This is a genomic window from Paenibacillus sp. cl123 (assembly GCF_900101595.1).
Classification (GTDB): Bacteria; Bacillota; Bacilli; order Paenibacillales; family NBRC-103111; genus Paenibacillus_G.
On the sequence record NZ_FMYY01000001.1, the window covers coordinates 672,588 to 728,892 of the forward strand.

Annotated in this window: 58 protein-coding genes and 1 other RNA gene (2 of these 59 only partly in view); 28 read left to right on the forward strand and 31 right to left on the reverse strand. The window is 54.3% G+C overall.

Going from position 1 to position 56,305, the window contains the following annotated elements; translation table 11 throughout:
- Positions 1-21 carry the final stretch of an O-methyltransferase gene (locus tag BLR08_RS02950; RefSeq protein ID WP_072328146.1) on the forward strand. It extends 627 nt beyond the left edge of the window, so only the last 21 of its 648 coding nucleotides appear in the window; its start codon lies off the left edge, out of view; the stop codon is at positions 19-21.
- 129 nt (positions 22-150) lie between these two features.
- On the opposite strand, the gene BLR08_RS02955 is transcribed toward BLR08_RS02950, so the two are convergent.
- Entirely contained in the window at positions 151-1,365 is a 1,215-nt protein-coding gene (locus BLR08_RS02955) for an MFS transporter (RefSeq protein WP_072328147.1), read from the reverse strand.
- Positions 1,366-1,462: 97 nt separating this feature from the next.
- Positions 1,463-2,212, reverse strand: coding sequence for a metallophosphoesterase family protein (locus tag BLR08_RS02960; RefSeq protein ID WP_072328148.1), 750 nt, complete (start codon positions 2,210-2,212; stop codon positions 1,463-1,465).
- A gap of 163 nt (positions 2,213-2,375) precedes the next feature.
- On the opposite strand from BLR08_RS02960, the gene BLR08_RS02965 reads away from it, so the two are divergent.
- From BLR08_RS02965 to BLR08_RS02980, 4 genes are all read left to right on the forward strand, one after another.
- Complete coding sequence (locus tag BLR08_RS02965; protein WP_256257393.1) at positions 2,376-4,034, forward strand: CapA family protein; 1,659 nt, start codon at positions 2,376-2,378, stop codon at positions 4,032-4,034.
- Positions 4,035-4,088: 54 nt separating this feature from the next.
- Complete coding sequence (locus BLR08_RS02970; RefSeq protein ID WP_072328150.1) at positions 4,089-4,733, forward strand: fumarylacetoacetate hydrolase family protein; 645 nt, start codon at positions 4,089-4,091, stop codon at positions 4,731-4,733.
- A gap of 38 nt (positions 4,734-4,771) precedes the next feature.
- On the forward strand, positions 4,772-5,710 hold the full coding sequence (locus tag BLR08_RS02975; protein ID WP_176835399.1) for an Rpn family recombination-promoting nuclease/putative transposase: 939 nt from the start codon (positions 4,772-4,774) through the stop codon (positions 5,708-5,710).
- A gap of 155 nt (positions 5,711-5,865) precedes the next feature.
- Positions 5,866-7,431, forward strand: a complete 1,566-nt coding sequence (locus tag BLR08_RS02980; protein WP_072328151.1) for a stalk domain-containing protein — start codon at positions 5,866-5,868, stop codon at positions 7,429-7,431.
- A gap of 14 nt (positions 7,432-7,445) precedes the next feature.
- Here BLR08_RS02980 and BLR08_RS02985 read toward each other — a convergent pair whose 3' ends face one another.
- Entirely contained in the window at positions 7,446-8,609 is a 1,164-nt protein-coding gene (locus BLR08_RS02985) for an HD domain-containing phosphohydrolase (protein ID WP_256257394.1), read from the reverse strand.
- Positions 8,610-8,759: 150 nt separating this feature from the next.
- Between BLR08_RS02985 and BLR08_RS02990 the strand changes: the two genes are divergently transcribed.
- A complete protein-coding gene (locus BLR08_RS02990; protein WP_072328380.1) occupies positions 8,760-9,596 on the forward strand; it encodes a DUF92 domain-containing protein in 837 nt (278 codons plus the stop codon).
- Between the two features lie 206 nt (positions 9,597-9,802).
- Here BLR08_RS02990 and BLR08_RS02995 read toward each other — a convergent pair whose 3' ends face one another.
- From BLR08_RS02995 to BLR08_RS03025, 7 genes are all read right to left on the reverse strand, one after another.
- The gene (locus BLR08_RS02995; protein WP_072328152.1) at positions 9,803-12,319 is read right to left on the reverse strand and encodes a beta-propeller domain-containing protein; all 2,517 of its coding nucleotides are present in this window, start codon (positions 12,317-12,319) and stop codon (positions 9,803-9,805) included.
- 154 nt (positions 12,320-12,473) lie between these two features.
- Positions 12,474-13,802 (reverse strand): sensor domain-containing diguanylate cyclase, encoded by a 1,329-nt coding sequence (locus tag BLR08_RS03000; RefSeq protein WP_072328153.1) that lies wholly within the window; start codon positions 13,800-13,802, stop codon positions 12,474-12,476.
- A gap of 129 nt (positions 13,803-13,931) precedes the next feature.
- Positions 13,932-14,273 (reverse strand): LapA family protein, encoded by a 342-nt coding sequence (locus tag BLR08_RS03005; protein ID WP_072328154.1) that lies wholly within the window; start codon positions 14,271-14,273, stop codon positions 13,932-13,934.
- 89 nt (positions 14,274-14,362) lie between these two features.
- On the reverse strand, positions 14,363-16,153 hold the full coding sequence (pepF, locus tag BLR08_RS03010; RefSeq protein ID WP_072328155.1) for an oligoendopeptidase F: 1,791 nt from the start codon (positions 16,151-16,153) through the stop codon (positions 14,363-14,365).
- A 235-nt stretch (positions 16,154-16,388) separates the two neighbouring features.
- Positions 16,389-16,568 carry a hypothetical protein gene (locus BLR08_RS03015; protein ID WP_072328156.1) on the reverse strand — a complete coding sequence of 60 codons (180 nt, stop codon included), beginning with the start codon at positions 16,566-16,568 and terminating at the stop codon, positions 16,389-16,391.
- 159 nt (positions 16,569-16,727) lie between these two features.
- Positions 16,728-17,525 (reverse strand): TerC family protein, encoded by a 798-nt coding sequence (locus BLR08_RS03020; RefSeq protein WP_072328157.1) that lies wholly within the window; start codon positions 17,523-17,525, stop codon positions 16,728-16,730.
- A gap of 282 nt (positions 17,526-17,807) precedes the next feature.
- Entirely contained in the window at positions 17,808-18,041 is a 234-nt protein-coding gene (locus BLR08_RS03025) for a hypothetical protein (protein ID WP_072328158.1), read from the reverse strand.
- Positions 18,042-18,300: 259 nt separating this feature from the next.
- Between BLR08_RS03025 and BLR08_RS03030 the strand changes: the two genes are divergently transcribed.
- Both BLR08_RS03030 and BLR08_RS03035 read left to right on the forward strand, forming a co-directional pair.
- Positions 18,301-19,026 carry a class I SAM-dependent methyltransferase gene (locus BLR08_RS03030; RefSeq protein WP_072328159.1) on the forward strand — a complete coding sequence of 242 codons (726 nt, stop codon included), beginning with the start codon at positions 18,301-18,303 and terminating at the stop codon, positions 19,024-19,026.
- A gap of 71 nt (positions 19,027-19,097) precedes the next feature.
- Positions 19,098-19,295, forward strand: a complete 198-nt coding sequence (locus tag BLR08_RS03035) for a cold shock domain-containing protein (RefSeq protein ID WP_054796811.1) — start codon at positions 19,098-19,100, stop codon at positions 19,293-19,295.
- Positions 19,296-19,497: 202 nt separating this feature from the next.
- Here BLR08_RS03035 and BLR08_RS03040 read toward each other — a convergent pair whose 3' ends face one another.
- From BLR08_RS03040 to BLR08_RS03070, 7 genes are all read right to left on the reverse strand, one after another.
- Complete coding sequence (locus BLR08_RS03040; RefSeq protein WP_072328160.1) at positions 19,498-20,301, reverse strand: hypothetical protein; 804 nt, start codon at positions 20,299-20,301, stop codon at positions 19,498-19,500.
- 181 nt (positions 20,302-20,482) lie between these two features.
- Positions 20,483-21,151: a nitroreductase family protein gene (locus tag BLR08_RS03045; RefSeq protein ID WP_072328161.1), complete on the reverse strand. Its 669-nt coding sequence runs from the start codon at positions 21,149-21,151 to the stop codon at positions 20,483-20,485.
- 163 nt (positions 21,152-21,314) lie between these two features.
- Positions 21,315-22,406, reverse strand: coding sequence for an efflux RND transporter periplasmic adaptor subunit (locus BLR08_RS03050; protein WP_072328162.1), 1,092 nt, complete (start codon positions 22,404-22,406; stop codon positions 21,315-21,317).
- 27 nt (positions 22,407-22,433) lie between these two features.
- Positions 22,434-23,807: an ABC transporter permease gene (locus tag BLR08_RS03055; RefSeq protein ID WP_072328163.1), complete on the reverse strand. Its 1,374-nt coding sequence runs from the start codon at positions 23,805-23,807 to the stop codon at positions 22,434-22,436.
- On the reverse strand, positions 23,804-24,496 hold the full coding sequence (locus tag BLR08_RS03060) for an ABC transporter ATP-binding protein (protein WP_072328164.1): 693 nt from the start codon (positions 24,494-24,496) through the stop codon (positions 23,804-23,806). The genes BLR08_RS03055 and BLR08_RS03060 overlap by 4 nt, the downstream gene beginning before the upstream one ends.
- 250 nt (positions 24,497-24,746) lie before the next feature.
- Positions 24,747-25,937, reverse strand: a complete 1,191-nt coding sequence (locus BLR08_RS03065; RefSeq protein ID WP_072328165.1) for an MFS transporter — start codon at positions 25,935-25,937, stop codon at positions 24,747-24,749.
- The gene (locus BLR08_RS03070; RefSeq protein ID WP_072328166.1) at positions 25,934-27,301 is read right to left on the reverse strand and encodes a multi antimicrobial extrusion protein MatE; all 1,368 of its coding nucleotides are present in this window, start codon (positions 27,299-27,301) and stop codon (positions 25,934-25,936) included. The genes BLR08_RS03065 and BLR08_RS03070 overlap by 4 nt, the downstream gene beginning before the upstream one ends.
- 174 nt (positions 27,302-27,475) lie before the next feature.
- On the opposite strand from BLR08_RS03070, the gene BLR08_RS03075 reads away from it, so the two are divergent.
- The 7 genes from BLR08_RS03075 to BLR08_RS03105 all read left to right on the forward strand — a co-directional run bounded on the left by BLR08_RS03075 (position 27,476) and on the right by BLR08_RS03105 (position 32,870).
- Positions 27,476-27,793 (forward strand): hypothetical protein, encoded by a 318-nt coding sequence (locus BLR08_RS03075; RefSeq protein WP_072328167.1) that lies wholly within the window; start codon positions 27,476-27,478, stop codon positions 27,791-27,793.
- 49 nt (positions 27,794-27,842) lie between these two features.
- Entirely contained in the window at positions 27,843-28,448 is a 606-nt protein-coding gene (locus BLR08_RS03080) for a hypothetical protein (RefSeq protein ID WP_072328168.1), read from the forward strand.
- A complete protein-coding gene (locus BLR08_RS03085; protein WP_072328169.1) occupies positions 28,405-29,511 on the forward strand; it encodes a tetraprenyl-beta-curcumene synthase family protein in 1,107 nt (368 codons plus the stop codon). Before BLR08_RS03080 ends, BLR08_RS03085 begins: the two co-directional genes overlap by 44 nt.
- A gap of 84 nt (positions 29,512-29,595) precedes the next feature.
- Positions 29,596-30,561 (forward strand): 6-phosphofructokinase, encoded by a 966-nt coding sequence (gene pfkA, locus BLR08_RS03090; protein ID WP_072328170.1) that lies wholly within the window; start codon positions 29,596-29,598, stop codon positions 30,559-30,561.
- Between the two features lie 325 nt (positions 30,562-30,886).
- Complete coding sequence (locus BLR08_RS03095; protein ID WP_072328171.1) at positions 30,887-31,426, forward strand: NADPH-dependent FMN reductase; 540 nt, start codon at positions 30,887-30,889, stop codon at positions 31,424-31,426.
- Positions 31,427-31,438: 12 nt separating this feature from the next.
- Positions 31,439-32,143: a uracil-DNA glycosylase gene (locus BLR08_RS03100; protein ID WP_072328172.1), complete on the forward strand. Its 705-nt coding sequence runs from the start codon at positions 31,439-31,441 to the stop codon at positions 32,141-32,143.
- Positions 32,144-32,261: 118 nt separating this feature from the next.
- On the forward strand, positions 32,262-32,870 hold the full coding sequence (locus BLR08_RS03105) for a nitroreductase family protein (protein WP_072328173.1): 609 nt from the start codon (positions 32,262-32,264) through the stop codon (positions 32,868-32,870).
- A 159-nt stretch (positions 32,871-33,029) separates the two neighbouring features.
- Here the strand turns inward: BLR08_RS03105 and BLR08_RS03110 are convergent, their stop codons facing one another.
- Both BLR08_RS03110 and BLR08_RS03115 read right to left on the reverse strand, forming a co-directional pair.
- Entirely contained in the window at positions 33,030-33,566 is a 537-nt protein-coding gene (locus BLR08_RS03110; protein WP_256257395.1) for a GNAT family N-acetyltransferase, read from the reverse strand.
- A 21-nt stretch (positions 33,567-33,587) separates the two neighbouring features.
- Positions 33,588-34,766, reverse strand: a complete 1,179-nt coding sequence (locus BLR08_RS03115) for a putative glycoside hydrolase (RefSeq protein ID WP_072328175.1) — start codon at positions 34,764-34,766, stop codon at positions 33,588-33,590.
- A gap of 183 nt (positions 34,767-34,949) precedes the next feature.
- Between BLR08_RS03115 and BLR08_RS03120 the strand changes: the two genes are divergently transcribed.
- Positions 34,950-36,113, forward strand: coding sequence for an MFS transporter (locus BLR08_RS03120; protein ID WP_072328381.1), 1,164 nt, complete (start codon positions 34,950-34,952; stop codon positions 36,111-36,113).
- 26 nt (positions 36,114-36,139) lie between these two features.
- Here the strand turns inward: BLR08_RS03120 and tatA are convergent, their stop codons facing one another.
- The 5 genes from tatA to BLR08_RS03145 form a co-directional block, all read right to left on the reverse strand.
- Positions 36,140-36,379 (reverse strand): twin-arginine translocase TatA/TatE family subunit, encoded by a 240-nt coding sequence (gene tatA, locus BLR08_RS03125; RefSeq protein ID WP_072328176.1) that lies wholly within the window; start codon positions 36,377-36,379, stop codon positions 36,140-36,142.
- Between the two features lie 122 nt (positions 36,380-36,501).
- On the reverse strand, positions 36,502-36,696 hold the full coding sequence (locus BLR08_RS03130; protein ID WP_072328177.1) for a hypothetical protein: 195 nt from the start codon (positions 36,694-36,696) through the stop codon (positions 36,502-36,504).
- A gap of 164 nt (positions 36,697-36,860) precedes the next feature.
- A complete protein-coding gene (locus BLR08_RS03135; RefSeq protein WP_072328178.1) occupies positions 36,861-37,694 on the reverse strand; it encodes a YitT family protein in 834 nt (277 codons plus the stop codon).
- 68 nt (positions 37,695-37,762) lie between these two features.
- Positions 37,763-38,482: a DUF4247 domain-containing protein gene (locus BLR08_RS03140; RefSeq protein ID WP_072328179.1), complete on the reverse strand. Its 720-nt coding sequence runs from the start codon at positions 38,480-38,482 to the stop codon at positions 37,763-37,765.
- A gap of 52 nt (positions 38,483-38,534) precedes the next feature.
- Positions 38,535-39,083, reverse strand: a complete 549-nt coding sequence (locus BLR08_RS03145; protein WP_072328180.1) for a DUF4178 domain-containing protein — start codon at positions 39,081-39,083, stop codon at positions 38,535-38,537.
- Positions 39,084-39,354: 271 nt separating this feature from the next.
- Between BLR08_RS03145 and BLR08_RS03150 the strand changes: the two genes are divergently transcribed.
- Positions 39,355-40,944, forward strand: coding sequence for a degradosome RNA helicase CshA (locus tag BLR08_RS03150; protein ID WP_072328181.1), 1,590 nt, complete (start codon positions 39,355-39,357; stop codon positions 40,942-40,944).
- A gap of 137 nt (positions 40,945-41,081) precedes the next feature.
- On the opposite strand, the gene BLR08_RS31400 is transcribed toward BLR08_RS03150, so the two are convergent.
- On the reverse strand, positions 41,082-41,177 hold the full coding sequence (locus BLR08_RS31400) for a YjcZ family sporulation protein (RefSeq protein ID WP_218131558.1): 96 nt from the start codon (positions 41,175-41,177) through the stop codon (positions 41,082-41,084).
- Between the two features lie 142 nt (positions 41,178-41,319).
- Between BLR08_RS31400 and BLR08_RS03155 the strand changes: the two genes are divergently transcribed.
- From BLR08_RS03155 to BLR08_RS03170, 4 genes are all read left to right on the forward strand, one after another.
- Positions 41,320-42,150 carry a YesL family protein gene (locus BLR08_RS03155; protein WP_072328182.1) on the forward strand — a complete coding sequence of 277 codons (831 nt, stop codon included), beginning with the start codon at positions 41,320-41,322 and terminating at the stop codon, positions 42,148-42,150.
- A gap of 78 nt (positions 42,151-42,228) precedes the next feature.
- Positions 42,229-42,411: non-coding RNA, 6S RNA (ssrS, locus tag BLR08_RS03160), on the forward strand.
- A 39-nt stretch (positions 42,412-42,450) separates the two neighbouring features.
- Positions 42,451-43,107 (forward strand): fructose-6-phosphate aldolase, encoded by a 657-nt coding sequence (gene fsa, locus BLR08_RS03165; RefSeq protein ID WP_072328183.1) that lies wholly within the window; start codon positions 42,451-42,453, stop codon positions 43,105-43,107.
- Between the two features lie 385 nt (positions 43,108-43,492).
- A complete protein-coding gene (locus BLR08_RS03170) occupies positions 43,493-43,882 on the forward strand; it encodes a DUF1499 domain-containing protein (protein ID WP_072328184.1) in 390 nt (129 codons plus the stop codon).
- Between the two features lie 78 nt (positions 43,883-43,960).
- On the opposite strand, the gene tpx is transcribed toward BLR08_RS03170, so the two are convergent.
- Complete coding sequence (tpx, locus tag BLR08_RS03175) at positions 43,961-44,464, reverse strand: thiol peroxidase (protein WP_072328185.1); 504 nt, start codon at positions 44,462-44,464, stop codon at positions 43,961-43,963.
- A gap of 127 nt (positions 44,465-44,591) precedes the next feature.
- Between tpx and BLR08_RS03180 the strand changes: the two genes are divergently transcribed.
- Positions 44,592-45,497 (forward strand): glutamate biosynthesis transcriptional regulator GltC, encoded by a 906-nt coding sequence (locus tag BLR08_RS03180; protein ID WP_072328186.1) that lies wholly within the window; start codon positions 44,592-44,594, stop codon positions 45,495-45,497.
- A gap of 140 nt (positions 45,498-45,637) precedes the next feature.
- On the opposite strand, the gene BLR08_RS03185 is transcribed toward BLR08_RS03180, so the two are convergent.
- Both BLR08_RS03185 and BLR08_RS03190 read right to left on the reverse strand, forming a co-directional pair.
- Entirely contained in the window at positions 45,638-46,324 is a 687-nt protein-coding gene (locus tag BLR08_RS03185) for a zinc metallopeptidase (protein ID WP_072328187.1), read from the reverse strand.
- A gap of 41 nt (positions 46,325-46,365) precedes the next feature.
- Complete coding sequence (locus tag BLR08_RS03190) at positions 46,366-46,797, reverse strand: helix-turn-helix domain-containing protein (protein ID WP_072328188.1); 432 nt, start codon at positions 46,795-46,797, stop codon at positions 46,366-46,368.
- 211 nt (positions 46,798-47,008) lie between these two features.
- Between BLR08_RS03190 and BLR08_RS03195 the strand changes: the two genes are divergently transcribed.
- Positions 47,009-48,109 carry a DUF294 nucleotidyltransferase-like domain-containing protein gene (locus BLR08_RS03195; RefSeq protein ID WP_072328189.1) on the forward strand — a complete coding sequence of 367 codons (1,101 nt, stop codon included), beginning with the start codon at positions 47,009-47,011 and terminating at the stop codon, positions 48,107-48,109.
- Entirely contained in the window at positions 48,106-48,840 is a 735-nt protein-coding gene (locus BLR08_RS03200; protein ID WP_072328190.1) for an exonuclease domain-containing protein, read from the forward strand. The genes BLR08_RS03195 and BLR08_RS03200 overlap by 4 nt, the downstream gene beginning before the upstream one ends.
- A gap of 60 nt (positions 48,841-48,900) precedes the next feature.
- Here BLR08_RS03200 and BLR08_RS03205 read toward each other — a convergent pair whose 3' ends face one another.
- Together BLR08_RS03205 and BLR08_RS03210 are read right to left on the reverse strand one after the other, a co-directional pair.
- The gene (locus tag BLR08_RS03205; protein WP_072328191.1) at positions 48,901-49,383 is read right to left on the reverse strand and encodes a M67 family metallopeptidase; all 483 of its coding nucleotides are present in this window, start codon (positions 49,381-49,383) and stop codon (positions 48,901-48,903) included.
- A gap of 33 nt (positions 49,384-49,416) precedes the next feature.
- On the reverse strand, positions 49,417-50,757 hold the full coding sequence (locus BLR08_RS03210) for an MFS transporter (RefSeq protein ID WP_072328192.1): 1,341 nt from the start codon (positions 50,755-50,757) through the stop codon (positions 49,417-49,419).
- A 182-nt stretch (positions 50,758-50,939) separates the two neighbouring features.
- On the opposite strand from BLR08_RS03210, the gene BLR08_RS03215 reads away from it, so the two are divergent.
- Complete coding sequence (locus BLR08_RS03215; protein WP_072328193.1) at positions 50,940-51,518, forward strand: TlpA family protein disulfide reductase; 579 nt, start codon at positions 50,940-50,942, stop codon at positions 51,516-51,518.
- Positions 51,519-51,622: 104 nt separating this feature from the next.
- On the opposite strand, the gene cimA is transcribed toward BLR08_RS03215, so the two are convergent.
- Complete coding sequence (cimA, locus tag BLR08_RS03220) at positions 51,623-53,242, reverse strand: citramalate synthase (RefSeq protein ID WP_072328194.1); 1,620 nt, start codon at positions 53,240-53,242, stop codon at positions 51,623-51,625.
- A 188-nt stretch (positions 53,243-53,430) separates the two neighbouring features.
- Here cimA and BLR08_RS03225 point away from each other — a divergent pair, with 188 nt between their 5' ends.
- The 3 genes from BLR08_RS03225 to BLR08_RS03235 all read left to right on the forward strand — a co-directional run.
- Positions 53,431-54,753: a DNA polymerase IV gene (locus tag BLR08_RS03225; protein ID WP_072328195.1), complete on the forward strand. Its 1,323-nt coding sequence runs from the start codon at positions 53,431-53,433 to the stop codon at positions 54,751-54,753.
- Positions 54,754-54,943: 190 nt separating this feature from the next.
- A complete protein-coding gene (locus tag BLR08_RS03230; protein ID WP_072328196.1) occupies positions 54,944-55,177 on the forward strand; it encodes a ferredoxin in 234 nt (77 codons plus the stop codon).
- Positions 55,178-55,320: 143 nt separating this feature from the next.
- On the forward strand, positions 55,321-56,305 hold the 5' portion of the coding sequence (locus BLR08_RS03235) for a CHASE2 domain-containing protein (RefSeq protein WP_072328197.1). The gene runs 854 nt beyond the window's last position; 985 of the gene's 1,839 nt are visible here — the first part of the coding sequence; it begins with the start codon at positions 55,321-55,323; its stop codon lies off the right edge, out of view.

Below are 56,305 nucleotides of genomic sequence, written 5' to 3' on the forward strand. Positions count from 1 at the left end.
AGAGTCCGGGAGACGGAGTAAGCAATAGGTATTGGGAATAAGACGCGAGCACTCGCTTTCCGTCAAGGAATCGGGTGCTCGCTTTTTCAAATTCCAAGGACACGGTTAGGCGTTTATCATTTGTGGGCCATGTAAAATGACTTCGCGTCGCTAACCGCTGCCCTTCGACTCCGCCTGCCGGAGCGGGGCCAGCGTGCTCCGCGCCCAGAAGGCGTTTATCAGCAGAAGGACGCTGGAAATGAGGAAAATCTGCTGAATGGTGATAAAGCCCGACACAGCGCCGCCCACGACAGGGCCCAGCATGTTGCCCAAGCTCAAGAAGCTGGAGTTGAAGCTGTAGGAGCGGCTTTCCATCCCGGAGGGGGTATGCTTGCGGATTAGGGCGTTAACCGTAGGCAGCAGCCCGCCGAGGAAGAGGCCGAGAAAGAACCGGGCAATCAACAGCTGCCAGACGTTTGTGACCAGAGCTTGGGGGATGGAGGCCAAGCCGGCGCCGATCAAGCAGCCGATCAGAATGCGCTCGGGCCCGATCCGGTCTGCCAACCGGCCTAGTACAGGGGCCGCTGCCATGTTGGAGAACCCGGTGACGGAGCCGACCAGCCCCGCATAGAACGCCAGCATATTGCCCTCCCCGTGCAGCTTCTGCACGAACAAGGGCAGCAGCGGCTGGACGCTGAGCAGGGAGAACTGGATCAGGAAAGTGACGGCGTACAGGGACGGCAGCTGGCGTGTGCGCCGCAGCTCGCCGAAGCTGGACAGCAGCGATTGCTTCGGCCGTGCTGCCGCTTCCTTGGCGTCGAATGTTTCTTTGACCAGCCAGGCAACGAGCAGCGATGCGGCGAACAGCAGCCCGCCGGTGATGAAGAAGATCGGCCGGAAGCCAACCCACTCGGCCAGAAGCCCGCCGATAAACGGTCCAAGGATGGAGCCTGCCACCGCTCCCGATTGCAGGGTGCCCATGGCGAAGCCCATTTTCTCCCGCGGCGTATTGGCGGACATCAGCGCCACGCCTGCCGGGACGAAGCCCGCTACTGTGCCGTTCAGCATGCGCAGCAGCAGCAAATGCCAAGCCGTGCCGGCAAAGCCCATCAGCGTCATGACGATCGCCATGCCGAAGCCGGAGCGGAGCAGCATAACTTTGCGGCCATAACGGTCGGCCAGCCCGCCCCAGAGCGGTTGGAACAAGAATGAGGTGACGAAGTTTGCGGCAAAAATAAGCCCCGCCCACACCGCGACTTCATGTTCGTTATGCATGCCCATTTCTTGCAAGTATAAGGGCAAAAAGGGGACAATCATCGTCATGCCCGCCATGACCAGAAATTGCCCCGCCCACAGGACGATCAAATTAATTTTCCAAGTTGCCAAACTGTTCTCCTTCTTTCCACGTCCGGCATCCCGCCGGAATTCCGAGCGAGCCTATGACTAGCTTGTCACAACAGGCCAAGCTCTACTCGCGCGCAGGCTACTGCTCCCGGCCGTTCCGCTGCTCATAGCGGTAGCGCTCGAGCTCCGGCAGGTTTGCCTCCTCGGCAATCGCAACAGCCCGCTCCATATCGTAAGGCACACGAACCCATTGCAGGCCCAGCGGCGCCTCTGACCGTCCGCCGATCTCTCCTTCTATCGTCACATAGCTAGCCTGGGGCAGCCCGTCATAAGGTGCGCCGACGCTCCCCGTATTAAACAACACCAGACCGCTTTGCTTCTTGGCAGTCAGCGTCTGCATGAAAGGGATATGCAGGTCGCCGTATCCGACGATATCCGGTCCAGCCTCCGTGCCCGGGAAAGGACCCGTTGCCGCCGTATTTTCGAAAAAGCCGAGCTTTTCTTTCTTATCCGCTTTGCGGGTGATTCGGTGGTAGACGCTGTCTGCGGAAGCATGCACGAGGCGGAGCCGGTGTCCGCTGATCCAAAGCTCGTAGGAGAACGGCAGCTCTGCCAGAAAGCTGAGCTGGGCGGGCGACAGCCGGTCCTTCTGCCACTGGGCGGAGCCTTTGTCCTGCGGGCGGACAATGCCGTGGTCCCAGTTGCCTTGTATCGTAGCTTCGCAGGTTTCTCGTATGCGCTCTACGGTTTCCGACGGCTGGGGTCCCTTTCCGACCAGGTCTCCGAGACAAACGATCCGGCGTATGCCTGCAGCCCGGATATGAGCGAGCACGGCCTCCAGCGCTGTCATATTGCTGTGAATGTCCGAGATCAACGCGATTTTTTCCATGCTCTCAGCCTCCATGTATGTAGGTATCATCTCGAAACTTCGGCTGTGTCATTATATCACAGAGCGCCATGAAGCACAGATTTTTGGGACATTTGACCATGACCGGGCATGGTCATTTTGGTATAATAGAGTGTGATTTGCGGCAAGTCCGGTAAAGGAGTAGATGATGATACAATCCCGCACAGAGAAGCACAAAAGCGAGAAGAAGGATCACAAGACCCTTTGGTTGAAAATTGCTGTCCTGTCTGTGATCACGATGGGGGCGTTTGCTTATTTGATCCAGTGGCTTGAAGCCGGGCAGGAAGCAGGCAAACTCCCTGTGGAATCGTCCGTAGCGTTGGCCAAGCCGCCTGCCGAAGCTCCGCCAGCCAATCCGATTACGCCCTCGACCGGCTCCCCATGGCTGTCTTCCGGGGAGAAGCTGGCTCTCGATGGAAGCTCGCAGCTGCAGACTCCTGCAGAAGAAGCCCCGGCAGGCGGGGGCCAGATCAGCATGACCTTTGTAGGCGATGTGATGTTTGCCGGCAAAGTGGAGGAGCTGCTGGCCAAAAACGGGTACGAATATCCCTTCAAGTACGTCAAGCCTTACCTGGAGAAGGCGGACATTACGGTTGCCAATCTGGAGACGCCAATCACCTTGCGAGGAGATGCCCAGTCGAAGGAATATGTGTACCGTTCGTCTCCGCTAGCGCTGCCTGAATTGAAGAAGGCCGGGGTAGACCTGGTCAATCTTGCCAATAACCATTCGATGGATTACGGCGAGGTCGGGCTGGTGGACACGCTTGATCATCTCGATGAGCAGGGGATTCTTCGCGTAGGCGGAGGGCGGACGGCTGAGGAAGCTTACAAGCATGTCGTGGTGGAGCGGCAGGGGATGAAGGTTGCTTTCCTGGGCTTCACGCGGGTGCTGCCCGAGACGAGCTGGATCGCTACGGCGAAGAAGCCGGGACTTGCTGCGGCGCACACGAGCAAGGCGACGCTGGAAGCGGTGGCGAACGCCCGCAAGGAGGCCGACCTTGTCGTAGTGATCGCGCATTGGGGAGAAGAGCGCAAGTCTCATCCGGTAAGCATTCAGACGGATCTGGCACATCAATTTATCGATGCGGGAGCGGATCTGGTCATTGCCAGCCATCCCCATGTGCCGCAAGGCTTCGAGCAGTATAAAGGCAAGTGGGTCGCTTACAGCTTAGGGAATTTTATTTTTACAACGAATGATGTGCCGGAGACTTGGGACAGCATGATTCTGAACGCGGCCTGTACGAAGGAACGCAGCTGTGAGATCAGTCTGGTGCCGATCCTCACCAAATGGGCTCAACCGATCCGCATGGTGGAGGACCAGGCTCAGAAGCTGTTCGAGAGGCTGACGAAAAATTCGATCAATGCCAAGGTGAACGCGCAGGGAGCCGTGGCCTTGGGACCGGTCAGGACGTTCCCCGCTACCGTCGTCAAGCCGCCCGTGACGAAGGAAGCGAACGCAACAAGCGGGGCCAAGACCGAACCAACCAAGAAATCTCCCGCCACGAAGGAGACAACCGGGACGAGTCCAACCAAGACCGATCCGGCCAAGAAGACGCCCGCAACGTCCGATACCAAAACGCCGGAGACCAAGAAACCGGCTGGCGCTTCTGCGGACAATAAGAAAAGTACGGGGCAGCCGGCAGGAAGCGGGAAGTCCGGTTCAACCGATAAAAGTACCGGCAGCACGAGCAAAAATAAAAGCGATGACAGCAAGAGCACGCAGGGGGGCGCCAGCAAAGCCGCTGACGGAACCAAATCCTCGTCATCGGCCGGCAAACCGGCCTCAGCCGCTGGTTCACCCTAGCACCGCTGGGTAAGTTAAGCAGGAACATTTGAAGGCGAGAGGACGAGAATTTTGATGGACATACGCCGTATCCGCAACATCTATTGCGTGGGAAGAAACTACGGACAGCATGCTGCCGAACTGGGAAACAGCGTTCCGGAAGAACCGATGATTTTTTTGAAGCCGACGCATGCTGCGATCGTTATGGACGGTACTGCCGTTGAGCTGCCGGGCGATCGCGGGGCGCTGCATTACGAAGCGGAGCTTGTGCTGCATATCGGCCGGGATTACATCCCGGGGCATACCGTTGACGAACTGGTGGACGCTGTATCGCTTGGCATCGATTTCACTTTGCGGGATGTGCAGAACGTCATAAAAAGCAAGGGATATCCGTGGCTGCCCGCCAAAGGCTTTCTCCGCTCCGCCGTTATCACACCGGCATTTGCCTTCCCCGGGGCGCAAGCTGTGTCAACGACCCCGTTCAGCTTGCGCCGCAACGGGCAGCAGGTTCAGCGAGGCGATGCCTCGCAGATGATCTTCCCCCTGCAAACGCTTGTCGATTACATAGCAGCTCACTACGGGCTCGGGGCAGGGGATTTGATTTATACGGGCACCCCGGCAGGTGTGGCGGCGGTCATGCATGACGACCGCTTCGAGCTGTTGTGGGATGACCAGGTGGTTGGTGCTTTTACGGCAAAGCTCGGGGCTGCAGGCAGCTGAGGTTGCAGAGAGGCAGGATACAAGGGGGAGGGAAGAAGTTGTTCGATATAAACGGCTTTAGTCGGAAGAAAAATCATGATGAAGCTTTCAAAAAGCTGCTGCAAACTTTTTTCGCCGAATTCATTCAACTCTTTTTCCCGGATATTGATGAACTGCTGGATCATCGGCAGACCCGGTTCCTGATGCAAGAATTGCTTGTAGATATTGTCGGCGAGGAAGCTAGGAAGCTGGATTTGCTGCTGGAGACCCGGCTCAAGGATCATGACGCTTATATTCTTGTTCATCTGGAGCCGCAATCCTACAAGCAGTCCAAGTTTAACGAGCGGATGTTTATTTATTACAGCCGTTTGTTCGAGCGGCACCGCGAGGAATATAAGCTGATTATTCCTATCGCGGTTTTTACGTCGGATGACTGTGGCGACGAGCCTAATACGGTCACTATGGAAATTCCGGGACGCCGGATTATGAACTTTGAGTTTCTAAAAGTAGAGCTGAAGAAGCAATCGTGGCGCATGTTCATAGACTCGGATAATCCGGTAGCTGCAGCATTATTAGCCAAGATGGGTTATAATAAAAAAGAAGAGCGCGAAGTCCGGTTTGCCTATTTGCGTATGCTCTTCAGGCTTCACGAAAAAATAGACGACGCGCGGCTTGCCCTTATTATGTCAATCGCCGATATGTATTTCGAACCGAATAAGGAGCAGGATGAATCCTTATTGCAAGAGATAAGAGAACTATACCCGGAGGAAGGTGAAGCGCTTATGGAATTGATGCCGGCCTGGAAACGATGGGGATACGAGGAAGGTATGGAAGAAGGGATCGAGAAGGGTCTGGAGAAAGGCATAGAGCAAGGCATAGAGAAGGGCATAGAGCAAGCGGTTCGAAAAATGCTCGATAAGGGCTTCTCACCGGAAGAAATTGCGGAAACGCTGGACTTGCCTATGGATGGGATACGGAAGCTGGCGCTCAAAAATTAGACTCGTCTGCGGGCAACGGGCTGAAGGGACGCCGGACATGGGGCGTCCTTTTTGGCATACGGCGGAGCAGCAAAGGATGGCCAGGTGAAGGCGATTAATTTTAGCAGGATAAGAAGTAGTGAAGTAAGCATACGAATGAGCAGGAGGAGTCAAGGATGAAGCAAATACGTCGTTTCGTGATGACAATCTGGCTGTGCGGAGCCATCTTCACGGGCCTGAACGAAGCGAAGGCGGAGGGTGAAGCTATCCCTGTGTATCTGGATGGCAATCATCTCCGATTCGAGGTGCCTCCCATTCTCGAAAACGGAACGACGCTGGTGCAGTTCCGGCCGATTTTCGAGCGGCTGGGGCTGACCGTCGGATGGGACGAACAGACGAGAGAGGTGACGGGTACCAAGCGGGGGCTGGTAATTAAACTCGGGATCGATGAGCCTGACGCAATCGTCAACAATCAACCGACGATGTTGGAGCTTGCACCGCGATTGGTCGACGGTCATACATTTGTCCCGCTCCGATTTGTCAGTGAAGCAAGCGGGGCGGAGGTTGTATGGGATGGAGAAAATCATCGTATCTATATCAGAAGCGCCGGGTCGCCTACGACCGGTACGGGGAGCGGGGACGCAGAAGCCGAAGAGAAGCCCCAGCCTGATAAGCCGACCAAAAGCGACAAGGGCACCTATACATATCCGAATGGAGATAGTTATACCGGTCAACTGGCGAACGGCAAGCCGGAGGGCAAAGGCAAGCTGGTGGATGCGGGAGGCAAGCTGCTGTTCGATGGGACGATGGCTGACGGTGAGCCTGTGGAAGGACGATACAAAACTTACTACGCGAACGGCCGGCTGGAGATCGACGGACGTCTTCAGGAAGGCGTATTGAGCGGCGCTGGGAAGCAGTATACGGACGGCGGCAAGCTGCTGTTTAGCGGCATGTTTGCCGCGGGGGAATGGCAGTCGGGCACTTTATATGCGGAGAATGGAGATAAGTACACCGGCGAGTTCAAGAATGGAAAACCGGAGGGGAAGGGCAAGCTGCTCTACAAAAACGGGGATACGTATGAAGGAAGCTTCTCAGACGGCATGCGGGAAGGCGCGGGCATTTATACGACTTCCAAAGGGGACAAGCTGGAAGGGACATTTCGCCTTAATCTGAAGCATGGCGTTATCCGTCACTATGACAAAAAAGGCAACCTGCTGTCGGTCAGCGAGTATGCCAATGATGTGCTGGTTAGCCAAGTAAATCTCGGCAAGGAAGCTGTCCCAGTGCCGGGCACGTCCGAGCCAGGAACCTCGAGCGTTGTCCAGGCTGAGAAAAGCCGGCATGAGAAAGCCGTCCAAGACATCAAGGAACGGTATCAAGCGGGCAAAAAGCTGCTGGATGACCAGATCGCGCAGCTGCGCAAAGAGCAGCCCGGCCTCTATGCAAGCCAAGCGGCATTCGAGCAGGCATTGAACGAGGCGGCGCTCAAGCAAACCTCCATTCAATCCAAGCTCAGCCTGCTCGGCAGCGACCGCTCCCAAGCGGGAGAGGCGGCCAGAGCCGAGTTAAACAAGCAGCTAGAGGCGATAAAGGCTCAGATGGCGCTTATTCAACAAAAAGGCGTGGCTCAGCGGCAGATCGAACATCTGAAGGAACAGCTGTCATTGCTCAAAAGCAAATATGACGCCGAGCTCAAGCATGAGAACACCCAGCATGCCAAGCTTATCAAGACGCTGCAATGAGCTTGCGGGCTAAGTCATGTATCCGAATATTGATCGCGAATAAGCAGAAGCTTAGGAAGCTGCTGCATGAACACATCGACAAGCTGCGGGTCGAAATGCTGCCCGCGCTCCTCTTGAAATAACTTCAGGATGCGGTCCAGCTCCCATGCTTTTTTGTACACCCGCTCGCTGCCCAGCGCATCGAACACATCGGCTACGGCGGTGATCCGGCTGAAAATATGTATAGCTTCTCCTCGCAGGCCGGAAGGGTAGCCGCTGCCGTTCCACTTTTCGTGATGCTGATGCGCCACGGTGGCGGCAGCTTGCAGCAGGCTTCGCTTGGAGTTTTTGAGCAGATTATATCCGATAGTCGTATGCGACTGCATGATCGCGAATTCTTCATCGGTCAGCTTGCCCGGTTTTTTCAGCACCTCGTCCGGGATGGCGACCTTGCCGATGTCATGCATGGGAGAGACGATCTTCAGCAGCTCCGCTTCATCTTGACTTAAGCCTATGCCGAGAGCCAGCACATAGGAATATTCCGCAACCCGTTTGACGTGATTGCCGGTCTCCTTGGAACGGCTTTCGCCGATTTCGCCCATCGTGAAAATGATTTCCTTCTGAGTTTCTTCAATCTCGGCCGTGAGCAGAGCGGATTCCAGTGATTTGCCGACATAGGAGGCGGCCAGCGTCAGATGCTCCAGGTCTCGCTCGGAGAATACTTCCTCGGAGGTCAGCTTGTTTACAGCCTGGTAGACGCCCATGATCTCGCCCTGATTGTTGCGGAAGGGGATGACCATCAGCGCTTTCGTCCGGTAGCCGGTTTGTTTATCCATCGCTATGGCCCCGCTCTGCAGAACATCCTGAAATTCGATATTGGTATACGCGTTCTCTATAAAGACCGGCCGGCCGGATTGAACGACATGGCCGACTAGACCGGCGGTGCTGGGCAGGCGGAGCGGGGGAACCCCGTGAGCGACGGTAGAATAAAGCTCATTTTTTTGGCGGTCCAGCAGCCAAACCGTGCAGCGGTCGGAGATAATCATCTCGCGGCCCATATCCGCCATTAGCAGCAGGAGCTCGTCCAGACGCCGTTCATTGGCGATTTTGGCGGCATAATCGAAAATAACCCGCAGCATTTCCTTAGGCTCCAGGTCACGCTTTGTTCGCAATTCGCCTCCCGCGTAGTTCTCTGGCACGGCGGTTCACTCCTTAAGTTACATTATCCTAGTCAAATGATATTATATTCTTTGCAGGTCTGTAAATATAGATTATTGAGTGTTGAACTATTTATTGCGGGAAGCATTCGGTGATGGGGAGAAGGAGGCGGCAAAATGTCCTATCTTTGGATGGATGGAATTATAGGAATATCAGGCAGCCTGCTTATAGCGGGAGCTGCTTACTGGAAAAGATCATTGTCCGCTTCCGGAGCGGCCGCCGCGGTGGTGCTGGGCAGCGCCATGTATATGCTGGGCAGCGCGCCTTGGTTCGGCACGCTGATCGCCTTTTTCATCAGCTCTTCGCTGCTGTCCAAGTGGAAGCGGCGGCGGAAGGCGGAGGCGGAGAGTGGTTATGCCAAAGGCGGACGAAGAGATGCGGGACAAGTACTGGCGAACGGCGGGCTGGGTCTCGTTTTATGCGGCTTGGCCGCTCTATGGCCGCATAACGCTTGGTGGTTCGCATACCTCGGCGTGATGGCGACGGTAACGGCGGATACGTGGGCGACAGAGATCGGCGGTTTAAGCAAACGGATGCCGCGCTTTATTTTAACGGGGCGAGAGGTGCCGCCCGGCACTTCAGGAGGGATTACGCCGCTTGGTCTTGCCGCCTCCGCAGCCGGAGGTCTGTTTATAGGCTTTGTGGCCTGGAGCTTAGGGGAGCTGCAGGGAGGCGGGGAGCTGTTAGGCCAAGATACTGCGCGCAGCCTTCCTGTCCTGCTTGGCCTATGCCTTGCCGGAGGAATATGCGGCTCCTTGGCGGATTCGTGGCTTGGAGCCGTCTGCCAAGCGATGTACCGCTGCAAGGTTTGCGGCAAGGATATAGAAAAGAACCGCCACTGCGAGGCAGAGGCGGTCCGGACGCGAGGATTCAATTGGATGACGAATGACGTCGTCAATGCGATCAGCTCACTGGCGGGAGGTTTGATTAGCGCCTTGATGGGCTTCTTGTACCTCACTGTGATTTAAATCGATATCCTTTTCCTCATAAAATTTGCGTGAATAGGATTTGCTGGTCGTGTAGATAGCCAGGGCGGATACAAGCAGACAAATCACTATGGATATGACGATAATCAGGGTTACCATGGGAGCGAGATACCTCCATTCCAGCAGTAGTCCTCCTTATTCTAACTCAGTTTCCCGGATTAATTCCAGTCGCAAATGAGGCGGATTCGTTAACGTTTGGGTGACCATGGCGGAAGTGTGACAGAGCCGACCTCCTGCAGGTCCGATAGACGATTGGCCGTGATCTTGTTCAGGGATGCCGAATATAGCGTATCTTCGATATACAGCAGCCGCTCAATGTTGAGATCGCTTTGATACCAGCGGCTGCCCGCTCGCTCCAAGTCTTCCTTGGCCAGATGAGTGACCTTGCCGCGCAGCTGGAAGCCCTTATTCAGGTCGATCCCGTACACATAAGCGCCCTGGAAAGCGAACTCCCCGTACGCGTCGGCGGAAGCGGCAGTCCTATCTTTAAGCTCCATGACCGTAACCGGGAAGGCGAGCACATTTTTTTCTTTGGAGAACAGCAGAGCTTTATGATTATTCAGCAGCTCCGAATGAGTCCCGCGATCCCCGATCGTTTCCTTGAACAGCTCTTTGGGCTGGGATACGTCCGAAACATCGAACAGCGCGATCTTCATGCCTTGATAATAAGCCAGCGAGTCTTGGCCGGTCGTTCCGGTACCGGCAGCTTTCCTCGGCACTTCCACTGCTTCTTTGCCGAAGCCGATCAGATGATTCTCGTCATAGGGGTGCAGGTAATCGCTGTAGCCTGGTATTTTCAATTGTCCAAGAACTTTCGGAGCCTTCGGATCGCTCAAGTCGATGGCAAATAAAGGATCGACATTGCGGAAAGTCACCATATAGGCGCGTCCTCCTGCATAGCGGACAGAGTAGATTCTTTCCCCCGGCGCCAGCCCCTCCAGTTTTCCGGCTACGTTCATCGACGAGTCAAGCGTATAAATATTATTTTTGGACGTATGCTCATCATTGCGCCACATCTCTCCGCTGGTGGTAGCGATGCGGAAGTAACCGTCGTATTCATCCATAGCGAACTGATTCAGCGGCTGACCGGGAACTTTGCCGCGGCCGGAGTAACGCACAGTGCCGTTGTTCAACTCGAATTTGTATACAGCCGTTCTGAAGTCAAAGTACGGCGGCGTCCAACCTGGCGGTACCAACGTTGTTGCAGTGCTGTCCGCACTTACGCCTGAACCGCCTTGCTGAGCTGCCAGCGGACCGGTCTCCACAGGCTGAATCTCATTGGCAGCTACATACAGGCTTGTAGGCGATGCATAGACATGCTGTCCGGAGCCGAGATAGCTGGTCACCTGCATGCCTTTGTCGGGACTTGACAGATCAAGGCCGCCGATCAGCAAATAATTGGGTTCAACGGCCTGAGGGAAGTAGCGGACATCCTCCAGTCCGATCGTTCGGAACGCGTCGCCGATGGCGGAATCGCGGTAGGCGGGCAGCGAGGCCGCTGATTCTTTATCCGCCATGCTAAGATTCTCACGCATCAGCCCATACGTATTGAAATATTTATTGGTCACCATATACAGCGCATCTTGGACCTTGCGGGAGGAAATATATTGTCCCTCCAGCTCCGCCTGACGGACAGGCTTCAGCTGGCTGCGGTCCGTCAGATCGTAGACAAGCACCTTGGTCGTAGAGCGGACCGGCATAGGCAGAATGGCAATTTTCTTGAGCTGCGGAGAATTTGCCTGAATGCTGCTCGCAGCTTCGGAATTCGCAGCCTGTGTACGGACGGCTGGAGCGCTGGCAGCGGGGACCGCCTCGTTCAACGGCATCGGTCCTGCGGAACCGGGGTAGGAGCTGGTTCCTATGACGATCAGATGCTTGCTGTCCACATAAAGCTCACGCGGGTAGAAGGCCGCATCTTCCCAATAAACGCTGCTGACGACCGCCATGCGGTCTGCCGGAACTGCTGAAGTGATAAGCACGCGATCCCGGTTCACCTGGTATATGAACTGGCCGTCGGTTTTGATGATGTCGGCTTCATCGACTCCTTCGACCTGCACGTTAGTCGCGGAGTAGGCTGAGTCCTCCGATGATGGCGGAGCAGGCGCTGCAGCCGCTTGGGATTCGGCGACGGCCGCAGTAGGGACAACCATCATCTTGTCGACGACGGACAGCCCGTAGCTTCCTCCGGAGGTTTTGCCCGATTCCTCCAACAGCTCCTCAAGCCGTTTTACAGAGCCCACGGTTGGCAGGCTCTTGTCGGCATCGTTGATGCTGACCTGTCTGCTGCTGGAATCCCAGTATACGTTGAAATCGAAGGATTCCCCGAAAAAGCGCAATGGAACGAGTAAGCTTTCCTTCTCAAGGACAGGAACGGTCGGTAAAGTGAGTTCATTGTCACCTCTATAAGCCTTGGGGCTGTCGATGGTCATCCGCAGAGATGAAGCCCCCTTGACCGCGGTGACGGTTCGGGAAACATCGTCCCAATTCACCTGGACGCCAAGCGCCTCGGATACATCGCGCAAAGGAACCAGCAGCGTATTTTGGGCGAGACGCGGCGGCAGGTCGAAGCGGACAGGCTGTCCGTTCAAGACAAGCGAAATATCCGGTTCAGCTTGATCCGCCTGCGAGGCTGCCGGAGTGATCGAGAGCAGCAAGGCCAGGGAAAGCGCGGGTGCTATCCATCTCCTCTTCCTCTTGGATATCATCAAAACTCCTCCTTTGTATGTACATACGATTATCATGCGGGTTAATTACTTTCTAAGACGCAAGAGCCGGCTCAGATGTTTCTGCATTGTTCCATAAACCTTGTCCTGCAAAAAAAGCCCAGCCCTCGAAGGGTGAGCGGACGGTCAAACCTATTCATGCAAGAAATGCGCGCGAGCGGTTGCGGCCTTCCTGTTTGGCCGTATACAATGCTTGGTCCGCGCGAACAAGCAGCTCCCGGGGCGACAAATCGCGAGCCGGGATCATTGTTGCATGGCCAAGACTGGCGGTGACAAATGCCGAGACATCGGAGCTCGGATGAGGAATGTGCAGCCGTTCAACTTCCTGGCGCAGCTGTTCCGCTACGTAGGCTGCTCCTTGCGCATCGGTGATCGGCAGCACGATGACGAACTCTTCTCCGCCGTAACGGGCGATCAAATCCCCGGGGCGCTTGGCGGCGCGCTTCAGCGCTTCGGCCACTTGCTTCAGGCAGATGTCTCCTTCCTGATGACCGCAGTTATCATTAAATTTCTTGAAATAATCGATATCGAGCAGGATGACGGACAGGGGGGTGGAGAACCGCAGTCCGTGTCTCCATTCCTTGGCGTAGTTCTCATCGAAGCTGCGGCGGTTGGCCACGCCGGTGAGGGAATCGATCGAGGAAATTTTCTGCAGCAGCTCATTGGTTTTACGCAGCTGATTTTCGATTTTCCTGCGGTCGGTAATGTCCCGGGATACGCAGACAAATTCCCTTCCTTGCTCATCTGCGGCGTCGATTACTCTTAGATGCGTTTCCAGCCATACATAGTCCCCGAACTTGTTTCGCATGCGGTAGGGGGGCAGCTTAAGGGCCTCGGGGGAGGCAAATTCATCGACTGCCGAATTTATCAGATCCAGATCATGAGGGTGAAAATAATCATAGACGCTCGTACCGATCAGCTCCGACTGCTCGTAGCCAAGCAATGAGCGAACGGAAGGGGATACATAACGGTAAATCCCGTCCAAGGAATGCATAGAAATAATATCGGTGCAATGATCGGTAATCACCCGGTACATCTGTTCGCTGGTTCGCAGCGATGCTTCGGCCAGCTGCGCGCGCTTGCGCTCTGTAATATCCTGCAGCTGCATCATGTAAACGGAAGTCTCTGCCGACTCGTCTCCAATCTTATGACGGGCCAAGCTGACCTCCACCCACACAACGTTCCCGTCACGTTCGGTGAGCCGCTTCTCGGAAGGGACCCCGGGCGTATAGGCGACCAGCCAGTCCTGAACGCAAGACGAGGGAGCAACTGGCGAAGCTCCGTCCAGCACTCCGATGTGGACGCCGGTCAATTCGCCGGGCTCGTAGCCTAACATCCTGCTGAAGGAAGCGTTGGCGGTGAGGAAGACGCCAGCGGCGGACAAGAAAGCGAGACCCAATGCCGCGCGTTCAAAAGCCAGATGATTCAATTGCTGATCATAGCTTAACGCCCGCGCGTCGCTCATGATGTAGGCACCCTTCCCTGCATGAAGTGGCGTTCATGCCTTTTGATACACCTATTCTAAGGAAAAAACAGGCTTTCATCAACGTCAAATCGATGTTTCGGTGAAACTTAAAGAAGATTTGATATTGACTTAATCTTCTTTAAGCTCGGGTGCCGCTGCCGGTGTGGCCGAAGAAACGGCAGGAACAGCAGAGATGAGGTCCCCGGAATCGGTCTGGTGCTTTGTCTCCAATTCAGCGATCCTCTTCTCGAGCTGCCGGATGCTCCGCTTAAGCTTGAACTGGCGGATCAGGCCCAGCAGCGCCGCGATCAGCCCGCCCAGCAGGGTAGAGCCCAATACGACGAGAATCAGCGGAATATCCGCTTGGGTAAACATAAAATTAACGCGCACCGGTTCAACATTAATAACTGCGAATATGGCGGTAATCAGGGCAAAGATCAGCGTAAGAATCAGCATCCATTGAGCTTTCATGTGGGGGCACGCTCCGTTATATCGTTTTGTTAGACACAGCATATGGAAAAAAAGGCTGAGCCGTGAAGCCGGTCTCAGCCTGGGAATAATTATTTGGCGAGCGATTCCATCTGTTCCAGCAAATTCTTAAATACGCTCATCGCCTGCTTGATCGGCTCCGGAGAAGACATGTCCACGCCGGCACGCTTCAGAATATTGATTGAGTAGTCGCTTCCGCCGCTCTTCAGGAAGCCGAGATAACGTTCAACGGCAGGAGCGCCTTCCTCCAGAATCTGCTTGGAGAAGCTGGTAGCCGCCGAGAATCCGGTAGCGTATTTGTACACATAGAAGCTGTTGTAGAAATGAGGAATGCGGGCCCACTCCATCTCAATAGCTTGATCGACTACCATCTTGTCGCCGTAATACAGCTTATTCAGTCCGTAATACACTTCGCTGAGCAGCTGCGGCGTCAGCGTCTCTCCCTGCTCGGCCTTCTCATGGATAATCTTCTCGAATTCGGCGAACATCGTCTGGCGGAACACCGTCGTACGGAACTGATCCATGTAGTAGGTCAGCAGGTACATTTTTTCCTTGGGATCGGTTGATTTTTTCAGCATATAGTCCATCAGCAGCGCTTCATTCAGGGTGGAGGCCACCTCGGCCAGGAAGATGGTATACTGGGCGTACCGGTACGGCTGGTTCGTATCGGATAAGTACGAGTGAAGCGCATGGCCCATCTCATGGGTCAAGGTGAACATGCTGTTCAAGTTATCTTTGTGATTAAGCAGCACATACGGATGTGTGCCATAAGCGCCCCAGCTGTATGCCCCGCTGCGCTTACCTTCATTTTCATAGATGTCGATCCAGCCCTTATCGAAGCCCTCCTGGAGAATGTTCAAATAATCTTCGCCGAGCGGCTTCAAACTTTCCTTGACCGTCGCTTTCGCTTGCTCATAGGTAATGTCCATCTTGAACTCGTCGACCAGCGGCGCGAACAAATCGTACATATGCAGCTCGTCGACCTTCAGCAGCTTTCTGCGAAGCTCCATATAACGGTGCATCAGCGGAAGAGATTCATGTACGGCATCGATCAGGCTGGTGTACACGCTTTTATCGATATTGTCCCCGTACAGCGCCCTCTCCAGCGTGGAAGGATGCTTACGCACTTTGGAGTAGAAGATGTTTTTCGTCACATTGGCAGCCAAGGTGGCCGCTATCGTATTCTTTTGCTTGCCGTACGTGTCGTACACTGCTTGGAAGGCGTTTTTGCGGACATTGCGGTCGCGGCTCTCGAGAAATTGAATATAACGCCCGTGAGTCAATTCCACTTCTTCGCCTTGCTCGTTTTTCACTTTGGGAAACTTGAGATCGGCGTTATTCAGCATCCCGAAGATCGTTTCCGGCGCTTGGGACATATTGCCTACCTGAGCCAGCAGCGCCTCTTCATTTTTGCTGAGCACATGCTGCTTCTGGCGGATCATTTCGTCCAGCGTCCGTTTATAGAAGCTCAGCTCGGGACTTGCCACCAGCTTCTGCAACTGCTCATCCGACAGGCTTAAGATTTCGGGCGAAATGAAAGAAGTCGCTTCGTTCACTTCGACGCTCAGCTTCTTGGACTTATCCGATAAAGCCTGATACGTTGGATCGGCCATATCTTCATGATGCTTCATATTAGCATAGACGTACAAGCGTTCCGTATGTAAGGAGATCGTGTCTTCCAGCTCAAAGCAGCTTTTGATAGCGCCGGGCGAGGTCAGCTTGCCCTGAAACTCAGCCACATCCTTCAGCTTCGTCAATACCTCTTGGTATTCCTTGTTCCAAGCCTCTTGATTCGGGAACAAGTCCTCCAGGTTCCAGCGGTGCTCCGCGGCGACCTCATTGCGTTTCATTACCTGGTTCATGGGTGCCCTCCTTGTCCATTCATTCGTTTTGGGTTTCGCGGCCAGATCCGCAGCAGCTGCGGAAGAGGCCAGCAGGCCTAAACTGAGTACGCCGCACAGACATAATGGATTCCAACGCAACTCGCTCACGCTCCCTAGTAAAAAAAGGTCGGTCTGGTAACATGCGGCTTAGTATGACCGGAGCGCGGCTTAAATATTAGTATAGGGATTCCTCAGACCGAAGTCTATTCGGAAGCTACACCTGATGCAGGAACGAATAGATCAAAAGCACGAAGGAGAAGGCGATCATCACCAGCGCGAGCAAAGCGAGAGGCCGTTTCACACCGGCTGGAAGCGAATCCTTCTTCATGATCAAAATCAGAGACAGCGAGAACGAAAGGATAATGAAAGTGATGATAGTAGCTCCGTTGCTCATGAGCGGTCCCCCTTTCGAACTATTATGTTCGCCGCTTGGACGAATTTTCCTCTTTTTTGCAGGGCTGCTTTTGGGGGAAACCAAAAGCCGGCTTCCCACTGGGGGAAAGCCGGCTTGTCGCTTCGGCCGCGGCCAACGTGCTGTGCGGCGTACAGCTCGTCAGTTTCGGGATTTCACCAATATGAGCCGGCCGTCTTTGTCGCGGCTGGCCGTGAAGCTGTCGTTAGGCTGGATGTCCGCCACCTTCTCAAGCACTTCAGGGATAGCCAGATAGCCTTTATCTGTAACGTGAACCGCAGTGACCGATTTTTTCTTTAAATAACCAAGTGCCAGAACGCCTACGACTACGACACCGACAATCATCCATTTCACGACCGGATTAGCATGGAAATAATCGGCGACGAAGCGGTCTTCCGTAATCATCTTGGCAGCCGTATACGCAAGGACGGCGGAACCGAGCCAGATGATGATAGGGAAGCGGTCGACCAGCTTGATAAACAAAGTGCTGCCCCATACCATGATCGGAACGCTGATGATCAAGCCAAGCACAACGAGCAGGAAGCTGCCATGGGAAGCGCCGGCTACGGCGATTACATTATCGAAGCCCATAGCGGCATCGGCGATGATAATCGTGCGAATGGCATCCGCGAGCTTTGGCTTGGCCGATATATCATGCTCCTTGTTGTCAACCAGCAGCTTGTAGGCGATCCAGATCAGGACAAGTCCTCCGATGAGAAGCAGCGCAGGGAGCTTCAGCAGCCATACCACAGCCAGCGTCGCTACGATCCGGATGACAACCGCTCCAACGGTTCCCCACAAAATAGCGCCCTTCTGCTGTTCCTTGGGCAAGTTGCGCGCTGCCAGAGCAATAACAATGGCATTGTCGCCCGCCAGTACAAGGTCAATCAGAATGATGTTCAGCAAAGCCAATAAAAATGTTGCGGATAACCAATCCATAGCCCTCACTCCTTTTATTATCATGATGGTTACATAAAAATGAACCTATACCATGCCGGGTTAAGGTTCTTTTTGCCAACAAAAAAGACCTTCACCCATTAACATAGGCAAAGGTCTTGCTAACAACGTGAACGTTGCCAATAAAGCCGGGGCTCTTAACGAACCCGAACTGACGACTTTACTGTGACAGCTACTCCCCTTTGGAGGACATCTTATGTAATTGACTTCATTATAGACAGCATACAAGCATGAAGTCAAGCCTCAGAAGCTGATTTACCAAAATTAAACCTGCCGGAAAGCTTCCATGATTTGTTCGATTTCTTCCTCACTGCCCTCGAACTTTTCTTTGGAGAAGCGCTCCTCGGCCCAATGCATCATTTCGGGGCGGCTGAGAAAGGTATGGCATTCCTCGCCCCATTGGTCGGTAATTTCCCGCAAGATCAGCTGCTTGCCGTTGACTTCCACCGTCAGCATATTCCATTTATCCCGCTTGAATATCGTATGCTTTTTGATCATCTGTTGAAAACCTCTTTTCAATTAAAAAATAATGCAAACTAAAGCAAAGCCTATGCGCGAATCATACCTTACCTGTCCATGAATTGCAACAAGGCGAGCGGGCCTGATCACTTGAAGAAAATGGTTGAACAAATAGCGATGTCCGTGATATCATCCTTCTAAGCTTCAGCATGGTCCGGAGGGACGATGGGAGCGCAGAAGCACTTCATTTATAGAAGTACTTCATAATTTGAGCAGAGCTGAGGAGAGTGTGTCTGAGATGAGTGAACAGTTAAAGCCTTACGAGCAAATTGGCGTAGCCATGACATGCAGATCGTTTGATGAGTACGTTCATATGTTTGGGCTGGAGCCCCAAGTCCTGGAAAGCGGGCCTATGCTCGATGTAGCCGCAGGCGCTTCATCGTTTGTAGCCGAGGCTAGAGCGCGCGGGTATAGGGCGGTAGCAGCCGATCCGATGTACGCGCTGGAGCCGGAGGCTATCGAGCAGCATGGGAGCCGGGAGATTGCCCTCTCCACAGCCAAGCTGGATGCGGTGAAAGAGCAGTTTGACTGGAGCTATTATCGGAACATAACCAACCATCAGGCCGGCCGGGAAGCTTCCCTGCAGCGGTTCGTCGACCATTACCGGGAGAACCGGGACAACGGAATATATACGCAGGCATTGCTGCCTGATTTGCCTTTTCCGGACGAATCGTTTGCGCTGATCACGGTAAGCCATTTTTTATTTTTATATGAAGGCCAGTTCGATCGCCAGTTCCATCTGGACGCTATTCGCGAGCTGCTGAGGGTTTGCCGAAGGGATGGCGAGATTAGGATCTACCCGGTGTTTACGCTCCGCTGGGATCGTTATCCTCATCTGGAGGAGCTGCTGGCCGAGCTTGGGAAAGAAGGCGTTCGCAGCAGTATGCTGGAGTCCCGATTGCCCTTCATTCCCGGGTCCAAAGAGGTGCTTCGACTGACGTACGAATCAGCCCGATCAAGTTGATTTATGCGTTTGCTGATGCTATAATCTTGTTATTCGCCCAAGATGGCGATACATCTAGGAGGTTGTTTTCATTGAAAGGTACAGTTAAGTGGTTCAACGCAGAAAAAGGCTATGGATTTATTCAAGTTGAAGGCGGCGACGATGTATTCGTTCACTTCTCCGCTATTCAAGGCGATGGCTTCAAGACGTTGGAAGAAGGCCAATCGGTTGAGTTCGAAATCGTGTCCGGCAACCGCGGTCCTCAAGCTGCTAACGTAATCAAGCTGTAAGAATCAAACTAACTGCGATGCCCGGGGCGTTCACGCGGTCGGGTTGAACACATATATCGTTGGGTAGTTGTTTTCTGCCGCATACAACAAGACGAAGCCGTAAGACGGCGCTTGGAGCTGAAGCTCCAGGCGCCGTCTTTCATTTTCCGGCCATCAGCGGAGGAGCTGCATGTACCGCGGAAACCAGGGCGGGGAGGGGCAGCTAGGGCAATTGTGCTTTGGCTGCCGCCACAACGTCTCGGATCTTTTGCTCCAGCGTGAGCATATGCTGCTTTTCCTTGACGATCTGACCTGACATGGAGACGACGGATGTCAGCGTGCTTAGAGCGCTCTCGGCTTCTTGCTTTTTGACCGCTTGTTTGAAAGAGCTCCAGAGGGGCGTCATGTTGGAATCGATTGACTTGACGACGCTTTGCTTGGTTTTGATCTGAGCTTGAAGCGGTTCGACCGCTTCAAGGCTGCCGCGAATTTTTTTTGCCGTTTGGCCGGCTTTGTCTTTCGCCGACTTCAGGGCAGCTTCCTTGGCTTTAATACTGAGCCGGGCGAGCTGGACGGGAATTTTCATGGCCTGAAGCTGAAGACGAAGCAGGCTGCTCAGCTCCTTAGTCCCCACGGAGCGGGACAGATCCAGCTGTTTGTTCAGTTGAGTGTAGCGGGCGAGCAGGGGAGCGTAACGCTCCTTCACAGACTTGACCTCCTCCTCCAGACGTGCGAGCTTGGGGGCGTCTATTTGCTTGATCTGCTTATTAAGGGCGGAGATCGCTGTTTTATTGGCGGCGTTCTGCGCTTTGACCCGGCTAGTCAACTCCGAATCCTGGCTCTGAACGGACATCAGCTCCTTATAAAAAGCAGAGAGTTTGCCTGCTCGGGCGTGGTCGGCTGAGGCAATCGTCTTATCCAACGCTTTCTTGACGGATGCGGTCACTTCCGCTTCAGCCGCTGCCGCTGACGGTACGGATGCCGCAAACACAAGCGCGGCCGTAAAGGCGGTTAACGTTCGGTTCATACTTCCAAGATTCCTCCTCGCGGATTGCCAGAATGTAAGGGAGCGCGGCTTTAAGAACAACAAAAAGCACCCGCAAAGAAGGCGAATGGCCTTCTCTTACGGGTGCTTCCATCGTAAGCCGAGCTGGTTAATTATTCCTTTTACTATATCGAAGATGTCCGGTCCTGTCAAGAGGCGTGTGCTAATCGATTATCCGCAAAATATCGTCCACCGGCTTGCGCGGCAGACGGGAAGGGCTTTCCTCGGGATGGCCGAGCGCGATAACCATGTTAATCTGGCACTCCGGACGAATATCCAGATAAGTGCGCAGCCGGTCTTGCGCCAGCAGCACGGGGCCTGTCATCGGGCAAGTCGCGAGTCCGCGCGCATGGGCGGCCAGCATCAGATTCTGAGAGGCCAGACAGCTGCTCTTGATGCCTTCCTCGTCCCAGACATGATCCGGCACCAGCTGGACAGGGTCGAAGATGCGCTCGCGGAACTTCGACTGGTAAGGGGGCGCCAGACATACGATCAGGACGGGCGCTTGCGAGAAGGCGGTCGCATAGGGTCCAAATGACTTGGTCAGCAGCCGTGCTTCCTTGGAAAGGCCGCGCTCCTCAGCTTCGCCTGCGCGTCTATGCAGCTCTTCCCAGGTGATCGCTTCGATTTCTTTGATCTTGTCGCGATTGGTGATCGCGATAAATTCCCAGGTTTGCGAATTGGTGTCGCTGGGCGCATAGCGGGCGCAGTCAATCAATTCGCGGATATCTTCGACAGCGACCGGCATGTCCTTGTATTTGCGGACGCTCCGGCGATCCAGCAGTATCGTTTTGAACTCGTCGTAAGCGAGCTTGCTTGTCACTTCGTTCATCGTCAATCCATCCTCTCCATGCTGGGCACAAGTCACGGATAAGCCGAGGGCGAATCCGGCGAAGCCGGAGCCGCAAGGCTGCTTCTCCTTAGTACTTGGTGCTAAAAGCTACTCTTCATTATAGCGGACCGTGGCGGAATTGACAATGAGCGCGGCGGAAACGTTATTGAATGACGACGGTGTCGCCTTCCTGCAAACCTTCCACAATCTCCGTTTTGTCCGGAGTCTCCACTCCGATCTGTACGACGCGTCGTTCGGTGCTGCCGGCAGACGTCTCTACCATGACGTAATATTCATCCTTATCCCGTTGTACGGCCAAAGTAGGGATAACCAAGGCGCCGCTTTTCTTATCGGTCTGGATGGAGGCCGTCAAGCTGAGGCCAGCAATAAGTTTGTCATTGGGCTCCAGCGAGATCACTACCTCGAATTGGGCCGCTCCTCCGGCAGAACCGTCGCTCCCGCCTTTGGCGAATTTGGACAGCCGCTCCACTTTGCCCTGCAGCTTCAAGCCCTTTAGCGCATCTACCCGAACCTCAACCGGCATTCCCTCGGCGAGCCGGAACAGATCATATTCGCCGACCGAGGCCAGCAGCTGAAGCTGGGTCAGGTCGACGATTTTGCCGATGCGCTCCCCTTCCTTGACGTTTTTCGGCTCCTTGACCGCATCGAACAGGAAGATGCCGTTCTCCGGCGACGGGAATTGGGCTTCCTTCAGCTTGTCGGATTTTTCGTTTAACTGGGTGCGAGCATGCTCCAGGCTCATTCTGGCGACTTCTTCCTGGATTTTTCGGCTTTCATTTTGCGCGAAGCGCTGCTTGGCCTCCGTCTCGGATACGCCATCCGCTCCGGTACCCTCGCCTGCGCCCAGCGTGGCTTGAAATTGTCCGAGCCTGATTTCCATCTCCTGCTTGCGGGCGGCCGCCTGAAGCTCGGCGATCTCATTGCGCAGGGTGGTGTCGACGAGCCGGAACAAGATGTCGCCTTTCTGCACCTGCTGGCCTTCCTTCACATCCCAGGACTTGACGTCGCTCGCGAACGGGGCGTTAATATACGTTTCCTGCCGGTACGAGGACTTGCCCTTTACTTCGACCGTGCTGGTCAAATCCTCCCGCGTCGCCTGGAACTTCAGCGCATTCAAGGTCTGCGGCGCCATCTGCTTGCTGCGGTCGACCGGACGGCTTTGCCAAAATAATAATCCCGTGACGCCGACCACTACGACGGCGGAGAGGGTGATCAGCCATGCTTTCTTTTTCATCGTCATAACACTCCCATGTATAGTCGGTTAGTCGCGCTTGATCGCGGTCAGCGCGTCGGTGCGCGAAGCCTTCACTGCGGGGTAGATGCCGGACAGCACGCCTGTCATGATGGCGAAAAACAAGCCGAGCGGCAAAATCCACGGGCTGATGAACAAAACCTCATCGGAACCGGAGCTGCCTGAAAATCTCATGATGACGATGTTGATGGCCCAAATCACCCAATACGAGGTCAAAATGCCGATCAAGCCTCCGAGCAGTCCGAGCAGCGCCGATTCGATCATAAACATATTGCGGATCTGGCTCAGGTTGGCGCCCAGCACCTTCATGATGCCGATCTGGCGCCTGCGCTGATAGGTGGACATCGTCATGGCCACAACGATCGAGATCGAAGCGACGAACAGAATAAACAGTCCCGCGCCGCCAAACACGATTCGGACGATCGCAAGCTGCGACTGAATCTGTTCCTCGCGGTGCAAATTGGTTTCGACGCTGACCTTCAGCTTCTGAAGCAGCTGCTCCACATCTTTGACATGAGAGCTTTCGGTCACCTTGACCTTGACGACGTCATAATCCGCTGTGCCGGAGGCTTCTCCGTTATTGCCGGGCCGCGGCTTTCCGCCGTTCATCTCCAGCTGAGCCTCATACAGCCTTTTGCCGAGAGAAGGGGAGACATAAGCGATCTTCTGATTGCTGATCATCTCATCGGACATGCCCTCAGGTTTCTTGAGAATGCCGACGACCCGGACAGGGATCTGCTTGCCCTCTCCGCTGTTTTCCGTGAACGCCTGCGGAACGAGCGTAACCATCTTCTGGTACATCGGATAAGCGATGGTTCTCTGCGCTTTCCACGCTTCTATCGCTTCCTTGTCATTTTGATAGGAAACGGTCCTCCTTGAGGCCTGTTCGTCCTGCAGTCCCATCGTTGCGCCGTAGCTGAGAATAATCGTGTTCTCCAGATCCGAAGGACCGCCCTGCTGCAGCTCGATGCCGAAGTCGGCCAGGGTGTCCAGCTCAGTTGCATAAATATTGTAAAGATAGCCTTGCTTGGTATCCAGCTTGAGCGTAAAGCCGTTCAGAGTCCGGTATGTAGAAATGGCTTTGACATGCGGGAAGCTGCGCATCAGATCGATTTTGGCTTTGGTCAGCTCATAAGGCTTTGCCGCAGCGGGGTCCCCGGACGCTTCGGACTCGGGTCCTCTGCCCGCACTGACGGATATCTCGTCCGATTTGAGGAAGTCGTACATCTGCTGCTTGCTGAAATGGTTGATCGACTCGCCGAAGGAAAGTGCGACGATAATCGAAGCGGAGCCGATGGCGATCCCCATCGCGCAGAGCGCTGTGACGACGACCCGCCGCTTCAGCTGGTCCCAGCCGAGCCGGATATAATCGCGCAGCTTCATCGGTCCTCACCTGCCCATGAGCCGTCTTCCACCAGGTAGCCGTCGCGCAGCTGGATTACCCGCTGTGTGCGCCGGGCGACCTCCATCTCGTGCGTGACGATCACGAAGGTGAGCCCGAGCGACCGGTTCAATTCGAGCAGCAGCTCGATGATTTCGTTTTCCGTCTTCGTATCGAGATTGCCTGTAGGCTCGTCTGCAAATACGATGGTCGGCATCGTGACCAGCGAGCGGGCGATACTGACCCGCTGCTGCTGCCCGCCTGAGAGCTGGGACGGGAACATCTCCGTCTTCTCCCCGAGCCCGACCTTGGTGAGGAGCGACATCGCCTTCTCCCGGCGCACCTTGGGCTTGATGCCTTGGAAGACAAGCGGAAGCTCGACATTTTCGCGTACCGTGAGATGAGTGATCAGCTCGTAGGATTGAAAAATGAAGCCGATATTCGTACGCCTGAACTCTGCGAGCTGATTTTCATTCATCTGATCGATGGCGCTGCCGTTGATCAGAATGCTGCCGCTCGTTGGCTTCATCAGCCCGGCCATCAGATTCAGCAGCGTCGACTTGCCGGAGCCGGAGCTGCCGAGCAGGGCGACCATTTCGCCTTTACCCACTTCAAAATGAATTTGGTGCAGCACCGGCGTATCTTCGGTACCGTTCCTGAAGCTGTGTGACAGTTGTTTTACCGCAAGCACGTGACCCCTCCGTATCAAGCGAAATTAGGATGCCATGTTAAGTAACGGTGGAATACCGCCGAAGTTGCACAAAACGGGCATCGTTAAGAAATTGTTAAGAGTTGCTGCCAAGCCGGTTGCTCTGGTGATGCGAATGGTTCTGCCGTTCATCCCCGTCCGTCGGGTACACAGAAAAAAGCCCCGAAGCATCCCTCTGTTAATAGACGAATGATGGGGACAAAACCCTGCACGAGGGACCGGACTCGCCCGGTTAAACCTCGAAATCCTGAGCGCCCCGCGGTCCTGACTGCCTCGCGTGAAGCACGAGGAAGCCGAGCAGGGCTGCGACGGCCAGAGCTGAGGCGGTTCCGTACATGGCGCGCGGGCTCCATGTATTGAAGATCCACCCGCCAAGCGTCCCGCTGATCAGTCCTGCCAGTCCCGACCAGGTCATCGCGAAGATCGCCTGTCCGCTGGCTCTATATTGATCCGGGATGACGCTTTGGATATAGCGGATAGCCGTAAAAAGCAAGATGCCGAAGGAGATGGAATGCAGCAGCTGGATGGCAACGGCCCATACCGGGTTCTCGACGAACATCATGAGCAGGAAACGAATGATGTATACGAGCGAGCAGACCGCCAGCAGGGGAAGCTCCTTGTACCGGTGCCCATACTTACTGAGCAGGAAGAACACGGGAATCTCGCTGACGGCTGACGTCATCCAGGCCCATCCTACGATGGACGGGCTTGCTCCAAGCTGCTGCAGATAAAGCGCCAGGAACCCGTCGTTCATGCGCTGAGCGGTGGAAACGATCAGCAGTATAATAAGGAAAGCCAGGAACGGGCGAGACATGACGATCGGCATGAAGCCGGAGAAGCTCGGCCGTTTGAACTTCGGATCACGCGCATCGCGCAGCATAGAGGCCAGCGAGAGCGACATGATGATCGACCCCAGCGCGAGCGCCGGCGTCAGACCGGCGCCGAACCGGCGGAGCAGCTCGCCGAATACGAGCGCTGCAGCCGCAAATCCGATGGAGCCCCAGACGCGGAACGAGGCATAGCTTTTGCGGGTACCGCTGACGGTCAGCAGCACCAGGCTGTCATTCAGCGAGGTCATCGGCTGCTGAAAGAAGAAGAAGCCGGCCATCAGCACCATAAGCAGCGCAAATCCGTCCATGCGGAACATGAAAAAGGCGACGATCAGCTGGCCGATCAAAATCAGCAGCAATATTTTTTTGACCGTCTGATACTTGTCGCTCATCAGTCCCCAGAACAGATTGGAGACGATTCCGGTCAAAGGTCCGACCGAATAGAGCAAGCCGATCTGGACCGTCGAATAACCTTTGTACTGAAAGTACAAGGGGAAGTAGGATGTGATAATAGCCGTCATCGTGAAGAAGGAAAAGGTAAATCCGCGGAGGGCAAAATCCTCACGCGGAGTGGTTGGAGCCGCTGGATTCATGGCGCGTCACTCGATTCTGTCTTTGAATGGTCCGCCCTGCGCGGACGAAGTGCGGCCGGCTCCAGGCCCGAGCGCCTGGCGGCCCGCAGGATTAGCCAGACAACCGAAGCCTCGGCGGCTACGCCGAGCGACTGTGCCAGCGCGCCGATCATTCCGTTCCACCCGGGGACTGCCAGGACGCAGGCCAGCAGGACGAGAAGGGTGGTGCAGACGTTGGCGGCCTGCGACCACACCATCGTTTTTGTTTGACTGCGGAGCATAAGCAGCCCGTTGCCGAAGTCCAGCCACGGGAAGATCAGCGTCAGCAGCATAAATACGCGCAATGTCGACAGGCTGGCATGCATCAGGCGCTCGTTCACGCCCATGACATGCTCCATGAACCAAGGGCCCAGCGAGCTGTAAGAGAGCAGCGCCAGCAGCAGGGTCGGGATAAACGCTACCGTGATGGCGAACCGGATGACGGTCGCCGAATCCTTCCGGTAAAAATTTAGGACAATCTGATGGACGTAAGAGAAAAAGCTTGTCACCAGGTTGGTCAGACTGGCGGCGATGGCGAAGGCTGCAACCGACAGCTGGATGTCGTTGGTTTTGCCGAGAAAAGCGTTGATCGACGGAGATGCAAGGATCGCAATAACGGACGAATACAGCAGAGGCTTGTAGAAGCCGAATATTTGTCCGGGCCGTTCGATAGGATGCTCCGGCTTTTTCTCGGGAATATGCCGCTTCAGCAGCGATCGGCCTTCCCAGACGCTGACGATGGCCTCGATAACCATGCCGACGAGGAAGATGATCGCGCCGACCGTCCCGCTGGTCACGCCCGTATGTATGAAGTAGAGCGATACCAGATACATGCCCAGCAGTCGGATACCCATCCCGATCGTGAGCCACTTGGTGCGCATATTAGAGATGATGACGCCATGGAACAGGCAGCGGATGCCTGAGAAGATGCTGACGAACATCAGGATGCGGAACACGTCCATCATGGGAGCGACCATGCTTTCCTCCGCGCCGAACAGGCCGGTGAACAGCCATGGGCCGATGGGCGAATAGCTGATTGCCAGGCCGATCGCGAATATGGAGCCAAGCACATAGAAGCTCACGACCGACATCGCCCGGAAGGAGATGCGGTCGCGAACCAGAGCGGAGCATGTTTGACGCAGCAGAACGGCAGGCCTCTCTGTGATGCCTAATATGCTCATCGGCAGCGCATAGCTGGCGATAATGATCTCGGGATGCGCGGAACGGGCGAGCGTGCTGTTGATGATGACATGGGATATGGTGACAAGGCTAGCCGATATGCCGAGCGGCAGGAAAAAGGCGAGCAGTTGTCTGAACGAAATGCTTCGGTGCTGCGGTTCACTCATAGCTGTCCCTCTTTTCACACAGTTCTCACATTATAGCACGAACTGCCGGCAGGGGGGGCAGAAAAATTTGACTCCCTACTGGAACGCAGGTCCCGTTTCTGTTACATTATTAGAAAAGCGTGCGCGCCTTCGGCAGAACTTAGGTGGAATAGCGAGAAAAGGTGGTGCATCCGCATGACCGATATTTTTGTGTGGGACGAGAGGCTGGGCATCCCCCTGCCGCAGCTCCCCAAAGACTTCGAGACGTATACGGACCGTGAGCAGGCAGCCATTCTGCTGCGATGGGAAGAGATCAGGGGAACGATTCCCGATCGGGTCAAGCAGATCGAGCGGGTCATTATTTTCAAGCAGGGGCAGCTCGATGTGGAAGATGACTTCGTGACGTCCTGCCGGCTGAACAGCGAGATCGCCGAGCTGGCCAGCACGATCAATGAGCTGCATCTTTGGTACAGGGTCGATCAGGATATGGATGCCAGAGCCGCCCATCATTAAGAATTGGGCGGGGATGACAATAAGCGCCGCTACCCAGGAGGTTGAAACATTGAGTTGGAGTGAAAGCTACGGCAGGATCGCCGCGCAGCTTGCGAGCCATCGGCCTTCTCTATACCCGACAGAAGAGCTCGACGACCTGACCAGCCTGAAGATCGCCAAGCTTCCGATCGAGGGCTTCACCGGAGAACGCCGCAGCTACGCGCTGGCCGTGAAGGCCGGTCTGCTGCTGCTGAACGAAAGTCTGGATGAGGCGCATGAACTGGCGCAAGAGCTTCCTACAAGAGAAGGCAGCTACCTGCATGGCATCATGCACCGGATGGAAGGGGATTATCCGAACGCGGCATACTGGTTCCGAATGGCGGGAGGACACCCGGCGCAGGAGGTATGGAGCGGCAAAATTCGGGAAAAGCTGGCGGAGACAGGGAATGATGAATTCGGAACGGCTTCGCTGACCGCCCGGATTCGCGAATGGGCTGAGCACGGAAGCTTTTCTGCTGCCGGCTTCAACGAATTAGTAGAGCTGCAGGTGACGCGGGTGCGCAATGAACGCGTGGAGCAGTGGCTGATGGAGCTGCAGTATGCAGAGCTTGACGTTCTGCTGCAGCATTGCTATGCGCATAGCGGAGGAGGAGGACTATGGTTTGAGCCTCGTTAACCAAAGCGCAGCTGTTCCCAGAGGGCCCTTCAGCTTGATCAGCCGGGTATATCGCTATGTGCTGCCGGAAGTTCGCGAGCAGCTGCGTTATTGGCGAGGACGTGCGGAGTCGATGCCCGATGCGGAGCTGCGCAAGCAGGCCATCGACAGCATGACCACCAAGGAATTCCATTGCATCGGGGGCGCGGTGTACGCCGCAGCCAATCCTTCGATGCGGCATATACTCATTCCGCTGATCGTAGCCTTCCAGACGATCAGCGATTATTTGGACAACCTGTGCGACCGCAGCACTTCGCTGGACCCTGTTGATTTCCGCAGTCTGCATCAGTCGATGCTGGATGCCGTCGATCCCGCTGAGCCGCTTCACGACTACTACGCGCATCGGGAGGAACGCGAAGATGCCGGGTATCTGAACGATCTGGTGAAAACCTGCCAAGCCTCCATACGGCTGCTGCCTTCATATCCGCTCGTTGCCTCTGCCGTCCGCGAGCTGGTCGGGCTGTATGCGGACTTGCAGGTGTACAAGCATATTCGCAAGGATCTTCGCGAGGCTGCGCTGCTCTCCTGGTGGAGTCAGCACCAAGACCGGTTTCCTAACGTACAATGGAATGAGTTTGCCGCGGCCACAGGCTCGACACTTGGGATGTTCATGCTGTTTCTGGCCTCTTCGGAGCCCGGACTGGCAAGCGACAAGGCAGAACGGATTCACGCAGCGTATTTTCCCTATGTATGCGGACTGCATATCCTGCTTGATTACTTAATCGATCAGGAGGAAGACAGGGCTGGCGGGGATTTGAACTTTTGCAGCTACTACGACAGTATGGATGCGACCGTCGAGCGAATAGCGGTTATTGTGGAAGAAGCCAAGTTAAGATCGGATTCCCTTGAGCACCCGGCTTTTCACCGGATGATTATCGAAGGGCTGCTGGCGCTATATTTGTCCGATCCGAAGGTAAGCAGGCAGGAGGAGGTCAAGCGGATCTCCAAGCGTTTGATGAAGGGAAGTCCCTGGATGCGGCTGTTTTTTCTGGTCAACAGCGTCTGGATTCGCCGAACGTCCTGAGGCTGCACGCTGATCGGGAGAACCGCAGCAAGATACATATCGAGAGGTATGGAAGCATGGCAACGAAGATAAGGAGGAAACATCATGACAGTTAAAAAAATAGCCGTATTGACAAGCGGCGGCGACTCCCAGGGGATGAACGCTGCGGTGCGTGCGGTTGTGCGGAGCGGATTGTATCATGGGCTTGAGGTGTTCGCCGTTCAACGCGGATACGCCGGGCTGATTAACGACGATATTCGGGAGATGGACTTGCGCAGCGTAGGGGATATTATCCAGCGTGGCGGCACCATTCTGCAGACGGCCCGCTGTAAGGAGTTCACGACGCCCGAAGGCCAGCAGCTCGGGGCGGAGAACCTCCGGAGACGGGGCATTGACGGCCTGGTCGTAATCGGAGGCGACGGTTCTTATCAGGGAGCAAACAAGCTGAGCAAGCTGGGCATCAAAACGATGGGCTTGCCGGGTACGATCGATAACGATATTCCGTTCACCGACTTTACGATCGGCTTCGATACGGCAGTAAGCATCGTCGTGGATGCGATCAACAAGATCCGTGACACGATGAGCTCTCATGAGCGTTCCTCTGTCGTTGAGGTAATGGGACGCCATTGCGGGGATATCGCCTTGTATGCGGGACTGGCCAGCGGAGCCGAGACGATTCTTGTGCCTGAAGTGCCTTATGATCTCGACGAAATTGCGGCCCGCATGTCGGAGAATTTCGCGCTTGGCAAGCGTCACAGTATCGTCATCGTCGCCGAAGGCGTGGGCAAGGGCGAGGATATCGCGAATGGGATCACGGCGCGCAACGGTATCGAGCCCCGCGTCACTGTGCTTGGGCATATTCAGCGCGGCGGAGCTCCAACGCATAACGACCGTATTCTCGCCAGCAACTTGGGCGACTTTGCCGTGCGCAAGCTGATCGAGGGCGAGTCCGGCAAGGGCTGCGGCATCATGAAGGGCGAGCTTGTGCTGACCGATATCGATAAAGTCGTTAATTCGAAGAAAGAATTCAATATGGACCTGTACGAGCTGGCCAAGCGATTATCTCAATAATCGCCGAACGCATGCCGGAGGAGCAAGACTGCGGAGTACGCCGGACGGCGTGCTCCGTTTTGGCATGCTTCGCCGGAAGGAAACGCTTGCTTAGGAATTCGGCGGTTGCGCCCTAGACGGTGCATCTTCACGCCATGGCGGCAACAGCTAGGTGTCAAGCTGCACGGAGCGGATAGGAATACTTGCCAATAAGCCGGGAATTCGATAGGATGGGAGTGCGAATGAAGGACAGCAGCGTCCGCAGGAAACGGCGGGACCGGACATGCTGCGGTTTATTGCGGAGCTTACCAGGTTAAGAAGATAAATTAGAGGAGGCAGACAGAACTTGAATATTGCGATCGTAGCGGGAAGCAACCGGCGGGAAGCGACAAGCACCAAACTTTGCAGATATATCGCCGGGATACTGGCCTCCCAAGGCGTGCAGGCCGAGCTATACAACTTATACGAGAAGCCGCTGCCCTTTTATTGCGGGGATGCCGAACAGGTGAGCGAAAGCGTGGAAGCTTGGAAGGAGTTCCTTAACCGCGCGGACGGCATTATACTGGCGACTCCCGAGTATCACGGCAGCTTGACCGGTGTTTTGAAAAATGCGCTGGACTTCGCAGGCTTCGACCAATTTGACGGGAAGCCGGTGCTTTCGATATCCTCTGCAGGCGGAGCGGTAGGCGTCAGCTCGCTTCAGCAGCTGCAAACTATCGTGCGGAATGTGCATGGGATCAATTGTCCGGAGTGGATTTCGATCGGGGGAGCCCAGCGTATGTTCACGGAGGAGGGCGAGCCGGAAGATGCGAAAACCCGTGAACGCATATTGCGGACTGTGGGATACTTTATCAAAATGACGAACTTGCTGCGTCCGTCAAGCTAAGGAGGGAGCAGAATGGCTGTGAGTCTGGGGAATGATTGGGAAAGCCTGCTGGAGGAAGAGTTTCAGCAGCCGTACTATTTGGAGCTGCGGGAATTTCTGAAGCGGGAGTATGCGACGAAAACGATTTTTCCGGAAATGCATGATATTTTCAATGCGTTGCGATATACCGCATTTCAGGATGTGCAGGCGGTTATTCTTGGCCAAGACCCTTATCACGGGGCGGGACAGGCTCATGGATTGAGCTTCTCCGTGAAGCCGGGGATACCCGCTCCGCCGTCGCTGCAAAATATGCTGAAGGAGCTTAAGGATGATATCGGCTGCAGGATACCGGACAACGGCTGCCTGATTCCATGGGCCAAGCAGGGCGTTCTGCTGCTGAACACGGTGCTTACAGTACGGGAAGGAGCGGCTAACTCGCATAAAGGACATGGCTGGGAGCGCTTCACCGACCGGATCATCTCTCTGCTTAATGAAAGAGAGCGGCCGATCGTATTTATTCTGTGGGGAAGCCACGCTCAATCTAAGACGCAATTCATTACGAACAAACGCCATCATATATTGCGCAGCGTTCACCCGAGTCCGCTGTCGGCCCATCGGGGTTTTTTCGGCAGCAAGCCTTATTCGCAAACGAACGCATTCCTGGAAAGCATCGACAGCAGGCCGATTGACTGGCAGCTGCCGGATTTGGGCATACCTGTTAAGAAGAGCAGCCGCTAACAGCGGCTGCTTATTTTTATTCACCCCGGATGCCGCAGCTTTAAGAATTGTTTTGCCAACAGCGCACGAAGATGATATGATCAAAACAAATAATTCATATATGAAAGGTGTGTTTTAAATGAGCATCATATCCAACCTGTCCGAATTACAAGATGCCGTACGCGAACATCGCAAGCCCGAGGCGGACGTGACGCCATTATTTTTGAATCGCTGGTCGCCGAGAGCGTTCTCGGACCGCAAGGTTTCCGGAAATGATTTGCAGGCGGTGCTGGAGGCGGCTCATTGGGCGCCTTCATCGTATAATGACCAGCCTTGGCGGTTTATCGTCGCGACTGAAGAGGACCAGCTTGAGGTTTTCCGCAGCTTCCTCGGAGACTTCAACAAGCTGTGGGCGACTAAGGCGCCTGTTCTGATCGTCGTCGCCTCCGACAAGCTGAGAGAGAATGGCGACCCGAACGGAGCGCATGCTTTCGATGCGGGAGCTGCTTGGGGATATCTGGCTCTGCAAGCATCCTTGAAGGGGCTGATCAGCCATGCCATCGGCGGATTCGACCGCGAGAAGGCGCGTCAGCTGCTGAACGTGCCCGACCATTTCGAGCTGCATGCCGTCATTGCTTTAGGCTACCAGGGCGACAAAAATGAACTGCCTGAAGCATTGCAGGCCAGGGAAATTCCGAATACGCGCAAGCCGCTCAGCTCGGTTGTTTTCGAGGGAAAAGTCAACTGAAAACTGAGCAGGCCAAACCTGTCTGGTCCTCTTCTGGACAGATTAATGGCTTCAATAGATTGCAAAAAGGACAGCTTGTGGCTGTCCTTTTGCCATGTTGTTTAACTACGCTTAAGCGATAAAGCGCGGTGAAGCTTCTGCTCGCGAGAGCAGCTTTTCTTATTCTGCAAATTCACTTTTTAATAGCCCATAAACGTATTCATCGTAGTGTCGTCCATTCGTAAAGATCATATTCCTCATTTTTCCTTCTTGCTTGAAACCAAGATGCTCTTGCAGTTTAATGGAGCCTTCATTAAAAGCATATATATGGGCGGTTACCTTCTCGTAACGCAATTCATTAAAAAAATACCGGAGCAAGATTCTTACTGCGTCCGATGCGTAGCCATTACGCCAATGTTCACGAAATATGGCCACGCCGTATTTAAAAGTTCCGTTACGTGGATCACAGCTATGTGAATTAATGCTTCCTACTAATTCTCCATCTAGAGATTCAATGGCCAGCATAATATGATGTCCGTTAGCTCCTTTTGAAGCCTGCTGCTCGGCCCATGACTTCGTTCCGGCTTCCGATCTGGGGAAATATAGGGCATCCGATGCCCGGGCCCCCTCTGAATCCTGATCGTTCTTATGAAAATTCATCCAATCCTCAGGAACAATTGCTCGCAATCTGACTTTTTTGCCTTCCCAGATGTTCAAAACTATCGACCCCGTCCCGTCTTACTTGTAAGTGACGCCCGGCGTATAAGTGTTCACCGCATTCCACAGCAGAAACTCCTCAACGCCGTTGTCCTTCAGCGCGCGTATCTGATCCTCCAGCTGCTGCTTGCCATACCGGATATGGCCCGGCACCCAGGTGGCGGTGAAGTCCTGAATCCACGGCCGGATCACCGGCTTGAAGTCTCCCAGCGGGTCCAGCTTCTTCAAGGTGTCCTTGGTCGCCCCCGCGATCGTCTGATAAGGAGCTGCGTCAGGCACCTTGGCTCCGAACCAGCCGGTAGAGTAATGGCTCGGATAGATCATCGGGGAGATGACATCCACATTTTGCGATATTTTCTGAAAGTCCTGGCCGATTCCTTCCGCAGCGGGCACGGACGCCGCATAGCCAAATATGTCGACGGACACGCGGACGCCGAGCGGCGCGAGCTGTTCATGCGCGTATTTCACGAAGCCGGCGACCGCGTCGATGCGGGAACGCTCATCCTTTTCGTACTGCAGCGTATCGGCGCGCTTCTCGAAACCTTCGGGGAAACGGACATAGTCGAACTGGATTTCCTTGAACCCGGCTTTGGCCGCTTCTTTGGCGACCTCGATATTGTAATCCCATACTTCCTTCATGTAAGGATTGACGAACCGCTCCGGCGGGTTTTTGCCGTTGCCCCAGACGGTGCCGTCCGGATTCAGGTAGGATAACTCGGGGCGCTTCTCCGCCAGTACGGTGTCTTTGAATACGACGACTCTGGCGATCGGATAAATCTCATGCTCCTGGAGCGTCGTCATCAGCTTGGGCATATCGGAGATGATCTTTTTCGTTGTCTCCATGCCAAGCAGCTTCTCGTTATTTGTGTTATACGTAATGTAGCCCCAATCATCCTTGATATCGATGACCATGGCATTCAATTCCGTGTCGTCCACCAGCTTCAGCAGCGTGCTCATCCTGGCGCCGGCAGCACTGTGGGCGGTTACATAAACTCCCTTCACCTTAGGAGCGTCCTTCTGCGGATCGAGCTTGACCGTCGGCATGAGAGGATCGGCGGTTGCGTCGTCAGCCGGCGGTGTTTGTACGACGGCATTTTTTGAGTCCATAGCTGCCTGGGCTGTCTGTTCGAAGGTAATTCCAGGGTGTTCCGAGCCTACGCCGCCCCAAGCCATGAGGAATGCGGCCAATATGAGTTCCATGATCGTCTCTCCCTGCAGTATAAGATCTTATCTATTAAACACTCTACTATTATAATAAACTCGTACCCGTTGCGATAGATAGCTTTGATGGAATTTGCCGAAATGTGTTACAATCGCGAAGGAGCAGGTGAGGAGACATTTATTCTTCAGCCTTGCGTTAGCATGAATCAGAGGATGGATGTCATGAAAAGTCAGCTGTTGAAATTACGCGGTCTCAATTTAACATACTATGCGACCACCGGGGTGCTTAATCCTTTCTTGCCGTTATATCTAGGGGAACGCGGATATTCTTCTTCGCAGATCGGACTGCTGATGATGATCGGACCTTTCGTCACCATTTTTGCCCAGCCCTTGTGGGGATACATAAGCGACCGGTACCAGGCGTTGAAATTGATCCTGCTGTCGCTATGGGCGATGACGGTCATGTCCAGCTTCGGCGTATTCGGCTTGAGCGGCTACGTCAGCGCATTCATCTTTATGCTGCTGCTTTATTTTTTCATGCTGTCATCCTCGCCTCTGCTGGATTCGCTGTCGCTGCGAGTCGCGGACCGTGCCGGCGCTTCTTACGGCTCCGTCCGAATGTGGGGATCTGCGGGGTATATGTTGATGGCCATATCATCCGGCTTTGTGCTGCAGGCGCTCGGCGGATTAAAGTCGCTGCCTTATTTGTACTGGCTGATATGGCTTTTTCCTTTGGCTGTGCTGTTTATGGTGCGAGACGAAAGATCCGAGAGCGGCAATGTCGTTTCCATGGCGGATTTCGCGAGGCTGTTGAAAAACAGGCAATTTGTCTGGTTTTTGTTTCTAGTCTTCCTGCTGATGCTGCCGCATCGGATGAACGATTCGCTGCTTGCTCTTCATTTGAAGGATTTGGGCGGATCGGATATGCTTGTAGGCTGGGCATGGGCGCTTGCGGCAGGCAGCGAAATCCCGACCTTCGCCTTGTTCGGCCGCTATCTCTCACGTTTTCATGAGCTGGCGCTGCTCGGCGTCGTTGCGATCCTGTATACGGTGAGATGGCTGCTGTTCGGGCTGATCGACGATCCGCTGCTGCTGACTGTCTTGCAAGCGAGCCACTGCGTGACCTTCGCGTTATTCTGGATCACGTCCGTGCAATATGTCGTCCGGCTTGTGCCGGGCCATCTGCAATCGACCGGCCAGTCGCTGCTGTCGATGGTTTTTCTTGGCTTGGCCGGGATCGGCGGAGGATATGGAGGCGGATTTGTAAAGGATTGGCTCGGAGGATCGTCCATGTACCTGATAGGCGCTGGACTGGCGGCAGTCGCAGCAGCCCTGCTGCTGGGCACGCATGCTTATAGGCGCAACAGAAAACACCCGGTTCTATAGAACCGGGTGTTTTCTGTTGCATCAGCTTATTTGCCGACGCTTGGAGCGGCGGCATCGTTCGCCGAAGCTTGCTCCTGCTTCGGTGCTTGAGCTTCGAGCGCTTCGGGTTTTGCTTCCGTAATTGCGGAATTGCCGTTTGTCGCGTCCTTGAACTCGCGGAACATTTTGCCGAAGCCGCGGCCAAGCTCAGGCAGCTTGTTCGGTCCGAACAGCAATAACAAGACAACTGCAATCAATATGATATGCCAAGGACTTAAGGCATTCATTCGTAATCCCTCCAAGATGGATAATTGTCGATTCCTATCTCCTAGCATACCATAAGACCAGCTGTCCCATAAGTCAGGTTTTAGAAAATTTGATGTCGAAGCAGAAAAAAACGTCCGCCTTCTTAATGAAGGTGGACGTCTTTCTGATGCTCGGAGATGCTGTATTGAATAATTTCCACGGCGTCTTCCGTTTCCAGTGCGGCCAGTCCGTTGCGCAGCACGATCTCGGAATCCAGCTCATGGCGCTTGAGAAATGGATATAACTCAGGCGTTAATTTCATGACAATCGTTGAAAGCTTCACCGTTTCCACAAGCATCACCCTTCCCGTCATCGTCTGATGTCTATTTGATCAGGAGCGACTTGCGAGCCTACAGGCAGAGCAGGGAAAGCAAAGGCATGAAACTAAAGCTGATTATTATTATACCATAGTTCATGACAGATGACAGCGGAGCATTTGTTACCAATCTTTTTCCACACGGATCAGCTGCGCCGGAACAGGCCCATGACGCCAATCGTTTCCGTAATATTGACAAAAGCCTGCGGGTCCCATTTGCGGACAAGCTGCTGCAGCTCGGCAAGCTCATAGCGCGTGGTTACCGTCATCAGCATATGCTGGGTCCGCTTCGTATATGCCCCTTCCGTCTGAATGACCGTCACTCCGCGGTGAAGCTTCTGCATCTTGGCAAGCAGCAGCTCGCCTTTCTGGGTTACGATAAACACAGTTACCTTGAGATGGCGAATATGTATCGTGTCCATTACTTTGCCGGTTATAAAGATCGACAGCATCGAGTACAGAGCCGGGTCCCAGTCCTGCTTGAAATAGCCGAGCAGCAAAATAATGCCGCCGTTCAGAGCGAACAGCACCGTGCCAAGCGGGAAGTCGCGCTTGCGCGTAAGGATCGAGGCGATAATATCGATGCCTCCGCTAGAGCCTCCGGATCGCATGGCGATGCCGGTGCCGAGCCCGATCAGCACGCCGCCGGCCACCCCGGACATGATCGGCTCGCTTGACAAGGCCATGACGGGGATAAGGCGCATCAGCCAGGTCGTAAGAATAACCGAGACGGCGCTCAAAATAATAAATCGCCGGCCTATGGAAATAAGTCCCCATATCAATACCGGCAAATTGAAGAGCAAGTACAGAAGCGATATATCGAAGCCGGTGAAATAACCGACGATCATCGAAATCCCGGACAGTCCGCCGCTGAGCAGCTGATGCGGGATAATAAACAGATTGAAGCTGGATGCGATGAGCACGGAGCCGAGAACGACCATCATAACGGAAACAGTCCACGAACGCTGAAGTCTTGGCATGGGAGCCCTCCTGAGCATGGCTAACGAGAGAAGCTTTCCGCAGGGAACGCGGAAAGCTGGCTAAGTCTTTATTTTCGCTTAAACGAACCGGACCGCTTGCTTGTGCTCGGTTTCGTTTTGGAGCTGCTAGGCGTTTTGTACGTCGGCTTGGAGCCGTCATTTCGACGTATGCCGCTGTCAGACCCGGTGCTTGGCTTGGCCGGGGTCTTTGGCGTCGTCGTAAAGCTTCCTTTGCGGTCCGAGGTTGACGGCGTTTGCTGCGCCGGCGTCTTGGACGGGGATGCGGCCGAGCCCGGATAAGGAGCCGACTGGTATTTCCCATAGTCGTTGTAGCGTTTGCTTGACGTGTAGCCTCTGTAATCGTACCCCCGGTTGCTGCCGACCCATCCGCCTCCGAACAACGATTGCAGCAGCGTAGCCGTTACATAGCCTTGCAGGAAAGACGAATCATAATTATCCTTTGCATATTGGACGGAATCCAATTCAACAAGCGTCGTATTTTCGTTATCCGGGTCCTTCTGAACATGAACGATTTTATTATCGTATACGAGGAACATCCGCTCGTCTGATTCCTTGCTGACCTCCTGAGGCTTCTCCTGCTCGGCCAGCTCTTTGGCGACGGTCGGCACGTCCTTGTCCTGGACCGCATATATTTTGGCTGTGCTTTTGCCATTGCCCTGAACGTCGATGAGCGTATAATTTTCTTTAATGAAATTACCTGAATCGCCGCAGCCTGCCAGAAGCGTCAGGACAAGCAGCATGGCTAACCATTTAGAAAAATGTTTCATCTGGGCTGAACTCACCTCCTGCTATAAGCGGATCGTTTTCTCGGATGCTGATCTAGTGGGCGGGCTGATCGCCGGAGCCCTTCAAAAACTTGATGAGACCGGGAGGCGTTCGTTCTCCCTCCAACGCTACATATTTGCCGTCCTGCCACTGGAGGAAGAAGTAGTTCTCCCCTGGTCCAATATAGCGCCAGATCAATACCTGATCGCCGGAACGGAAATCCGTCCGTCCTTCGGTCCGGGCGAGGTCGGTACGGTTATGCTCGAGCACATAGGTCACGCCGTCGTTCAGCTCCAGCTCCGTCGGCACATCCGCGGGATCGTCCAGCGAGCCCTCGACAAATTCGCACACGAAGCATTCGTAGGTGCGGCCTTTTTCCACGAGCAGGCAGGAGATGTGCTTGCCGTTCTGCAAATAATAAGCGAACCGGTGGGGGGCGTAGCCCTGGTCATAGTATACCACTTTGCCGGAAACGATGTATTCCTCAAGGTCCACATTTACAATATCGCCTACCCGGGTATCTTCAAACGGATTCGATGCTTTAACCTCCGGGACTGTTTTATTGCTTTTCCAGATGTCCCCGACTCTTTTCCATATGGACATGTGCTGTCGCTCCTTTGGCAATCGCTATTAGCTGAATATATGTATTATATACGATTTGAAACATTTGCGGGTTTCATTTGATGTTTTCTGGAATATGTTTGCCGCTTGTGGTATAATACTAAAGATATTCTTAAGTACGGCCTTGACTGTTCATTATTGACACAGCTTGAGAAGTGTTTCTCATGAAGAGATTAACTAAGAAAAGATAGGAGTCGCACTTAAGGGTATATATATATCTAGAACCCCATAGTACAAAGGAGAATGAAATCATTTGAAAACGTTTAGTGAATTTGGTTTGGAACCGAAAGTATTGCGCGCCATTACGGAAATGGGCTTTGAGGAGTCGACTCCGATTCAGGATAAAGCCATTCCTGTAGCGATGGAAGGCCGCGATTTGATCGGTCAGGCACAGACGGGAACAGGGAAAACCGCTGCATTCGGTATTCCGCTGATCAACAAAATCGACATTAAGGAAGAGCGCATCGTCGCCTTGATTATGTGTCCAACCCGCGAGCTGGCGATCCAGGTAGCGGAAGAGATCGAGAAGCTCGGCCGGTTCAAAGGCATCCGTTCGCTGCCGATCTACGGCGGCCAGGACATCGTCAAGCAAATCCGCGGTTTGCGCAGAAAGCCGCAAATCATCATCGGTACGCCAGGACGTTTGCTCGACCACATCAACCGCAAAACGATCAAGCTGGATGACGTGCAGACCGTGATCCTCGACGAAGCGGATGAAATGCTGGATATGGGCTTTATGGAGGATATTCAATCGATCCTGCGTCTGGTTCCTGACGAGCGTCAAACGATGCTGTTCTCGGCCACTATGCCGATCAACATCCAGAGACTGGCTCAGCAGTTCCTGAACAACCCTGAGCATGTGTCTGTTATTCCGAAGCAGGTCAGCGCTCCGCTGATCGAGCAAGCGTACATCGAGCTGCACGAGCGTCAGAAGTTCGAAGCGCTTTGCCGTCTGATCGATATGGAATCCCCGGATCTGGCGATTATTTTCGGACGCACGAAGCGTCGTGTCGACGAGCTGTCCGAAGCGCTGCAGAAGCGCGGATATTCCGCAGAGGGTCTGCATGGCGACTTGTCGCAAAATCAGCGGGACAATGTTATGCGCAAATTCCGCGACGGCAGCATCGAAGTGCTGGTTGCGACCGATGTGGCGGCACGCGGTCTTGACGTATCCGGCGTAACGCATGTTATCAACTTTGACCTGCCGCAAGATCCGGAAAGCTATGTTCACCGGATCGGCCGTACCGGTCGTGCCGGCAAGGAAGGGGTCGCTTACTCCTTCGTAACGCCGCGTGAAATCGACCATCTGCACTTCATCGAGAAGATCACTCGTCACCGCATCACGCGCAAGCCTATGCCGAGCCTGGCCGAGGCGATCGAAGGCAAGCAGAAGCTGACGGCCGAGCGTGTGCTCGAGGTGCTTGAGAAAGAAGAACATAACGAATATAAAGGTCTGGCGATCTCCTTGCTGGAGCAGCATGATTCCGTACATCTGCTCGCTGCGGCGCTTAAGCTGCTGACAGGCGGGGACAAGAAGGAAGTCGAGATTGATCTGACTCCGGAAGATCCGATCCGTGCCAAGAAGCGCCGTCCGGACGTGCGCTCCAACGGCCGCAGACCTTCGGGCTCTTATGGCACAGCAGGCGGCGCGCGCCGCAACGATCGTCCTTATGGCGGCGGCGGAGACCGCGGCGGACGTCGTGACGGTGGCCGTCAAGGCGGCGGATACAGAGACAATCGCGATTATCGCGGACGTTCGGATTCGCGTACCGATGGGCGCAGCGACAACCGCGGAGGCCAGTCTCGTCCGGTAAGCCGTTCGAACGAAGAAACGCTGGTTTAATACCGCGACAAGGAAGCAAGCATGAGATTCTCGTGCTTGCTTTTTTTCTATGTTTAGCCATGGGAAGGGGAGAGAGCGGGAAGCAAAAAAGCAGATGCCTTAGGGCACCTGCTTTTTGTAAACACAGCATGAACTGTTTATACGAGAAGGCTTCGGCTGATGATCACGAGCAGGATGAACAAAACGAGGATCGCGCCTGTCGATGTCCATGCTCCAGCTGCTGGGTATCCCATCGTCTCAACCTCCTTTTTTGACCGATGTTGTACCGGGTGATAAAATAAGATATGAACGGCCGCCCTAATCCGTATAGACGGCTACCTAGAAAGTGCGAAATAGGCTATAATAATGGATGGATATAGAAGGAGGCGTCGTTCTTTGGAGTTTAGAGGAGTCATGGGTGGGTTTTACCGAATATCCGAATGGATCATGCGGTTATCCGTCATTAATGTGCTTTGGATTATTTGTGGCATTCCGTTTTTTGTGGCCGCTTTGCCGATGTTTGTGCCGAACGCAACCGAAGGAGATATTTACTTCGCGTTTATGCTGATGGGCGTTTTGGCACCGTTTACGCTGTTTCCTTCGACGGCTGCGATGTTTAGCGTAGCCCGCAAGTGGGTGACCGGCGATGAGGATGTGCCGTTGTTCAAAACGTTCTTCCGCGGGTACAAAGCGAATTATGTGCAGGCGATGCTGGGCGGTCTTATCTACCTGTTGTTCGCTGTCGTGTTAATTGCGAACTTCCGGTTCTACGGGAATCAAAGCGGGATGTTCGGCATATTGCGCTTTCTGGTGCTGTCGATATCTGTTCTGCTTGTGATTTCACTGTTTCATTTTTTCTCGATTTTGACCCATCTGCATATGAAAATATGGCAGATTGTTAAAAATGCCGTGCTCATTACGATCGGCAGTCCGATTCGCTCGCTTTCGATGATCGTCGTGAACGGCATCATCTTCTATGTAAGCTTTTTCATGTTCACGTTTCTGATACCCTTCTTTATGGGCAGCCTGATGGCCGTTACATCGTTTTGGCATTTCCATCAGGTCTTCGGCAAGCTTCAGGACAAACAGCAGGCTTTGCTTGCGAAGGACCAAGAAGGCGAAGCGCGCGATGAGCTGGATGAGCAGGAAGCGGCTTTGGCGGCTGAGCAGCCGAAGAGAGACGATTTGTCGGACTATGCTTCGCCGGACAAATCCGATAAAGCTTAGGCTGGCTGCAGCTGCCAGCATTGGCTTCAGCCCTCAGGTTTACTTTCGTTCCGTATTGGACTATAATAAGGCTACAACAAAATCCTGCGATGTGCGTCTCGGTTTTAACGTTGTTTTGAACCAATGACTGTTTCTCGGGAGACCTACATTGAATCGCGGCTGACATGCCCTCGAAAAGGGATCTCAAAATCGATTCTGCGGACACCCACCTGCTTTGAGCAGGTTCGAGACACGGAACCGGACGGCATATGCGGGTTTTTTTGTGCCCAAAATTGAAGGTACATAGAAGGGATGTAGGAAATGAAGCTGTTCATCGATACGGCCAATGTGGATGAAATTCGCAAAGCGCATGAGCTCGGTGTTATTGCAGGCGTCACGACCAATCCTTCCTTGATCGCCAAAGAGGGAAGAGACTTTTTTGCAACGGTGAAAGAAATCGCCGCTATCGTAGGCAATCTGCCCATCAGTGCTGAAGTGATCAGCCTGAAGGCCGATGAAATGGTCGAGCAGGGCAAGAAGCTCGCTGCCCTCGGAGAAGGGATCGTCGTTAAGGTGCCGATGACCGAGCAGGGGCTGATCGCGACCAATCAATTGGCCCGCCAAGGGATTCGGACGAATGTCACGCTTATTTTCAGCTCGCCGCAGGCATTGCTTGCCGCGCGTTCCGGCGCGACCTATGTATCCCCATTTGTAGGGCGGCTGGATGATATTAACCAGATTGGCATGAACCTGATTAAGGAAATAAGCGAGATATTCCAAGCTCATGCTATTCCTTCCGAGATTATTACGGCCAGTGTAAGAACAACGACTCATGTGATCGAAGCGGCGCTTCTTGGCGCCCATATCGCTACCGTGCCTTATAAGGTTATTGAGCAGATGATTCGTCATCCGCTAACCGACGTAGGTATCGACCGTTTTTTGAAGGACTGGGAGGGTGCAGCCCAATCGGTCTTCTAAATAGGTTTAGACAAGCTGCGTCCGGCCGCATCGATTATCGATGCGGCTTTTTGCAGAATAACCGGTTCCGTGCCCGCTGATCGACAGAGAGGTAGTGAATGGAGTGAAATCGATTTTGACGGCTCTGGAGGGCTGTCAGGCGCTCGATAAGAGTCTAGAGAGACCAACGGGACAGTGAATGATCAGAGATGTCTGCAGTGAACTGTGCGCAAGCAGGAAGGGGCGGTGGGAGAGGCTTTTCTCGCCCGAAGCGGTGCAGCAGCATGATCATCCTTTCATTTTGCTTAAATAACACTTTCCCCCTTTCTCTTCCATCCAAACAGTGTTATGATAAAGGATAGTGTACACCGGAATAGATAAGGCACTTCGTATGGGAGGGAATGTGTTGCTACAGCGAACCTTAATCGGTCTGATCCGCAGCCATGAAACGACGGGAGAGAAAGCCAAGGACCCGCTGCTAAAGACCCGTTATTATAAAATCTCCAAAGATCAGGCTTGGGATGAAGTGATCAACATGTTTAAAAAGCTGAACGGGTACAAGCTGCTGCACGAAGTTCGCAATGTCGGGGAGATCGTGCTGGAGAAGCGTACGATTACCGGCCGCACGCAGGATATCACGGTGACGCTGTTCGGTATCAATCCGCTCAAGACGGCTATTGATATTTATTCGGCCTCACGCGGGTCGCTTGGCGACCTCGGGTCCAACTATCGGACCATTATCGATATCTTTAAGCAAATCGATAAGAAGATGGCTGCTTACAAAATCCATGAATGATCTGTACGGCTGCGTTTACATGGATATACAACATAAAAACAGCGTGGAGATCCACGCTGTTTTTATGTTCATCCCGGATTAAACGAGCTTTTGAACAGCTTCAATAGCTGCTTCGTAGTTCGGGTGCTCTGTCATTTCGCTGAGGTATTCCACATACTGGATCGTATCGTTTGCATCGATGACGAAGATGGAACGCATCAGCAGGTGAAGCTCCTGGATCAACACGCCATAGCTTTTGCCGAACGAATGGTTCTTGTAGTCGGACAGCGTGATGACCTTGTCGATACCAGCGGCGCCGCACCAACGGGACTGGGCGAACGGCAGGTCGTTGCTGATCGTCAGGATAACGACGTTGTCGCCGAGCTTGGCGGCTTCTTCATTGAAACGGCGCGTTTGCGCATCGCAAACGCCTGTATCCAAAGAAGGCACTACACTGATAAGCTTCACTTTACCCGCGTAATCGGAGAGAGATGCGGTTTCGAGAAGGTTTTTGTTTACCGTGAAGTCAGGTGCCTTGTCGCCGACTTGCAGCGTCGTGCCAACAAGCGTGATCGGATTGCCTTTCAGGGTAGCTTGTGCCATGTGTACATGGGCCTCCTTTAGCGTCTTGAGAATGATTGGTATTACACCGAGTATTATTATAAGCTTTTAGGGGAGACCTTGTCCAATAAGAACAAACGGTTACCCGATCTACAGGAGGCAGGATGTCGTGGAATTCAGACAGTTGCAATATTTTGTCAAGGTTGCCCGCAAGCAGCATGTGACCCAGGCTGCCGAAGAGCTGCATGTGGCACAGTCGGCGGTCAGCAGGCAGATTCATCAGCTGGAGAAGGAGCTTGGAGTCCCTTTATTTGTGCAGAAGGGGCGAAATCTTCAGTTGACTCCCGTAGGCAAGCTGTTTTTGAGCCGCGCGGAAAGCATCCTGTCCGATCTGGAGCGTGCGGTAAGCGAAGTGCATGAATTCATGGACCCTGAGCAGGGGGAGATTCGCATCGGTTTCCCGCACAGCTTGGGCATTCATCTGCTGCCGACGGTTGTAGCCCGGTTCCGCGAGTCGCACCCGAAGGTCAAGTTCCGTCTGCGCCAAGGCACATATAATAGCTTGATACGAGATGTGATGAAAGGTGAAATCGACTTGTCTTTTATATCGCCTTTACCGGAAAAGCATAGTCATGTAACCGGGGAATTGCTGCTGCAGGAGGAGCTGTTCGCGATCGTGCCGCAAGGTCATGCGCTGTCCGGTCAGGAAGTCATCCGTCTGGAGCAGTTGAAGGATGAGTCCTTCGTCATGTTCAGTGAGGAGTACTCACTAAGAAGCATTGTGCTGGAGGCTTGCGCCCAAGCCGGCTTTACGCCGCATATTGGCTTCGAAGGCGAAGAGACCGATACGATCAGGGGGCTCGTAGCGGCGGGCATGGGAGTCAGCCTGCTGCCCGATATGGCGCTCACGGAGATCAGCCAGCTTCAGCCGACCAAGGTCAAAATTACGGAGCCTACGGTCACTCGCAGCGTAGGCTTGATCCGGCGTTCCGGAGATAAGCTGCCGCTTGTAGCGGAAGGCTTTCGAAGTTTTCTGCTTGAATTTTTTAAAGACCGAGAAGCGAAAAGAACCTGAGGTTCCTTCGCTTTTTCTTCGTATTTTTACGATTTGCGGCAATTTCAGCCAATTTCTCGAACCCGGCGCACGTGGTCGATAACAAAAAAAAGCCGTCAGCGCCCGGAAGGGCGACTGACGGCTTTGTGCGGTTTATTTGCTTAATCGTTACTGCGATTGTTGAAAATCATAATGTACTTGATCAGCTCCAGCAAGGAGATCAGCGCGGCGGCAACGTAGGTGAGAGCGGCTGCGTTCAGCACTTTGGCGACTCCGCGCTCTTCGTCATTGGTGATGAAGCCTTCGGCCACCATCAGATCACGGGCGCGGTTGCTCGCATTGAATTCGACCGGCAGTGTGACGAGTTGGAAAGCGACCGCCGCGGAGAAGAAAATAATACCGAGGCCCAGCAGAAAGTTGAACTGTTGGAAAAACAGGCCCGCCAATATCAAAAGAGGCGCAACGCCAGATGTTAAGTTGACCACAGGGAACATGCGGTGGCGCATAACCAGCATCGGATAATGCACTTTATGCTGGATGGCGTGGCCTACCTCGTGGCAGGCAACCGAAACGGCGGATATCGAGTGCTCATAGTAAACGGGCTCGGACAACCGGACGGCGCGTGCGATCGGGTCGTAATGATCGGTTAAAGCGCCGGGCACCGGCTCCACCGGCACATCATGCAGCCCGTTGGCATCGAGCATGCGTCTTGCGGCTTCATACCCGGTCATGCCGGAGTGGACGGGAACATCGGACCATTTGTTGAACGTGCCCTTAACCCGGAACTGGGCCCATAAAGAAAGTACGAACGCAATGATAATTAGAAAATCCATCGGGTGAAAAAACATAATTCCATTCCCTCCGTATGTTTAATGGGTGAGAAGCATAGTCAGGAAAGAGGGCCTTTGCCGAGTAAAAGGAGCAGCGCTTCTATGCAGGCCGCCGCCGATGGCGTCAGCTTCTGGTGGAGATTTTTCAGCTGAGTGGGCTTGAGTTTGTCGACGAGGGGGCCGACCTCGCGCACTTCTTTCTCCAGCTGCATCAGCTTGAGCTGCAAGGATGTTAACTTATCTGTCACTAACTCGTCGCGGCTAACCTTGTTCCACTGGGTGAGATCCGACTTGATCTCCTCCAAGCTATATTTCTCACGCTTCATCGTTTCAATACGCTTGAGCCGCATTAAGGTTTCATCGCTATATAATCGGTAATTCGTGTCGGATCGGGCCTCGGGCTGTATGAGCCCAAGCTTGGTGTAATAGTCGATGGTCCGCAGACTTACCTCGGATAACCGCGCCAGCTCGCCGATTCGGTACAGTTTCATATCCCCATGTTCGCTCACCTCTTTTTCTATAATGATACTCATTCTAAACCGTACAGTCAAACGTTATGCTTTGGGCTATATCGACATATAAAACGGAAAGAAACCGAAGTGAAAAACCTATTGCGAAATTTGAGATGACTGCATATAATGACATTTATAGTTCCGTATGATGTTAAATAACATTACGTTAGGTGGCGAAAGGAGTCGAGCTATGGGGCGTCAAGCGTGGGCAAGCATGATCCAGGAAGCCATAGAAGCTCGGGACGTTCAGCAATTGAAGGAACTGCGCGACCGCGCCCATACGAAATTTCTTCAGCATCTTCCCTCCGATCCTCCTTTCGTTTGGAATGAAGAGGTGAACCGGTTCCACGATTTGATTATCGGCCGGGTTATCGCGATGACGGAGCATGACGTATGCGAGGAGAGGGGCGAGGAGGTTCCTCTCGCCTATGCGTTCCTGCTGTTCGGCAGCGGGGGGAGAGCGGAGCAGACCTTATGGAGCGACCAGGATAACGGGCTTGTGTACGAGGATACGGCCGACGAAGCCCTGAAGGTGAAGGCCGCGGCCTTCTTCCGGGAGCTGGCTGAGCGTATTTCGATTAACCTGGAGAGGGCCGGGTATCCTCCCTGCAGCGGCGGCGTGCTGTGCGCGAATCCGAAGTGGACGCAGCCGCTTGCCGGCTATCGTCAGATGCTGGACGCCTGGCTCGCCGAGCCCGATTGGGAGCATGTCAGATATCTGCTCATTGTCGCTGATCTGAGAGTCATTCATGGAGACCATGCACTGGGGGACCAGCTCACGGAACGACTGGTGGCCTATATGCAGCTGCATCCGGCCATGTACGGGCATATGCAGCGCAATACGCTTCATCACAAAGCGTCCATAGGCATCTTCGGCCAGTTGATCAAGGAGCGTTACGGAGTGGATGCCGGAGGAGTCGATGTCAAGTACGGCGCCTATATCCCGATCGTCAATGGTGTGCGGCTGCTTGCGCTGGAAGCGGGAATCAGGGTTACTTCGACCGAAAGCAGAATCCGCCTGCTGATCGCCGGGCGCCATGTCCCCGATGATATCGGTCATGACTGGCTGGATGCGCTCTCCACAGCCTTGAAGCTGCGCTCGACCACTCCTTACCAGATGGAGGAAGGGACCTACTCCTCGCGCGGGATGCTGACGCCGGAGCAGCTTACGAGAGAGCGGACGATTGAATTGAAATTATGTCTGCGGATCGCGGGCGAGCTGCAGAAGTTTGTGAAAAAAACGGTCCATTATGAACTGGAAATGAAAGGAAAGGGGAGAGAAAACCAATGAAAGACAGGAGACCTCCGGGAAGAATGTGGAGCTTGTACAAGATGGGAGGGCTGACGCCTGCCATTACCTCCATGTTCGATATGCAGAGCGCGCAGCAGATGGCCTTCATCCGCTCCATCATGAAGGAGCAGCGTAAAAATTCGCTGTATGAAATACCGCTCCATTCCGTGGAACTCGTTGTGTTCGATCTGGAGACGACAGGGTTTTCTCCCTATAATGGAGATGAGATTATTGCGTTCGGAGCGGTATCGGTCAGCGGGGAGGAGGTGCAGGGAAGCGAAACCTACTATAGTCTCGTCAATCCGAAGCGAGCGATCCCTCCGGAAATCGAGGAGTTGACCGGGATCAGCAATGAGGAAGCGGCCAAGGCGCCGGAGCTGCTGGATGCGCTTCGCGGCTTTCTCGAGTTCGTCCAACAGAAGGTGCTGGTGGCTCATGGTACGGGACATGACAAGCATTTCCTTAACGCGGCCTTATGGCGAACTTCCCGAATCAACCTGACCCACAGGCTGCTGGATACGATGATGGTGGCGAAGTGGCTGAATCCCAAGCTGAAGTCCTATGACCTGGACACGCTGCTCGATATATACGGCGTGGAGGTCACCAGGCGGCATCACGCGCTGGAGGATGCCCGAATGACCGCCGCTTTGTGGTCGAAGCTGCTGGGCGAAGCAAGAGAGCGTGATATCCAAACGCTTGGCGATTTGTACATGCAGCTTAGCCGTTATTAAAAAATCTTCGGATCAGGGAGCGATTCCGAAGATTTTTTGGCGTTCTGCTGGCCCCAGGCTTTACGTTCCCGGTACGATGCGGATAACAAGAGGCTGCGCGATAACATCCCCGCCTTCTCTGCTGTACCGGTATGCGCGAAGCTGGGGGGGGCTGCCTTCCTGATGTCCCGCTGCGGACAAAATCCAATGGCTCGGGAGCGTATGCCATAGAGAAGCAAGATCCTCCCGAGACGGGACGGCTGCTCCGGCTGGATGGGCATGCGCAATGCCCAGCAAGGCATCCCCGTCGTCGCCGCCTCGAGTCTGGTTGTACAAGGCTGAGATCAGCTGCTGAGGCTGCATTACGAATCTGCGCTTCGGGTCCTCGGCTATATTGTCGATGGGGACGAAGCGGGTGATCAAGGGAGTTCCGGCCGCTTCCCCGGCCACCGCCTGAGCGCCGAACAGCAGACCGCAGCTCTCCAAGGGCAGCTTATCGCAGCAATAATGCTGCAGCTGCCGCAGAACAGACTGCCGGATGGAAATGCAAGCAAATGTCGTCATACGGAATAGTATACCGCCGGCAAAGCCTCTTGCCTACCCTCCCAATGTCCCCCGCGGCTTCACGAGAAAGAAGACGAGCATCAGCGTAACGGCCGTTAAAGCGGCCACGCTGATAAACACCAGCTGATGCGAGCGGTCCATCATCCAGCCGAACAGGGGCGGGCCAAAAGCCACGCCGAGAAATCGCAAGCTGCTGTAGATGGAAGTGATCATCCCCCGCTGTTCACGTTCCACCGAGCCGGTAATCATCGTATTCAGGCAGGGAAGCAGAAGACCCGTCCCTATGCTGCTTAGCGTGAGCAGACCGATGAATACATACAAATTTGACTGATACAAAAAGATGCATAAGGCGAGTGAGACGGTCATGACGGCCAGCCCTATATTGATAAGCCATCTCATCAACGTCCCGTTTTTCTTGATGAGGGCCCCTGTTGTATAAGAGGTCGCTACAAGACCGAGCAGCGGTATAGCCAGGATCATGCCTTTCCTGACGCCCTCAATCGAGTACGGAGCCTCTTCGAGAATATCGGATAAATAAAACAACACCCCAAACAACACGAATAAAGCGGCCGAGCCGGCAAAAAAGGAAGTGATCAGCCAGCGTCCCTTTTTCTTCAAAATGACACCGATCTGTTTGATATAGGGCCCGAGTTTATGCGGCTCCCCGGTACGCGGAGGCTCCTTCAGCAAAAACATAACGGCGAGCAGCGAGAGCAGACAAAATACCGGGAAAGCGAAAAAGGCGGCATACCAGACAATCAGGGCGAGCAGGGACCCGAAGATCGGGCTGACCACCTTGCCAAAGCCGTTGGACGCTTCGGTAAGCCCGAGCGCTTTGCTTTCTGTTCCGTCCTTGTACAAATCTCCGGCGAGAGCCATCGCGATCGGAGCGGTTCCTGCGGCGCCTAAGCCTTGGATAGCTCTGGCTATAATAATGATCGTGTAAGAGTTCCAGACAGCCCCCAGGCCCGCCAGAACGCCAGCGCCGCCATAAATGATCAGGGAGGGGATGATAACGGCTTTGCGCGAAAACCTGTCGGATAAATAACCGGATATCGGGATCACAAGTCCAGCCGTGACAGAGAACAAGGTGATGACCAGACTGCTCTGAAACTGGCTGATGCCGAGCCGCTCCTGCATATCGGGCAGAATGGGGACGAGCATGGAATTGCCCAGCACAAGGACGAGAGGAACGGAGGCGATGGCGATAAACTCCCAGATCAGTCCCTTGGAGCTGGCGGCTTCCCCCTGCCGGTTTTTTCCTGAAGCGGAGCGGTCTTTCTGCTTGCTTGGCTCGGATGAACGCTCCTCCGGTTCAGACTCGATGTCGCTTTCGAATGTGATGGAAAGCAGTTTCTTTTTGGTTTTTTCCATGACGGCTATTAAACCTCCAGGCAGACGATTGATGGGCTTAATGTACCCGCTGTTTACCTGGGTCATGCGGTCCTGTCCAGACAACCTTTACCATATCATGCAGCCGGGGTCGGGAATCGGCCGGGGGAAAGATGGGGATACTGGGAAGTATGGAAAGATCAACTTAGAAGGAGCAGGGTGGCATGAAAAAAACGAATATGCTGTTCGTGCTGGCGGCGGCCTTGCTGCTCGCGCTGGGGGTCTGGCAGTTTATGCGCACCGACCGGATCATTCGCGCGGCTGCAGCTTCGCCCAAAGCCGTCATTGCCGAGAGGCTGCCGGTTCCCGTCCGGGCTCTTACCGCATTGGATGGAAAAGAATATACGATAGGCGGCGCACGCTCCAAGCCGATGGTGATTAATTTCTGGGCATCTTGGTGCGGGCCGTGTCATGAGGAAGCTCCGGCTCTGGAGCGCATTTATGAGCGGTACGGGGGGCAATTCGATCTGTATGCCGTCAATGTAACGAAGGGCGATCGGCTGAAGGATGCGAAGGCATTCGCGCATCGATACGGACTTCAATTCCCTATCCTGCTCGATAAAACAGGCCAAGCGGCGGAAGATTACCGAATCCTGTTCGTCCCGACCAGCTTCCTGATCGACAGTCAGGGCAGATTGGTCGAGACGATCCATGTGCTGCCACCGGAGGAGCTGGAGCAAAAGATCAAGCATTTGATCGAGCGGGAATCGGCCGCCGGGTCAAGGACTGCTGTCACCGGTTAACCGCAAGCAGAACGCAGAAAAGCTGCAGCCCAGCGCCGCAGGGAAACATTCCCCGAGGCGCCGGAACTGCAGCTTTTTCAATCTAACCTGGTAAGGATCAAATGTTAGTGGTTGACAAGTCCGAGCCGTTCCTTCATTTCTTCGGGCTTGTTATCCGAACGAGTTTGGTTAAGCAAAGCATAGCGGATGCTGTCCGCCAACGCCTCCCAGCTCGCTTCGATAATATTTTCCGAGACGCCTACCGTGCTCCACGTATTCTGGAAGTCGGAAGATTCGATCAAGACGCGGACCTTGCCTGCCGTGGCATCCTTCTCATCCAGTACGCGCACTTTATAGTCGGACAGGTGAATATGCTGAATTCCCGGATAATAAGCCTTTAATGATTTGCGCAGCGCGTTGTCGAGAGCGTTCACGGGGCCATTGCCCTCGGCTGCGTTGTAACAGGTTTCGCCGTGCACTTTAAGCTTGACGATAGCTTCGGAAGTAACAGGCTGATTCATATTTTTCGCTACCATGATTTTGAAGGACTCCAGGGTGAAAATTTCCTCCAGCTTGCCGTAAGCATCGCGGATCAGAAGCTCCAGCGTAGCGTCGGCGCCTTCGAACTGGTAGCCCTGATGCTCCATTTCCTTGATCTGCTCGATCAGCTGCTTGGTCTGCTGATTGTTGGTGTCGAAGTCCAGCCCCAGCTCCTGGGCCTTGAACACCAGATTGCTCTGTCCGGCCAGCTCCGAAACCAGCACCCGCTGCTTATTCCCGACCAGCTCCGGCTTCAGATGCTCGTAGGTGCTGGCGTTGCGCAGAATTGCCGACACGTGGATGCCGCCTTTGTGAGCGAAGGCCGCCGAGCCGACATACGGCTGATTGACAGGCATATGCATGTTCGCTATCTCGCTGACATAGCGGGCGACGCTGGTCAATGTAGCGATCTGCTGCTCGCTGATTACCTTGTAATTCAGCTTCAATTGAAGCCCCGGGATGATCGATACGAGGTTGGCGTTGCCGCAGCGCTCTCCGTAGCCGTTGATCGTTCCCTGAACTTGAGTGGCGCCAGCCATCACGGCCGCCAGACTGTTGGCTACGCCCAGCTCGCAGTCATTATGGGCGTGAATGCCGATCGGCGTCTGCACATTCCGGCGCACCGCCCCCACAATTTCCGTAATCTCGTGAGGCAGCGTGCCTCCGTTCGTATCGCACAGCACGATCCAGTCGGCGCCCGCTTCTTCCGCTTTGCGAATGGTTGCCAGCGCATATTCGGGATTGTTTTTGTAGCCGTCGAAGAAATGCTCCGCATCATAAATCACTTCGAGTCCGTTCTGCTTCAAATAAAGCACGGAATCGTAAATCATCGCCAGATTTTCCTCCAGCGTCGTCTGGATGGCGGTATGTACGTGGAAATCCCAAGATTTCCCGAAGATCGTAGCAACCGACACCCCGACTTCCAGAATCCGGTTAAGGTTGGCATCCGAAGCCGCCGCCGAATCTTTGCGCCGCGTGCTCCCGAAAGCCGTCACCTTGGCGTTGCTCAGCTCAAGCTCCCGGACCCGGATAAAAAACTCAATGTCCTTATTGTTGCTGCCGGGCCAGCCTCCTTCTATATAACTGACTCCCAAAGCGTCCAGCTTCTGGGCTATTTTGAGCTTATCTTCAACAGACAGGCTGACGCCTTCCCCCTGCGTGCCGTCGCGAAGCGTCGTATCGAATATTTTTACCGTGCCAGTCATGGGAATCCTCCTGTTTCTTGTAGCTTGTCTATGGGCCAAAATATAATTCATTATTATAGCACAATGTTCCCGGCAAAGGGTATGTCCCTTAAAAAAACATGCGCTATGCGGCAGGTTGACCAGCCGGTATCGCTCCGCTTATGCTTAAAGAACGATCCCTATCGAATCCGGAGGTGAAGCGCGAAGCTATGACGGAACATATTCCTGCTCCTCCGGCAGCCCACGCCTACCCGGTTAACGGAAGAGTAATCCTGCATATCGATATGAACGCCTTTTATTGCTCGGTGCATGAAGCGGTGGAGCCGGAGCTCTACAAAGGCAAGCCGACCGCGGTTGCCGGCAGCGTGGAGCTGCGCAAAGGAATTGTCGTGACATGCTCCTACTCCGCCCGCAGTCACGGGGTCAAAACAGGCATGCTGGTCAGCCAGGCGCTCAAGCATTGTCCTGAGCTGGTGCTGATCCGTCCGGATTTTGACCTGTACCGGCAGTTCTCCCGCAGATTTATGAAGATTGCCTATGAATATTCGCCATTGGTGGAGACGATGTCCATCGACGAGTGTTACGTTGATATTACCGGCTCCAAAACGATCGGAACCCCGCTGGAAATTGCGGAGACGATCCAGCGGCGCATCCGCGAGGAGCTGGGTCTGCCGTGCTCCGTCGGGATAGCCCCCAACAAGCTGCTGGCCAAGATGGCGTCGGATATGCGCAAGCCAAACGGCATCACCGTGCTTCGCAAACGGGATGTTCCGGGTGTGCTATGGCCGAGTCCTTGCGCCACGTTGTTCGGCATCGGCAGGAAGACCGCCGACAAGCTGGCGCGGCTGAATATCCGCACGCTGGGCGAGCTGGCCCGGACGGATGAAAAGCTGCTCGTGCAGCAGTTCGGCGTGCTCGGCAGCTGGCTGAAGCGCGCCGCCAATGGAGAGGACGACGCTCCGGTCAATCCGGAGCGCGAGCAGAGCAAGTCGATCGGACATACGACGACGCTGCCCGTCAATTTTACCCGCCGCCCGGACTTGCACCGGGTGCTGCTGAATATCGCGGATCAGGTAGGCCGGAGGCTGCGCAGACAAGAGCTGATGGCTCATACGGTATCGATCACCGTCCGCGATCCCGATATGAAGACGATCACCCGGATGGCCAAGCTGCCCGAGCCGTCGGAGAGCGCCGACGATTTTTATCGCATGGCCTGCAAGCTGTTCGATCAATACTGGAGGGAAGGAGAGCCCGTCCGTTTGCTGGGCATCACGCTCCAGAGCTTGACCCCTAGGAGCGAGGCGGCCGTACAGCTCGATCTGTTCAGCTACCAGAAGCAGCCGGTCAAGGAAAAGCTGAACCGGACGCTTGATGCGCTGCGGGACAAGTTCGGCGAAAGCGCCGTGCTGACGGCCGGCATGCTGAGCGACGATCCGTCGGCCCTTATCCGCAACAGCAAGGTGAGGGGAACGTCGCTGCAGATGGATCACCTGCGCCTCAAGGGGCTTGACGAGGAGGAAGAGCCCGGCTGAGGGCGGGCCGCCAACTTGTAACTCCGTTTGGCTGTGGCAAAAGGGAAAGAAGGATAGGGCAGTGCGAACGTTCTCGTTCTCCGAACGGTATGTTCCATACTTTCTATTTGAACTTTCCTCTCTTTTATAATATTATATTTTAGGATGAGCTGTAAGCTAAGTGTATATATATTGAGGAGGAAGATTAACTATGTCTAAATACACCTGGGTCGAGAAAGATACCTGTATTGCCTGTGGCGCCTGCGGAGCCACTGCGCCTGATATTTATGACTACGACGATGAAGGCTTGGCGGAAGTCATCTACGAGAACGACGGCAACAGAGGCGTAACTGAAATTCCGGAAGATCTGTATGACGATCTGCAGGATGCCCAAGACGGCTGCCCGACCGACTCCATCAAAGTCGCCGACACGCCTTTTAACTAACATATAAGATGTGTATAACTAAGTGCCTATTTCCGCTTTTGGGAAGTAGGCATTTTTTCGTGGGATCGGTTAATTTACACACCCCTTAATTCCTCTGTGTATGGTAAGATATAGTCGGTAGATTAATTGGCTGGGGGCTGTCCATGAAAAAAGAACTAAACAAATCGACTGTCATTATCATCGGCAATTCGCTGATTGTGCTGCTCTGTGTGCTGCTGCTATCCTACGGATGGCTGAGGGTGCTTTCCAATCAGATCATGACTTGGAATCTGAAGGGGACGATGTCCCAGCAGCCGCATGAGGATATCGTCGTTGTCGGCATCGACGAGCAATCGATCAAGGAGGTGGGCCCGTATCCGTGGGACCGCAAAGTGTATGCGGAGCTGATCGCCAAGCTGGAGCAGGGCGGAGCGCGGGTGATCGCCTTCGATATCGAGCTGTACACGGAGAGCAACAAGCCGGAGAGCGATCAGGCGCTCGCCGCCGAGCTGGCCAAGCATAAAAATATTATACTTCCTTCTCATGCGTTGATGGAGAGCGAGTTCGACCGGAGCACGAAGGTGAAGGCCGGCGAGCTGATGAAGGCGCGGGGCGTGCAGGAGCCGATACCGATGTTCAAGCAGCATGTGAACAAGGCCCACATCAATGCGGCGTTTGACCCGACGGACGGTGTCGTGCGAGCCAACTGGCTGCAGATTGATACGCCCGAGGGTGTGTTTCCGTCGCTCGGACTTGCGATGGCACAGCTTGCCGGAGTTCCTGTAGACCGTTACCTGAACTTGCCGCTGCTGGAAGGAAGGCCGAAGTCGGAGATGATCATCCGCTGGGACGCCAAGGAGTTCGACTTCGAGACGGTGTCCTTCAATAATGTGCTGCAGGGCAAAGTGCCGGCCTCGACGTTCAAGGATCGGCTTGTGCTTGTAGGTTATGTAGCCCCCGGCTCCGATGAAGGCATCACTCCGGTCGAGAATCACATGCATCTGGTATACGCGCATGCCAATATATTGAATCAGATTCTTAAGGACCAGGTTATAAATCGCGCCGGGGCTTTGTCGGAGCTGGCGCTTGCGGTGATTGTCGCTTTGATCTCGGGAATCGTGACCTGGAGACTTCGGGCCACCTCCGGGG

What these genes read in the sequence shown, in the direction of transcription:
- BLR08_RS03215 (WP_072328193.1), top strand. Translation starts at nt 50,940, where the DNA reads ATGAAAAAAACGAATATGCTGTTCGTGCTGGCGGCGGCCTTGCTGCTC.
- tpx (WP_072328185.1), bottom strand. Translation starts at nt 44,464, where the DNA reads ATGGCACAAGCTACCCTGAAAGGCAATCCGATCACGCTTGTTGGCACG.
- BLR08_RS02965 (WP_256257393.1), top strand. Translation starts at nt 2,376, where the DNA reads ATGATGATACAATCCCGCACAGAGAAGCACAAAAGCGAGAAGAAGGAT.
- BLR08_RS03200 (WP_072328190.1), top strand. Translation starts at nt 48,106, where the DNA reads ATGAAAGACAGGAGACCTCCGGGAAGAATGTGGAGCTTGTACAAGATG.
- BLR08_RS02995 (WP_072328152.1), bottom strand. Translation starts at nt 12,319, where the DNA reads ATGATATCCAAGAGGAAGAGGAGATGGATAGCACCCGCGCTTTCCCTG.
- BLR08_RS03195 (WP_072328189.1), top strand. Translation starts at nt 47,009, where the DNA reads ATGGGGCGTCAAGCGTGGGCAAGCATGATCCAGGAAGCCATAGAAGCT.
- BLR08_RS03040 (WP_072328160.1), bottom strand. Translation starts at nt 20,301, where the DNA reads ATGAACCGAACGTTAACCGCCTTTACGGCCGCGCTTGTGTTTGCGGCA.
- BLR08_RS03050 (WP_072328162.1), bottom strand. Translation starts at nt 22,406, where the DNA reads ATGAAAAAGAAAGCATGGCTGATCACCCTCTCCGCCGTCGTAGTGGTC.
- BLR08_RS03000 (WP_072328153.1), bottom strand. Translation starts at nt 13,802, where the DNA reads ATGAGCGACGCGCGGGCGTTAAGCTATGATCAGCAATTGAATCATCTG.
- BLR08_RS03065 (WP_072328165.1), bottom strand. Translation starts at nt 25,937, where the DNA reads ATGAATCCAGCGGCTCCAACCACTCCGCGTGAGGATTTTGCCCTCCGC.
- BLR08_RS03230 (WP_072328196.1), top strand. Translation starts at nt 54,944, where the DNA reads ATGTCTAAATACACCTGGGTCGAGAAAGATACCTGTATTGCCTGTGGC.
- BLR08_RS02990 (WP_072328380.1), top strand. Translation starts at nt 8,760, where the DNA reads ATGGATGGAATTATAGGAATATCAGGCAGCCTGCTTATAGCGGGAGCT.
- BLR08_RS03025 (WP_072328158.1), bottom strand. Translation starts at nt 18,041, where the DNA reads ATGATCAAAAAGCATACGATATTCAAGCGGGATAAATGGAATATGCTG.
- BLR08_RS03145 (WP_072328180.1), bottom strand. Translation starts at nt 39,083, where the DNA reads ATGTCCATATGGAAAAGAGTCGGGGACATCTGGAAAAGCAATAAAACA.
- BLR08_RS03130 (WP_072328177.1), bottom strand. Translation starts at nt 36,696, where the DNA reads ATGCTTGTGGAAACGGTGAAGCTTTCAACGATTGTCATGAAATTAACG.
- BLR08_RS03190 (WP_072328188.1), bottom strand. Translation starts at nt 46,797, where the DNA reads ATGAAACTGTACCGAATCGGCGAGCTGGCGCGGTTATCCGAGGTAAGT.
- cimA (WP_072328194.1), bottom strand. Translation starts at nt 53,242, where the DNA reads ATGACTGGCACGGTAAAAATATTCGATACGACGCTTCGCGACGGCACG.
- BLR08_RS02970 (WP_072328150.1), top strand. Translation starts at nt 4,089, where the DNA reads ATGGACATACGCCGTATCCGCAACATCTATTGCGTGGGAAGAAACTAC.
- fsa (WP_072328183.1), top strand. Translation starts at nt 42,451, where the DNA reads ATGAAGCTGTTCATCGATACGGCCAATGTGGATGAAATTCGCAAAGCG.
- BLR08_RS03185 (WP_072328187.1), bottom strand. Translation starts at nt 46,324, where the DNA reads ATGTTTTTTCACCCGATGGATTTTCTAATTATCATTGCGTTCGTACTT.
- BLR08_RS03135 (WP_072328178.1), bottom strand. Translation starts at nt 37,694, where the DNA reads ATGCCAAGACTTCAGCGTTCGTGGACTGTTTCCGTTATGATGGTCGTT.
- BLR08_RS03055 (WP_072328163.1), bottom strand. Translation starts at nt 23,807, where the DNA reads ATGAAGCTGCGCGATTATATCCGGCTCGGCTGGGACCAGCTGAAGCGG.
- BLR08_RS03045 (WP_072328161.1), bottom strand. Translation starts at nt 21,151, where the DNA reads ATGAACGAAGTGACAAGCAAGCTCGCTTACGACGAGTTCAAAACGATA.
- BLR08_RS03100 (WP_072328172.1), top strand. Translation starts at nt 31,439, where the DNA reads ATGGCTGTGAGTCTGGGGAATGATTGGGAAAGCCTGCTGGAGGAAGAG.
- BLR08_RS03225 (WP_072328195.1), top strand. Translation starts at nt 53,431, where the DNA reads ATGACGGAACATATTCCTGCTCCTCCGGCAGCCCACGCCTACCCGGTT.
- BLR08_RS03120 (WP_072328381.1), top strand. Translation starts at nt 34,950, where the DNA reads ATGAAAAGTCAGCTGTTGAAATTACGCGGTCTCAATTTAACATACTAT.
- BLR08_RS02980 (WP_072328151.1), top strand. Translation starts at nt 5,866, where the DNA reads ATGAAGCAAATACGTCGTTTCGTGATGACAATCTGGCTGTGCGGAGCC.
- pepF (WP_072328155.1), bottom strand. Translation starts at nt 16,153, where the DNA reads ATGAACCAGGTAATGAAACGCAATGAGGTCGCCGCGGAGCACCGCTGG.
- BLR08_RS03075 (WP_072328167.1), top strand. Translation starts at nt 27,476, where the DNA reads ATGACCGATATTTTTGTGTGGGACGAGAGGCTGGGCATCCCCCTGCCG.
- BLR08_RS03205 (WP_072328191.1), bottom strand. Translation starts at nt 49,383, where the DNA reads ATGACGACATTTGCTTGCATTTCCATCCGGCAGTCTGTTCTGCGGCAG.
- BLR08_RS03115 (WP_072328175.1), bottom strand. Translation starts at nt 34,766, where the DNA reads ATGGAACTCATATTGGCCGCATTCCTCATGGCTTGGGGCGGCGTAGGC.
- BLR08_RS03005 (WP_072328154.1), bottom strand. Translation starts at nt 14,273, where the DNA reads ATGAAAGCTCAATGGATGCTGATTCTTACGCTGATCTTTGCCCTGATT.
- BLR08_RS31400 (WP_218131558.1), bottom strand. Translation starts at nt 41,177, where the DNA reads ATGGGATACCCAGCAGCTGGAGCATGGACATCGACAGGCGCGATCCTC.
- BLR08_RS03210 (WP_072328192.1), bottom strand. Translation starts at nt 50,757, where the DNA reads ATGGAAAAAACCAAAAAGAAACTGCTTTCCATCACATTCGAAAGCGAC.
- tatA (WP_072328176.1), bottom strand. Translation starts at nt 36,379, where the DNA reads ATGAATGCCTTAAGTCCTTGGCATATCATATTGATTGCAGTTGTCTTG.
- pfkA (WP_072328170.1), top strand. Translation starts at nt 29,596, where the DNA reads ATGACAGTTAAAAAAATAGCCGTATTGACAAGCGGCGGCGACTCCCAG.
- BLR08_RS03030 (WP_072328159.1), top strand. Translation starts at nt 18,301, where the DNA reads ATGAGTGAACAGTTAAAGCCTTACGAGCAAATTGGCGTAGCCATGACA.
- BLR08_RS02960 (WP_072328148.1), bottom strand. Translation starts at nt 2,212, where the DNA reads ATGGAAAAAATCGCGTTGATCTCGGACATTCACAGCAATATGACAGCG.
- BLR08_RS03085 (WP_072328169.1), top strand. Translation starts at nt 28,405, where the DNA reads ATGCGCATAGCGGAGGAGGAGGACTATGGTTTGAGCCTCGTTAACCAA.
- BLR08_RS03105 (WP_072328173.1), top strand. Translation starts at nt 32,262, where the DNA reads ATGAGCATCATATCCAACCTGTCCGAATTACAAGATGCCGTACGCGAA.
- BLR08_RS03015 (WP_072328156.1), bottom strand. Translation starts at nt 16,568, where the DNA reads ATGAGCAACGGAGCTACTATCATCACTTTCATTATCCTTTCGTTCTCG.
- BLR08_RS03070 (WP_072328166.1), bottom strand. Translation starts at nt 27,301, where the DNA reads ATGAGTGAACCGCAGCACCGAAGCATTTCGTTCAGACAACTGCTCGCC.
- BLR08_RS03020 (WP_072328157.1), bottom strand. Translation starts at nt 17,525, where the DNA reads ATGGATTGGTTATCCGCAACATTTTTATTGGCTTTGCTGAACATCATT.
- BLR08_RS03140 (WP_072328179.1), bottom strand. Translation starts at nt 38,482, where the DNA reads ATGAAACATTTTTCTAAATGGTTAGCCATGCTGCTTGTCCTGACGCTT.